The sequence below is a fragment of the Bacillus sp. 22475 genome (assembly GCF_052044835.1).
GTDB lineage: Bacteria > Bacillota > Bacilli > Bacillales > Bacillaceae_G > Bacillus_A > Bacillus_A cereus.
Genome location: NZ_JBQENW010000002.1, coordinates 309895 through 366716, shown reverse-complemented (window position 1 = coordinate 366716; position 56822 = coordinate 309895). Strand labels below are relative to the sequence as shown.

Sequence of the window (56822 nt, the reverse complement as noted above, 5' to 3'; positions counted from 1 at the left end):
TAAAGAGGGCAATGAAATATCGCTTATTGATATATTAAAATCAGAGTCTGAAGATGTAATTGATATGATTCAGCTTAGTATGGAGTTAGAAAAAATTAAAGAGTATATCGATATTTTAGACGAAAGAGAAAAAGAAGTGATTGTGAAACGTTTTGGACTTGGGCTAGATAAGGAGAAAACACAGCGGGAAATCGCTAAAGCGCTTGGCATTTCTAGAAGTTACGTATCACGGATCGAAAAGCGTGCTTTAATGAAAATGTTCCACGAGTTTGTAAGGGCAGAGAAAGAGAAAAAAGCGAAAGAGTAAAGTGTATTAGAAGCAGCCATATTTTAAAATGGGCTGCTTTTCTTATTGTAAATAAGAAAAGAAAACGCGTTATGCTAAGAAGAAATACATGTTCACTGTTGAAAATGACGGATTCTATCTGTAATATTAGAAGGTGCTAAATAATTTAAGAATAATACCATACTTAGTTTTCTGTATGTATAATAAGGCTGCTTTATATGATATGTGGGAATAAGAACCAATTTTACGTATGATATAGAAAGAAAATAAGGGAAAACTAAAGTTATAGACTGATTAGGGGGTTTCGCAATTTGCGACGTACATTATATCGACTTATGATAGAACTTACAAATGGTCGCTTTACTTCTTATATATTACGTAAATTTGCACAATCTCGTTTGAGCTCTATCATTATTCCATCGTATGCGAAAGTTTTTCAAATTAATCAAGATGAGATGGAAAAGGGTTTGAAGGAATATAGAACATTGCATGAATTATTTACGCGTAAGCTAAAAGAAGGAAAGCGTAGTATTGATACAGATGCATCGAGTATCGTTAGTCCTGTTGATGGTGTTTTTGCAGATCATGGTCCTATTGAGGATACAAAAACATTTGATATTAAAGGAAAGCGCTATTCAATTGTGGATATGCTAGGTAATGAAGAACGTGCAACGCGATATGCAGGCGGTACATATATGGTAATTTATTTGAGTCCAAGTCACTATCATCGCATTCATAGTCCGCTTTCTGGTTCTGTGACTGAAAGATTTGTACTCGGTAGAAAATCGTATCCGGTAAATGCAGCTGGTATGGAATACGGGAAAGAACCGCTGTCAAAAAATTATCGTTCTGTTACAGAAGTAAGCAGTGATGGCGAACATATGGCTCTTGTAAAAGTAGGGGCCATGTTTGTTAATAGTATTGAGCTTTTGCATGAGAGAGACACTGTTCAAAAAGGTGAAGAAATGGCATACTTTACATTTGGTTCAACAGTTGTGTTATTGTTTGAAAAAGATATGATAGAAGTAGTGCAGGAATTAAAGAGTGGACAAGAGCTTCGTCTTGGTGAAAAAATAGCTACTCGATTAGCTCATAAATAAAGAAAAGCTTTTATAACCGTAAGTAAGAGTTATGGGCAAAGATACTTAATGATGAAATCCCCTAGATGGGAGTACTTGTTTATTCGAGAGCCATCGTAGGATGGCTCTTTTTACAGGGCATTCAATAATGTATCCTGTAACTGTTTGATTGGTACGGGCTGATTAAACTTTCACTTTATATGTAATCAAGAAGATTTGACAAGCTTGTCCTCTAATGAGCGTCTAATGATTTCTTGTTTTATAAGTAAAATGAAGTCGGGATTTAATTTTAGTTCTTTTGCTTTATAATAAGACTCAGTGAGTAACTCAGTGGATAACTGTTCCATATGTTTTGTTTTCAAGGTGAGTCACCTCCTAATAATATAAGGATTGATTCGTTGATGCATTTAATGTACCAAAAAAGTATGACAGTCACAAACGAGTGGTTATCCACATACCTAGGTGGATAAAGTGTGTATAGTTTGTTAGTAAATTCCAAATTAACTGAAAGATTAATGTGGAAAATGTGTACAATTTTATCCACAGGTTATATATCGAAAAATGTTGTCGAAAAATTTTATGAAAAATCCTCAAAGAGGTGAAAGAAATTGAAGCTATTTTTACCAAATGAATACGTGAAAAATGTATATCATGTTCAACCAGAAGATTTAAAAAAACGTGGGATTAAAGGTGTTATTACTGATTTAGATAACACTTTAATTGAATGGGATCGTCCAAATGCAACCCCGCAACTTGAAGAATGGTTCTTAAAAATGAAAGAGCAAGGCATCCAAGTAACGGTTGTTTCAAATAATAATGAGCAACGTGTAAAAGATTTTGCTGACCCATTAGGTATTCCATTTATTCATAGTGCACGTAAACCATTTGTTCGAGCGTTTAAGCGTGCGATACAAGAGATGCATCTGCAGGCAGAGGAAGTTGTAGTAATTGGAGATCAGTTACTGACTGATGTGCTTGGTGGAAACCGAGTAGGGCTTCATACAATTTTAGTTGTACCGGTAGCACAAACGGACGGATTAGTGACGCGCTTTAATCGAAAAATTGAACGAAGAATCATGAAAAATATGAAGAAAAAAGGTTTAATTAACTGGGAGGAATAAAGTTTGACTGAAACAATTAAATGTATTGGTTGCGGTGTAGAAATTCAAACAGAAAATAAAAACGAAGTGGGGTATGCTCCTACCTCATCTTTAGAGAAAGAACAAGTCATTTGTCAACGTTGTTTTCGCTTGAAGCATTACAATGAAATTCAAGATGTATCGTTAACAGATGATGACTTCCTACGCATTTTAAATGGAATTGGAAAATCAGATGCATTAGTAGTCAAAATTGTAGATATTTTTGATTTTAATGGTAGCTGGTTACCTGGCTTACATCGTTTCGTAGGAAATAATAAAGTATTACTTGTTGGAAATAAAGCTGATTTAATTCCAAAGTCAGTAAAACATGATAAAGTAAAGCATTGGATGCGCTATAGTGCAAAGCAGCTAGGATTAAAACCAGAAGATGTCTTTTTAATTAGTGCAGCGAAGGGACAAGGAATTGCTGAACTAGCAGATGCTATTGAGTATTATCGCGGCGGCAAAGATGTTTATGTTGTTGGATGTACGAATGTAGGGAAATCGACATTTATTAATCGTATGATTAAAGAATTTAGTGATGAGACTGAAAATGTAATTACAACATCTCATTTCCCAGGAACAACACTGGATTTAATTGATATTCCATTAGACGAAGAATCTTCTTTATATGATACGCCAGGTATTATTAACCACCACCAAATGGCTCATTATGTTGGGAAGCAAAGCTTAAAGCTTATTACACCAACAAAAGAAATTAAGCCGATGGTATTCCAATTAAATGAAGAACAAACGTTATTCTTTAGTGGATTGGCACGTTTTGATTATGTAAGTGGTGGTCGTCGTGCGTTTACTTGTCACTTCTCGAATCGTTTAACAATCCATCGTACAAAGCTTGAGAAAGCAGATGAATTATATAAAAATCATGCTGGAGATTTACTAAGCCCGCCAACACCAGAAGAATTAGCAAATATGCCTGAGTTAGTGAAATACGAATTTAATATTCGTGAACCAAAGACGGATGTTGTATTCTCTGGATTAGGATGGGTTACTGTGAACGAACCAGGCGCAAAAATTGTTGCACACGTACCAAAAGGAGTAAGTGTTTCACTACGTAAATCTTTAATTTAATATGGAGAGGGATTTATGAAACAATTATATGGTGTAATCGGAAATCCAATTGAACATTCATTATCACCCGTTATGCATAACGATGCATTTGAACACTTGAATATGGATGCCCATTATCATGCATTCCTTGTTGAAGAGGAAGCGCTAGGGGAAGCAGTAAGAGGTTTAAAAGCATTAGGTATTTCAGGATTTAATGTAACAACTCCGCACAAGGTTGCTATCATGGAGTATTTGGATGAGATTGATCCATTGGCAAGGAAAATCGGTGCAGTAAATACAGTGGTTCATAAGAATGGAAGGTTAATTGGCTACAACACAGATGGAATTGGTTTTGTTCGAGCGTTGCAGTCAATTAGTAATGAACCACTTCAAGGGAAACGTATTTTGTTACTTGGTGCAGGTGGTGCTAGCCGAGCTATTTATTTTTCTCTTGCTGATGTAGGTGTAAAAGAGATTGATGTAGCCAATCGTACAGTAGATAAGGCGAAAGAACTTATTGCTGCACGTACGGCCGATGTTAATTCGGTTGCTTTGTCGTTAGAAAAAGCGACAGAAGAACAAGGAAATTATGATATTATCATTCAGACGACAACGATAGGTATGCATCCACACGTCGAACATACGCCATTACAAATGTGTTCGTTAAAAAAAGGAACTATTGTATCAGATATAATTTATAATCCATTTGAAACGAAAATTTTATGTGAGGCAAAAGAGCAAGGTGCAATCATTCAAAATGGTATTGATATGTTTGTTTATCAAGGAGCACTTGCATTTGAAATGTGGACAGGACGTGTACCAAATATTGATCGAATGAAACAATTAGTTATAGAAAAGCTTGGAGGCTAACATATATGTTAACAGGAAAACAAAAAAGATTTTTACGTGCACAAGCACATCATTTAACACCAATTTTTCAAGTAGGAAAAGGCGGAGTAAATGAAAATATGGTAAAACAAATTGGAGAAGCGTTAGAAGTTCGTGAACTATTTAAAGTGAGCGTATTACAAAACTGTGAATTTGATCGCCGTGAGGTTGCGGAAGAACTTGCAAAAGGTGCACGTGCTGAAATCGTTCAAGTAATTGGAAGCACAATCGTTTTATACAAAGAATCAAGAGAAAATAAACAAATTAAGCTTCCTCGATAAAAAGATTAGCATGCGCTATTTTTTATCGCTGATGCGTAATGATGTAGAGAGCGAAACCAATTGAACTTTTATTAATAGCAACTCTCTTCGTTCCTAACCAAGGAGAGTTGCTGTATGTAAAAGGAAGGGGCGTTTCTTTTGAGGAAAATTGGCATCATTGGCGGTACATTTGATCCGCCTCACTATGGACATTTGCTAATTGCAAATGAAGTATATCACGCTTTGGAATTGGAAGAAGTATGGTTCTTGCCAAACCAGATTCCGCCACATAAACAAGGACGTAATATTACAAGTATAGAAAGTCGTTTACATATGTTAGAGCTTGCGACTGAGGCAGAAGAACACTTTTCTATTTGTTTAGAAGAGCTAAGCAGGAAGGGCCCATCTTATACGTATGACACTATGTTACAATTGACGAAGAAGTATCCGGATGTGCAGTTTCACTTTATTATCGGTGGGGATATGGTTGAGTATTTACCGAAGTGGTATAACATTGAAGCTTTACTTAATCTTGTAACATTTGTTGGAGTTGCAAGACCTGGGTATACATTGCATACACCATATAAGATTACTACAGTGGAAATTCCGGAATTTGCAGTTTCTTCATCCTTATTACGTGAGAGATATAAGGAGAAGAAAACGTGTAAATATTTACTTCCTGAAAAAGTACAGGTATATATCGAGAGGAATGGGTTGTATGAATCGTGAGAATGCACTTCATATTGTCAAACAACAAATGCATGAAAAACGTTATATACACACAATTGGTGTAATGGAGACAGCGATTGAGCTTGCTAAGTTATACGGTGTGGACGAGAAAAAAGCAGAGATGGCAGCTATATTCCATGATTATGCGAAATGTAGAGCAATTTCAGAGATGGAAGAGATTATTAAACGTGAAGATTTGCCGAAAGATTTACTTTGCTATAATAAAGAGTTGTGGCATGCGCCTGTTGGGGCATACTTAGTAGAAAAAGAGGTAGGCATTACGGATTCTGAAATATTGCAAGCTATTACATATCATACAAGTGGTCATGAGAACATGACGATGTTAGATAAAGTGATTTATGTAGCTGATTACATTGAGCCAGGGCGAAAGTTTCCGGGTGTGGAAGAGGCTCGTAAACTCGCATATACGGATATAAATCAAGCTTTATTATTTGCGTTAAAGAGAACAATTCAATTTTTAATGGAAAAAAATCAGACGATTTATCCATTAACATTCCAAACATACAATGCAGTTATCAAGGAGGAAATGAGTAAATGAACGATAAAGATTTATTAGTGTTAGCGGCAAAAGCAGCTGATGATAAAAGAGCAGAAGATATGGTTGTCCTAAATATGCAAGGTATTTCACCAATTGCAGATTATTTCATTATTTGTCACGGTAATTCAGATAAACAAGTGCAAGCAATTGCACGTGAAATTAAATCAAAAGCACATGAGTTCCAAATCGACGTACAACGTATGGAAGGTTTTGACGAAGCACGTTGGGTATTAGTTGATCTTGGAGATGTAGTTGCCCATGTATTCCATAAAGATGAGCGTAATCACTATAATTTAGAGCGTCTATGGGGCGATGTGCCACGTGAAGATATAACAGAAGAGCTAGGCCAATGAAATACGAACAATTTGCATTGTTGTACGACGAACTGATGAATGATGTCCCTTATGATAAATGGGTAGAATTCACAGAGGAAAGCCTGCAGCAGGCAGATATGAAAGAGGCAAAAATTCTTGATGTAGCATGCGGTACGGGTAATGTAACCCTTCCGCTTGTGCAAAAGGGTTACGATTTAATAGGTGTCGATCTTTCAGAAGAAATGTTAACAGTCGCTCAGCAAAAACTAGGAGGAGAGGGATACTTTATTCCTTTTTACCAACAAGACATGCGAGAGCTTGATGTTCCAGGTGAGTTTGACTGTGTCACTATCTTTTGTGATTCATTAAATTATGTATTGCAAGAAGATGGAGTACAAGAAACATTTAGAAGAGTGTTTCACCATTTGCGTCAAGATGGTTTGTTTTTATTTGATGTACATTCTTTATATAAAATACATCATGTATTTCAAAATGAAACGTATACAGTGAATGGAGAAGAAATATCTCTTATTTGGAATTGCTTCCCTGGTGAAGAAGCAAATAGTGTAGAGCATGATTTAACATTCTTTGTTCAAGATCCGGAAGAAGATGTGTACCATCGGTTTGACGAATGTCACGTGCAACGTGCATATCAAGTGGAAGAGTTAACGAAATGGCTTGGAGAAGCAGGTTTTACAGTTCTTCGTGTAACAGGTGATTTTGAGCGACTTGAAGTTACAGAACAAACAGAGCGTATTTTCTTCATGGCGAAGAAAAACGGATAAAACAAAAGCAACCGAGAAGGTTGCTTTTGTTTTATAAAGAAGATGTATTTTTAGTTCTAGCATAATCTGAAGATCGTATGCGTAAAGTATGGGAATAGTAGTTGAAGTGAAAATGTATTGTAAAAAAGTAAGTATTTATAAAAAGGATTTGGAATGAAAATGACGTATTTATTATGTGTGTTTATTGAATTGCTGATCAACGCATTCTAAATCTTCATCAAATTTTTCATGTGTTCGCTCGATTAACTTATGGAACATATCTCCAACGTGTTCTTCTAAAACCCGAATGCCTTCCCCGGTAACGCCGCCTTTCACGCAAACCTTTTCTTGTAAGGTAGGTAATGTGAAGATTTCTTTTTCAAGTAATTTCCCCATTCCCACGACCATTTCACTTACTAAAGTAGTAGCCTCTTCGTGTGTAATATTTGTTTTATCTACAGCAGCGTTAATGAAGCATTGTAGTAAATAACTAAAGAAAGCAGGACCGCAACTTGCTATATCAGAAGAAACACGTGTTATATCTTCTTCTATTACAAGAGGTGTAGAAATATTTTTGAATAGACGAAGTAGTTTTTGTTGCCATTCTTCAGAGCAATTATCTCCAAATGTAAATAGTGAGGCGCCAGAGAGGGCGCGATTTGTGATACTTGGAATGATACGTGCGACGTGGCACGGTACGAGAGTCTCTAATTGTGATGGAGATATTGGACTTGTAATAGAAACTAAGCACGTTTCATCAGAAAAATGTTCAGCGTATTTTTTTAGGATAGGGTATATATCTATCGGCTTAACGCAAATAAAAATAAGTTGTGATTGTTCGATTACTTCCGGGATTGTTTTTGCTATATGAACAGAAGGGTATTTTTCTTTTATATGATATGCTTTGGCAGGCGTCCGATTAATGATTGTAAGGCACGAAGGTTTGACAGCACGGGTTTCTAAAAATGCATCGATTAGTATATTCCCCATGTTTCCTGTCCCTATAATTCCTATGTTCAAAGTTTCATCCCTCCTTCGTAACAGCTTTCTCCTAAACAATATGAATGATGTTATAAATTTATGATTAGAGGTGTAAAATGATGTGGGATTTTCCGAAAAAGTGGTTAGGTTTAGTAGCTATTATTGGAACTTTACTTTTTCTTGTTTTTTGGAAAACGAATCAGAGTGTAGAACGAACGCCTATTACAATGAATGTGCAAGAGAAGGAGATAGAAAAAAAGGGTAAACCGAAAATATCGGATACAAAGGAACAGAAAAGAACAATTATAATTGATGTGAAAGGAGCGGTTAATAAAGAAGGGGTATATGAAATGAAGGAAGGAGATCGCGTAAAGGATGCGGTTCAAAAGGCTGGTGGTTTTTTATCAGAAGTAGATATGAAAAAAGTGAATTTAGCACAAATTGTACAAGATCAAATGCTTCTTTATATACCGAGTAAAAATGAGTCAGAACAAGGGATGTTTACTTCTTCTAAGGAAGATGGCAAGATTCGAATAAATACAGCAGCGAAAGAGCAATTGGAAAAAATTACAGGGATTGGCTCTCGAAAGGCAGAAAGTATTTTGAAATATCGAGAAGAGCATGGTCCGTTTCAGAAAATAGAAGATTTATTAGAGATTGATGGGATTGGTGCGAAGTCTCTTGAAAAGATAAAAGATCAAATTATTATTCCGTAAAAGATTGACGAAGTTTTTCTTCTTTCGCTACACTACAAGTAGACAAAAAAGTAGGTGAAAAATATGGAACGAATTTCATGGGATCAATATTTTATGACGCAAAGCCATCTACTATCGTTACGTAGTACATGTACAAGGCTTGCGGTAGGAGCGACAATCGTTCGCGATAAACGAATTATTGCTGGTGGATATAATGGTTCGATTAAAGGTGGCGTACATTGTATAGATGATGGTTGTTACGTAATCGATAACCATTGTGTTCGGACAATTCATGCCGAAATGAATGCTTTATTACAATGTGCCAAGTTTGGTGCGAAAACAGAGGAAGCAGAAATTTACGTTACGCATTTCCCTTGTTTACAATGTTGTAAGGCAATTATTCAAAGTGGTATTACAGCGGTTTATTATGCGCAGGATTATAAAAATCATCCATACGCCATAGAGTTATTTGAACAAGCGAATGTAACAGTGAAGCACGTTCCGCTAGAATATGATATCGCTGCATTAGAGGAGCAAAAACGTTATACGGAGTTAAAAGAATTATTTGCGTCTTTAGAAAAAGATAATTTATCAATGGAAGAATTACAGCATGTATTCACGAAAGCAAAAATGATGCTATAAGGAGTGAGTATAAGTTGCAGGAACAATGGGGGTATGTTGCAATCTCGTTTATAATAGGGATTGCAATTGCCTTTTCCTCGTCACTTTTATTGATAGTTTTTTGCCTCTTTTTAAATGTTTTCTTCCGTTTATATCGAACTTCGCGTAAAACCTTCTTTTTTTGCATTGTAGCGTGCTTTAGTGGCGCTATATACACTTCCTATGTTCAAGGGTGGAATAAGTCTCTAGGAGAGTCCTATGGAGTTACAAGAGGGGTTATACAAAATACACCGCTTGTTAATGGAGATCGCCTATCTTTTCAGTTTGAAGATCACAATAAAAATATAGTGCAGTTAAGTTATAGAATAAAATCAGCCTTGGAAAAGGAAAAAATGCAACAATTATACGCAGGGATATCATGTGTATTCGAGGGTGAGAGGAAAGAACCGCAAACAGCTCGGAATTTTCATGGTTTTAATTACCGTGATTATTTATACAAGCAACATATTCATTTCACATTTGAGGCTACATATATTTCTGAATGCTATAAAACATCACTGTCGCTCATGCAACGGATTCTCCTTTTGAGGCAACAAGTAATCTCGAAAGTTACAGAGATGTTTCCAGAGCAATCAGGTGCTTTTATGAATGCGTTACTATTTGGTGATAGACAACAAATGACGTTTGAAGTGGAAGAGCAATATCAACAGTTTGGTCTTGTACATTTGTTAGCAATTTCAGGTTCGCACATTGTATTGTTAATGGTGATAGTATATTTTATTTTGCTAAGAAGTGGTGCGACGAGGGAGGTAGCAACAATTTGCCTTATCATTTGTATTCCTTTGTATATGGTTTTAGCAGGGGCGTCACCCTCTGTTATAAGGGCTTCTATAACAGGAGTTTTGACGTTGATTGCTTTTATGTGCTCGATTCGTTTATCTAGTTTAGATGCTTTAAGTGTAACAGCTATATGTATGCTTATATATGACCCTTATCTTGTTTTTAATATTGGATTTCAGTTTTCTTTTGTAGGTAGCTTCGCTTTACTTTTGTCTGCTCCGTTATTGTTAGTGAGTAGCAACGGAGTAATCCGAAATTCTATTTATATTTCTATCATTTCACAGCTCGTTAGTACTCCGATTTTGTTATATCACTTTGGTTATTTTTCTCCATATAGCATTTTCCTCAATCTTTTATACGTTCCGTTTTTATCTATCATTGTATTACCATGTAGCATTATTATTTTACTGTGTATGCCAATTGTCCCGTTTCTCGCAAAAGGATTTGCGGATGTGTTATCAATAGGCTTGAGTATGTCTAATGTTTTTCTAAGTTATTGTGAAAGTTTACCATTTAACCAGCTTATTTTCGGGAAAACGTCCTTCAATCTTGTAGCTGTATATTGCGCGAGTATTGTCAGTATATTGATGGTTTGGGAAAGGAGAGCGCCGAAAAAAATGGTTTGTATAGTTGTGAGTATATTTCTTTTTATTAGCACGTGTCATTATGTATATCCATATTTTAGAGGAAGTGGAAGTGTAACATTTATTGATGTTGGACAAGGTGATGCAATATTAATTCGCCTTCCGTATGATAAAGGGGTTTATCTTATTGATACAGGTGGAACGCTTCGTGTCAATAAGGAAGAGTGGCAACGAAAAAAGCATGAATTTTCTGTTGGAAATGATGTTTTAATACCCTATTTACAAAAAGAAGGTATTAAAACAATTGATAAATTAATCGTAACGCATGGAGATGCAGATCATATAGGTGCTGCGCAAGAATTATTATCATATATACCTGTAAAAGAAGTTGTATTTGGCCGGAAGGGAAAAGATGCAGTATTAGAAAAAGTAGTAAAGAAACAGGCATTAGAAAAGGAAATGAAAATAACTGAAGTGGGGGAAGGGGAAAGTTGGAGTGTAAATGAAGCTGAATTTTTCGTTTTAGCTCCAAAAGGAAAAGAAAAAAGTGAAAATAATGCTTCAATTGTAATATGGGCAAAATTTGGAGGATTGACGTGGCTATTTACAGGCGATTTAGAAGAAGAAGGAGAGCAGTTTTTAGTATCTGCGTATCCAGATTTGCGAGTAGATGTTTTAAAAGTTGCTCATCATGGAAGTAACACGTCATCTATAGAGTCTTTTTTGAACGTTATACAGCCCCGTGTAGCGATTATATCTGTTGGTAAGCAGAATAGATATGGACACCCGCATAAAGAAGTGATAGAGCGTTTGGAGAAGATGGGAAGTGCGATATGGCGGACGGACAAGCAAGGTGCTATTTCCTATGTTTTTAAAGGGGAAAATGGAACCTTTCAAAGTAAAATCACATACGATAAGACATATAATAGGTGAAAAAGAGAAGACTGCCATGAAGTGGCAGCCTTTAAGAACCGATAAATTTAATAACAGTTGCAATGATGAAAAGTGTTGCGAAAAAACCAAATGAGACGATAAATCCTACCCCTGAATCAATAGCGTCATTGCGTTTACTTTGAACGTTTTGTTCAAAATCATTCATTTAGAATCCCTCCCCAACATTCCACTTTAGTATAAAATATTGTCAGAAAAAAATCTACAATTTCCATATGAAGAGAAAATGAGCTTTTTTGCTACTTTTAGATCATGAAGTAACGTGAGTTTTTTGTTTCCAAGCATGTTAACAGTTGGCACTTATACTCGAATTTTTATTGTGAATAATAAAGGGAAGGTGATTACCGCACACCAATAAGAAACCCGGGGCTTATTGCGTGGCGTTTAATATAAATAAAGGGACGGGTTATAAAGCCTGTTCCTTTGTACTTGTAAAACAAAAGCTAGGGCATTAGTATAAATATATATTGCCAAGTTAGGGAGTAGGAAAAAGTATGAGTGATATACATAAAAAAATTAAAAAGAAACAGTTTGCTTCGTTATATTTACTATATGGAACGGAAGCTTTTTTTATAAATGAAACGATAAAGCTTATTACGACAGAAGCACTTGAAGAAGAAGATCGAGAGTTTAATGTTGTGACATACGATTTGGAAGAAGCATATTTAGAAGATGTGGTTGAGGATGCGCGTACGCTTCCTTTCTTTGGAGAACGGAAAGTACTGTTAATAAAATCACCGCTATTTCTGACTTCGCAAAAAGAAAAGTTAGAGCAAAATATAAAAATTTTAGAAGAATACATTGGTGAACCTTCTCCATTTTCTATTCTTGTTTTTGTTGCGCCTTACGAAAAACTTGATGAGCGAAAAAAAATTACAAAACTATTAAAGAAAACAGCAGATGTAGTAGAAGCGAATGCGATGCAAGTGCAGGATGTTCAGAAGTGGATTATTGCTCGGGCAGATGAAGTGCATGTGCACATTGATAACGCGGCTGTTAGTTTGTTGCTAGAGCTTGTGGGAAGTAATGTAACGATGTTGGCGAAGGAAATGGACAAGTTAACGTTATACGTTGGTATGGGCGGAGAGATTACGACGAAACTTGTTGCAGAGCTTGTGCCAAAATCAGTTGAGCAAAATGTATTTGCTTTGACAGAAAAAGTGGTGAAAAAAGATATTGCAGGTGCAATGCAAATTTTGGATGGATTATTTACGCAGCAGGAAGAACCGATTAAATTGCTTGCGTTATTAGTGAGTCAATTCCGTTTGTTGTATCAAGTGAAAGAGTTACAGCAACGTGGTTATGGGCAAAATCAAATTGCATCTCATATTGGTGTACATCCGTATCGTGTAAAATTGGCGATGAATCAAACGAAATTTTTCTCTTTTGAAGAATTAAAAAAAGTGATTATAGAATTAGCGGAAGCTGATTATAGTATGAAGACGGGAAAGATGGATAAGAAACTTGTGCTCGAGTTTTTCTTAATGCGATTAAATCATATGTGATGACACAAAAAAAGTTCATGTACCTAGTGCATGAACTTTTTTTGTATATAAAAAAACGATCCAAATGGATCGTTTTTTAAACGCCTTACGCGTTTACTTGTTTCGCTAAGCGAGATTTTTGACGAGATGCAGCGTTTTGGTGGATAAGACCTTTACGAGCTGCTTTGTCAAGTTTTTTAGAAGCAGTTTTGAAAGCTTCTTTAGCATTTTCAAGATCGTTATTAGTAACTAAAGCTTCTACAGTTTTAACAGCAGAACGCATGTCAGACTTGATAGAAGCGTTATGTGCACGACGCTCTTCGCTAAGTTTAGCGCGTTTGATAGCAGATTTGATGTTTGCCATACTTTTCACCTCCCTGGTGCAATCGAATGACTCGATTCTTACATAGAACAAGTGATATTCTATCAAACGGTGAAGAGAATTGCAATAGTATATCCATGAAATTTCACGTAAAGGAAAGAATGACCTTATATAACTTTGGGAAATCTAACGATATTTACTATGAATTACGGAGGAGATACGATGAAAGAACCATTGGATTTAAGTAAATATAGCGTTAGAACTGACCTTGCTGTAGAAGCTCATCAAATGTTGCAAGAAAGCCAAGAAGAACAAAAAGGGATACAGGGGGTAATTGTAAAAGAGAGGGAAGAAGAAGGTACTATAATTACAAAAGTAACAATTGATGAAGCTGCCTCTGAAGCGATGGGTAAAAAACCTGGAAATTATTTAACGCTTGAAGTACAAGGTATACGTCAGCAAGATACAGAACTTCAACAAAAAGTGGAGCGTATTTTTGCAAAAGAATTTTCTTATTTCTTAGAAGAGGTTGGTGTTACCAAAGAAGCGAGCTGTTTAATTGTAGGCCTTGGGAATTGGAATGTAACACCGGATGCTCTTGGGCCAATAGTTGTAGAAAATGTATTAGTAACGAGACATTTGTTTCAATTGCAGCCTGAAAGTGTAGAAGAAGGATTCAGGCCTGTTAGTGCAATTCGGCCGGGGGTAATGGGGATTACAGGCATCGAAACGAGCGATGTTATTTATGGGATTATTGAGAAGACAAATCCAGACTTTGTAATTGCGATTGACGCATTAGCTGCCCGTTCTATTGAACGAGTAAATAGCACGATACAAATTTCTGATACTGGAATCCATCCTGGATCAGGGGTTGGGAATAAACGTAAGGAACTAAGTAAAGAGACATTAGGTATCCCTGTTATCGCAATTGGTGTTCCGACTGTGGTCGATGCCGTTTCGATTACAAGTGATACGATTGATTTTATTTTGAAACATTTTGGTCGAGAGATGAAAGAAGGAAACAAACCTTCAAGATCTTTGTTACCAGCGGGATTTTCATTTGGAGAAAAGAAAAAATTAACAGAAGAAGATATGCCAGATGAAAAGAGCCGAAATATGTTTTTAGGTACTGTTGGTACGTTAGAAGAAGAAGAAAAAAGAAGGTTGATTTATGAAGTGCTATCGCCTCTTGGTCATAATTTAATGGTGACCCCAAAAGAAGTAGATACTTTTATTGAGGATATGGCGAATGTAATAGCGAGTGGTTTAAATGCAGCGCTGCATCATCAAATTGATCAAGATAATACGGGAGCGTATACACATTGAGGGAGAAAGATGATAATAGTTTGAGTCGTTTTGCGCTTTTGTGTATATGTAGTGTAGCTTTATGTTTACTTATGATGATAGCAGGAGTGTCACTTGCTAATCATGGTTTGAAAAGTATGAAAGGTTATCGACAATTGTCGTATGAACAAATAGCTCATATGACAGGGACAGAGAGTACAGGTGTTGAATCGGAAATTTTGGGTAGTTCGTTTTCAGCTTCAGAAAAACAACAACAATTAGAACGTTTAAGAAGTTTTAATGTTGTAGAAGGAATTGGGATGGCGGTAGCAAGTGTAGCTTATGAAATGACGAAGTTCGGAACGGATATAGTTGTTGGGAAAATAAAGGGGATTTTTAGCTAAGAGTAGCATGGGAGATGGTTGTTTTACTGATTTGTAAGACAACCGTTTTAAAATTTGAAAAGGGTTTGTCTCTTATGGTTTATTCGCATAAGATATAGATAGAATGATTTGTATCGTAAGCAGCACGAGTTTTCATTGAATCTTTGTTGCTCTATTGATATAATCAGTGCTAGTGTATATTGGCGAGACTATTAGGAGTTGAGAACATAGATGAACAAAGAAGAAAGAGCAAAAAGACAGTCCAAAATTCGTAATTTCTCTATTATTGCTCATATTGACCACGGAAAATCAACGTTAGCAGACCGTATTTTAGAGAAAACAAATGCGTTAACACAACGCGAAATGAAAGCTCAGTTGCTTGACTCTATGGATTTAGAGCGTGAGCGTGGTATTACAATCAAATTAAACGCAGTACAATTAAACTATAAAGCAAAAGATGGTGAAGAGTATATTCTTCATTTAATTGATACACCAGGACACGTCGACTTTACGTACGAAGTATCTCGTAGTTTAGCGGCTTGTGAAGGCGCGATTCTTGTAGTAGATGCAGCGCAAGGTATTGAAGCTCAAACGTTAGCGAACGTATACTTAGCGCTCGATAACAACTTAGAAATTTTACCAGTTATCAATAAAATCGACTTACCAAGTGCGGATCCAGAACGTGTACGTCAAGAGGTAGAAGATGTAATTGGTTTAGATGCATCAGAAGCGGTACTTGCTTCTGCGAAAGCTGGAATTGGTATTGAAGAAATTTTAGAACAAATTGTTGAAAAAGTACCAGCTCCGGCAGGTGATTCAGAAGAGCCGTTACAATGTATGATTTTCGACTCTTTATATGATCCGTACCGTGGTGTAATTGCTTATATCCGTGTTGTAAATGGAACGGTAAAAGTTGGCGATAAAGTACGTATGATGGCAACGGGTAAAGAATTTGAAGTAACAGAAGTAGGTGTATTTACACCGAAAACTACGCAACGTGACGAGTTAACAGTAGGTGATGTAGGTTTCTTAGCAGCATCTATTAAAAACGTAGGTGATACACGTGTTGGTGATACGATTACACATGCGAAACGTCCAGCTGCAGAGGCGTTACCAGGTTACCGTAAATTAAACCCGATGGTATTCTGTGGGCTGTATCCAATTGATTCTGCTCGTTATAACGATTTACGTGATGCGTTAGAAAAATTAGAGTTAAACGATTCTGCTCTTGAGTTTGAACCAGAAACATCTCAAGCGTTAGGATTTGGTTTCCGTTGTGGATTCTTAGGACTTCTTCACATGGAAATCATTCAAGAACGTATTGAACGTGAATTTAAGATTGACTTAATTACAACAGCGCCAAGCGTTATTTATAAAGTTTATTTAACAAACGGTGAAGATGTTATTGTTGATAATCCATCTAATATGCCAGATCCACAGTCTATCGATCGTGTAGAAGAGCCGTTTGTGAAGGCTTCAATTATGGTTCCGAATGACTATGTTGGAGCTGTAATGGAAATTTGCCAAGGTAAACGTGGAACGTTTATTGATATGCAATATTTAGATGAAACGCGTGTTACATTAACATATGAAATCCCGTTATCAGAAATCGTATATGACTTCTTCGATCAATTGAAATCAAATACGAAAGGGTATGCATCATTTGACTACGAGTTAATTGGTTATAAACCATCTAAACTTGTGAAAATGGATATTCTTTTAAATAATGAACAAGTGGATGCTTTATCATTTATCGTACACCGTGATTCAGCGTATGACCGTGGTAAAGTAATTGTAGAGAAATTAAAAGAATTAATTCCGAGACAACAGTTCGAAGTACCAATTCAGGCGACTATCGGAAATAAAGTTGTAGCACGTTCTACAATTAAGGCGATGCGTAAAAACGTACTTGCAAAATGTTACGGCGGTGACATTTCTCGTAAGCGTAAACTTCTTGATAAGCAAAAAGAAGGTAAAAAACGTATGAAGTCTGTTGGTTCTGTAGAAGTGCCACAAGAGGCATTCATGGCTGTACTGAAAATGGATGACAACTAATATTTGAAATAAAAAAGAAGTCGTTTGTGCGGCTTCTTTTTTCTGTATAATTACTTTTTAGACATCTGAGCAGCTCTCATTTACAATAATGAGAGAGCTTTTTAGTTCATATAGAGTTAGGAGATTGTTAATGTCCGAAAATATTCGAAAAGATATTCAAGATAAAATACAAAATGGCAATTTTAATTGTGAAAAGGAATTGACGCTTTCTATTATTAGTGGAAAGTGGAAAGTTGTGATACTGTGGCATCTTGGTGTGGAAGGGCCTCATCGTTTTAGTGAATTACAACGGTTATTCCCAAGCATTTCTCATAAAGTTTTGTCGAACCAATTAAAAGAGTTAATGGAAGATGGGATTGTTGATCGAACAGTATATCCCGAAATTCCTCCTCGTGTTGAGTATTATATGACGGAACTAGGCATGTCACTTTTACCGATCGTTGAAATGATGTATGATTGGGGAAAAATGCGAATGGAACAAATTCGTAATACGTTAGAGAAGTAGAGAATCCTCCGGAGTGCGGAGGTTTTCTTTTTAGAAAGGTAGGAGTTATATTTGGTACAAGCTGCATATATTCATATTCCGTTTTGTCAGCACATTTGTCACTATTGTGATTTTAATAAAGTGTTTATTGAACGCCAACCGGTTGATCAATATTTAGATTATTTAGAGAAGGAAATAATAAATACGGTTCAAAAAGTTCCGTTTGATAGTATGAAAACGATTTTTGTGGGCGGTGGAACTCCGACAGCGTTAAATATGGAACAGACAAAAAAATTACTCGAGATTATTAATCGTCATTTGCGTCCGTTTGCTCCGAATTGTGAATTGACATTTGAAGCGAATCCAGGAGATCTACCGAAAGAGAAGTTGAATGTACTATTAGAAGGTGGAGTGAATCGAATTAGTTTTGGTGTGCAAACGTTCCGTGATGAACTGCTTGAGAAAATCGGGCGCAAGCATACGAGGGAAGATGCATTCCTAGCGATTCGAGAAGCTCAGGAAGTAGGTTTTAAAAATATTAATGTAGATATTATTTATGCTTTGCCAGGACAAACGATAGAAGATGTGAAGGAAACATTAGACATTGCTTTTACGCTTGGTGTACAACATTTCTCGGCATATTCATTAATTGTGGAACCTAAAACAGTGTTTTATAACTTAATGAATAAAGGGAAATTGCGTCTTCCGGGTGAAGACCATGAAGCTAAAATGTATGAAATGGTAATGGATGAAATGGAGAAACACGGTTATAACCAGTATGAAATTAGTAATTTCTCAAAAGGTGACAATAAAAGTAGACATAATCTCACATACTGGAATAATGAAGAGTATTATGGCTTTGGAGCTGGAGCTCATAGTTATGTGAATGGGGAACGTATTCAAAATGTAGGTCCGCTGAAGCGATATTTTAATAAAATTGATGAAACAGGATTTCCGTATTTAGATGTTCATAAGGTGACGGAGAAAGAAAGAATGGAAGAAGAACTGTTCTTAGGACTTCGAAAAACAAAAGGTGTTTCTAAAACGGCATTCCGCAATAAATTTAATGTGGAGATGGATCAAGTTTTCGCGAAGCAGTTACAAAGCAATCAAGAACAAGGATTACTTGAAGAGGAAAATGGACATGTGCGTTTAACGCGAAAAGGAAAATTATTAGGGAATGAAGTATTCCAATCATTTTTGATTGACTAATTAAATGTTCCATAGGCGTGAAAAAGTTTCATTATTTCGTGACGTTTCCGTTGACAATTGAATGTCAATTTTGGTAAGTTATTAATAGATTTAGCACTCAAAGACAAAGAGTGCTAACAGAGGTGATGATGAGATGCTTACGGAACGTCAGCTCTTAATTTTACAAACAATTATTGATGACTTTATTGGATCAGCGCAGCCTGTTGGGTCTAGAACGTTGGCTAAAAAAGATGAAATTACATTTAGTTCAGCTACTATTCGAAATGAAATGGCGGACTTAGAAGAATTAGGTTTTATTGAAAAAACGCACAGTTCTTCTGGACGTGTTCCTTCTGAGAAAGGTTACCGATTTTATGTAGACCATCTTTTAGCGCCGCAAAACTTACCGAACGCTGAAATTGTACAAATTAAAGATTTATTTGCTGAAAGAATTTTTGAAGCGGAAAAAATTGCACAGCAATCTGCTCAAATTTTATCAGAACTTACGAATTATACGGCCATTGTTCTTGGACCGAAGTTAAGTACAAATAAACTTAAAAATGTACAAATTGTGCCGCTTGATCGTCAAACTGCAGTCGCTATTATTGTAACTGATACAGGGCATGTACAAAGTAAAACGATTACCGTTCCGGAATCTGTTGATTTATCAGATTTAGAAAAAATGGTTAATGTTTTAAATGAAAAGCTATCTGGCGTACCGATGGAAGAACTTCATAATAAAATCTTTAAGGAAATTGTTACAGTTTTACGTGGGTATGTTCATAATTACGATAGTGCAATAAAAATGTTAGATGGTACATTTCAAGTTCCGTTATCGGAAAAGATATACTTTGGAGGAAAAGCAAATATGCTTTCGCAGCCAGAGTTCCATGACATTCAAAAGGTTAGATCTTTGCTTACCATGATTGATAATGAAGCCGAATTTTATGACATTTTGCGTCATAAACAAGTCGGGATTCAAGTGAAAATTGGTAGGGAAAACACTTCGACGGCTATGGAGGATTGCAGTTTAATTTCTGCAACATATTCGATCGGCGAAGAGCAACTTGGAACAATTGCTATTTTAGGTCCTACGAGAATGCAATATTCTCGTGTAATTAGTTTGTTACAGTTATTTACGAGACAATTTACTGATGGACTTAAAAAGTAAATGAGAGTAATACATTCGCTCAAGTGATGAAATTTTCATTGCTGTGTGTAATATATAATGCTTAGGTAATCATGCTATGCATGATACCTAATACTTTTTAAGGAGGTGAATATTGTGGAAGAGCGTAACGAACAAGTGGTAGAAGAAGTAAAAGAAGCGCAAGTTGAAGAAGCTGTCACGCCAGAAAACAGTGAAGAAACTGTAGAAGAAAAAAGTGAGGCTGCTCTTTTACAAGAAAAAGTAGATGAGTTACAAGCGAAACTAACGGAAACGGAAGGTCGCACATTACGTCTACAAGCTGATTTTGAAAATTATAAGCGCCGTGTCCAAATGGATAAACAGGCTGCTGAAAAATATAGAGCACAAAGTCTAGTTTCAGACATCTTGCCAGCTCTTGATAATTTTGAAAGAGCAATGCAAGTGGAAGCGACTGATGAGCAAACGAAATCCTTGTTACAAGGTATGGAAATGGTGCATCGTCAATTGTTAGAAGCGCTGACTAAAGAAGGTGTGGAAGTGATTGAAGCTGTTGGTAAACAGTTTGATCCTAATGAACACCAAGCTATTATGCAAGTGGAAGATAGTGAATTTGAATCAAACGCGGTTGTGGAAGAATTCCAAAAAGGTTATAAATTAAAAGACCGTGTGATTCGCCCATCAATGGTAAAAGTAAATCAATAATTTACATAAAACTAGGAGGATTCGCCATGAGTAAAATTATCGGTATTGACTTAGGTACAACAAACTCTTGTGTAGCTGTTATGGAAGGTGGAGAACCAAAGGTTATCCCAAATCCAGAAGGAAATCGTACAACACCTTCTGTTGTAGCTTTCAAAAATGAAGAACGTCAAGTTGGGGAAGTTGCAAAGCGTCAAGCAATTACAAACCCAAATACAATCATGTCTGTTAAACGTCATATGGGTACAGACTACAAAGTAGAAGTTGAAGGTAAAGATTATACACCTCAAGAAATTTCTGCAATCATTTTACAAAACTTAAAAGCTTCTGCTGAAGCATACTTAGGTGAAACAGTAACGAAAGCTGTTATTACAGTACCTGCATACTTCAACGATGCAGAGCGTCAAGCAACGAAAGATGCTGGTCGTATCGCTGGTTTAGAAGTTGAGCGTATCATTAACGAGCCAACAGCAGCAGCACTTGCTTACGGTTTAGAAAAACAAGACGAAGAACAAAAAATCTTAGTATATGACTTAGGTGGCGGTACGTTTGACGTATCTATCCTTGAGTTAGCAGACGGCACATTCGAAGTTATTTCAACTGCTGGTGACAACCGTCTTGGTGGCGATGACTTTGACCAAGTTATCATCGATCACTTAGTAGCTGAGTTCAAAAAAGAAAATAACATTGATTTAAGCCAAGATAAAATGGCGCTTCAACGCTTGAAAGATGCAGCTGAAAAAGCGAAAAAAGATCTTTCTGGTGTAACACAAACTCAAATTTCATTACCATTCATTAGTGCTGGAGCTGCTGGTCCATTACACTTAGAATTAACGTTAACAAGAGCGAAATTCGAAGAGCTTTCAGCAGGTCTTGTTGAAAGAACATTAGAGCCAACTCGTCGTGCATTAAAAGACGCTGGTTTTGCTCCAAGCGAATTAGATAAAGTTATTCTTGTTGGTGGATCTACTCGTATCCCAGCTGTACAAGAAGCTATTAAACGTGAAACTGGTAAAGAGCCATATAAAGGTGTAAACCCTGATGAAGTTGTAGCATTAGGTGCTGCAGTTCAAGGTGGCGTACTTACTGGTGATGTAGAAGGCGTTCTATTATTAGACGTAACTCCACTTTCTTTAGGTATTGAAACTATGGGTGGCGTGTTCACGAAATTAATCGAGCGTAACACTACAATTCCAACAAGTAAGTCACAAGTATTCTCGACAGCTGCTGATAATCAACCAGCAGTAGACATTCACGTATTACAAGGTGAGCGTCCAATGTCAGCTGACAACAAAACGTTAGGTCGTTTCCAATTAACTGACCTTCCACCAGCACCACGTGGTATTCCACAAATCGAAGTAACATTCGATATTGATGCGAACGGTATCGTTAACGTACGTGCGAAAGACTTAGGAACAAGCAAAGAGCAAGCTATTACAATCCAATCTTCTTCAGGTCTTTCTGATGAAGAAGTAGAACGTATGGTACAAGAAGCGGAAGCAAATGCTGACGCTGACCAAAAACGTAAGGAAGAAGTTGAACTTCGTAACGAAGCTGACCAACTTGTATTCCAAACAGACAAAGTTGTAAAAGATTTAGAAGGTAAAGTAGATGCAGCTGAAGTTGCAAAAGCAACAGAAGCGAAAGAAGCATTACAAGCTGCAATTGAGAAAAACGAGCTTGAAGAAATTCGTGCGAAAAAAGATGCTTTACAAGAAATCGTACAACAATTAACTGTTAAATTATACGAGCAAGCTCAAGCAGCTGCTGGTCAAGCAGAAGGTGCGCAAGGTGCACAAGACGCTGGCACGAAGAAAGACAATGTAGTTGACGCTGAGTTTGAAGAAGTAAAAGAAGACAAGTAATTCAACTGTAAACATAATAAGTAAGATGACAAAAAGTCAAAGTCAAGCGTGCCTTGACTTTGGCTTTTTTCACGAATGAGAAGCGATGTGTGAGGATCTTAAGTTTTTCGCTTTGCATACTGTAAGTGAGGAAACTTTGTTGCAAAGCACTTTCTTTCGGTGTTAAAATTACGTTTATGTGAAAGATTCGGGGGTTGTAAATTTATGAGTAAACGAGACTATTATGAGGTCCTTGGACTTAGCAAGGGCGCTTCAACAGATGAAATAAAAAAAGCGTATCGTCGTTTGGCTAAAAAATACCATCCAGACGTAAGCAAAGAAGAAAATGCAATTGAAAAGTTTAAAGAAGTACAAGAAGCATACGAAGTGTTAAGTGATGATCAAAAGCGTGCGCAGTACGATCAATTTGGTCATGCTGGTGCAAATCAAGGATTCGGTGGATTTGGCGGCGGAGGAGACTTCGGCGGTGGCTTCGGTTTTGAAGATATATTTAGTTCTTTCTTTGGCGGTGGCGGCGGCAGACGTCGTGATCCAAATGCTCCGCGCCAAGGTGCTGACTTACAATATCAAGTCACTTTAGATTTTGAAGAAGCTATTTTTGGTAAGGAATTAAATGTGGAAATTCCAGTAGAAGATCCATGTGATACTTGTAAAGGTAGTGGAGCAAAACCAGGAACTTCAAAAGAAACATGTAAACATTGTTCAGGCTCTGGTCAAGTGAGTGTAGAACAAAACACACCGTTTGGTCGTATCGTAAACCGTCAAGCTTGTGGTCATTGTTCAGGAACTGGACAAATTATTAAAGAAAAATGTACGACATGTCACGGTTCAGGTAAAGTTCGTAAGCGTAAAAAAATCAATGTTAAAATTCCAGCGGGTATCGATAATGGTCAACAAATTCGTGTGTCTGGAAAAGGTGAAGCCGGCGTAAATGGCGGACCAGCAGGAGACTTATATGTTGTCGTTCATGTAAGAAATCATGAATTCTTCGAGCGTGAAGGAGATCACATTATTTGCGAAATGCCATTAACATTTGCGCAAATGGCGCTTGGTGATGAAGTGGAAGTTCCTACTGTTCATGGTAAAGTGAAGCTGAAAATTCCAGCAGGAACACAAACTGGAACAGAATTCCGCTTAAAAGGAAAAGGTGCTCCGAATGTACGTGGATACGGCCAAGGAGATCAATATGTAGTCGTTCGTGTTGTTGTACCGACGAAATTGACTTCACAGCAAAAAGATTTATTACGTGAATTTGCAGGACAAGAAGAGCAGGATGATAGTTTATTCGGAAAGCTTAAACGTGCTTTCAAAGGGGAATAATGGAAATAAAAAATGGAGTTGGTAAATTGTGAAATGGTCAGAAATTAGTATTCATACAACAGAAGAAGCAGTAGAAGCTGTCTCTCATATTTTACATGAAGCTGGTGCTAGCGGAGTTGCGATTGAGGATCCAGCGGAGTTAACGAAAGAGCGCGAGCAACAATATGGTGAAATTTATGCATTGAATCCAGATGAATATCCGGCGGAAGGTGTATTAATAAAAGCATATTTCCCGCAAACGGATTCTTTACATGAAACGATTGCAGGTGTAAAATCATCTATTGATGTGCTTCCATCTTACGACATTGAAATTGGTACTGGAAATATTACCGTTAACGAAGTCAATGAAGAAGATTGGGCTACTGCTTGGAAAAAATATTACCATCCAGTACAAATTTCTGATACATTCACAATCGTACCGACGTGGGAAGAATATACACCATCTTCTCCTGATGAAAAAATCATTGAATTAGACCCAGGTATGGCGTTTGGTACAGGAACTCATCCAACAACAACGATGTGTATTCGTGCTTTAGAAAAAACAGTACAGCCAGGTGACGCTATCATTGATGTAGGAACAGGCTCTGGTGTGCTTAGTATTGCAGCGGCAAAATTAGGTGCGTCTTCTGTTCAAGCATATGATTTAGATCCGGTTGCAGTTGAAAGTGCAGAAATGAATGTGCGTTTAAATAAAACAGATGATATCGTGTCTGTTGGGCAAAATAGTCTTTTAGAAGGTATTGAAGGTCCTGTTGATTTAATCGTAGCTAACTTATTAGCAGAAATTATTCTTTTATTCCCTGAAGATGCAGCGAGAGTTGTGAAGTCAGGTGGATTATTTATTACATCGGGCATTATTGCTGCGAAGGAAAAAGTAATTTCTGAGGCGTTAGAACAAGCTGGATTTACAATTGAAGAAGTGTTACGAATGGAAGATTGGGTAGCAATTATTGCACGAAATGCGTAATATAGATTTTAGTCTATAATGAAAAGGGGAGTCTCTCACTATAAGGTGAGGGACTTGCCGTTTGTTATATGAAAAATGATAATGTTTCGTTCTTTTCGTAAGTGTTGACTTACGAAAGGAACGAAACTCTACTAAGGTGATTATATGCAACGTTATTTTGTAGAAGAGAAATATGTAAGTGAAGCAAAAATTCGCATTGTAGGTGATGATGTACATCACATTGCGAGAGTAATGCGTATGACAGCTGGCGATCAAATTTATTGCTGTGTAAACGGAAAAACAGCAGTATGTTCAATTGATGAAATTACCAGTGAATTTATTAATACGGCTATTGTAGAATGGGTAGAGGCGTCAAGTGAACTTCCTGTTTTCGTGACGATTGCAAGTGGACTGCCAAAAGGAGACAAGCTAGAGTTGATTTTTCAAAAAGGAACTGAGCTTGGGGCAGCTGCATTCTTACCATTTCAAGCATCTCGCTCTATCGTAAAATGGGATGCGAAAAAAGCTGATAAAAAAGTTGAGCGTTTAAGAAAAATTGTGAAAGAAGCTGCGGAACAATCACATAGAAGTGAAATTCCGGAAGTACATGCTCCGGCATCATTTAAGCAACTGCTTTCAATGAGTGGTGAGTATGATGTTTGTCTTGTTGCTTACGAAGAGGAAGCGAAACAAGGCGAGAAATCTAATTTTGCGAAAGCTTTAACGACAATGAAACCAGGTCAAAAGCTATTGATTGTATTTGGCCCAGAAGGCGGTTTAGCTGAGGAAGAGATTACAGCGCTTCGTGAACATAAATTTGTACCATGTAGTTTAGGACCAAGAATTTTAAGAACAGAAACGGCGCCGTTATACGCGTTAAGTGCTGCTTCGTATCATTTTGAATTGATGGGGTGATGATCAATGTCAACTGTTGCGTTCCATACGTTAGGTTGTAAAGTAAACCACTATGAAACAGAAGCCATTTGGCAATTGTTTAAACAAGGTGGTTATGAAAGAACAGAATATGAAAAGAAAGCTGATGTATATGTTATTAACACATGTACAGTAACGAATACTGGGGACAAAAAAAGCCGTCAAGTAATCAGACGTGCTGTGCGTCAAAATCCAGATGCAGTTATTTGCGTAACGGGATGTTATGCACAAACATCTCCAGCTGAAATTATGGCGATTCCAGGTGTAGATATTGTAGTTGGTACACAGGATCGTGAAAAGATGTTAGGTTACATCGAAGAATTCCGTAAAGAGCGTCAACCAATTAATGCTGTCCGCAATATTATGAAAACACGTGTGTACGAAGAACTTGATGTACCTTATTTCACGGATCGTACACGTGCGTCTTTAAAAATACAAGAGGGTTGCAATAACTTCTGTACATTCTGTATCATTCCTTGGGCGCGTGGTTTAATGCGTTCTCGTGATGGAAAAGAGGTTATTAAACAAGCACAACAATTAGTGGATGCAGGCTATAAAGAAATCGTATTAACGGGTATTCATACAGGTGGATACGGCGAAGATATAAAAGATTATAACTTAGCTGGATTACTTCGTGATATGGAAGCGGAAGTAGGCGGATTAAAACGTCTTCGTATTTCTTCTATTGAAGCGAGTCAAATTTCAGATGAAGTAATTGAAGTGTTAGATAAATCTGAAGTAGTTGTACGTCACTTGCATATTCCGTTGCAATCTGGTTCTAATACTGTATTAAAACGTATGCGTCGTAAATATACGATGGAATTCTTCCAAGAGCGTTTAGATCGTTTGAAAGAAGCGTTACCAGGCCTTGCGATTACATCTGACGTAATCGTTGGTTTCCCAGGTGAAACAGAAGAAGAATTCATGGAAACATACAATTTCATTAAAGAGAACCGCTTCTCTGAGTTACACGTGTTCCCTTATTCAAAACGTACAGGAACACCTGCAGCACGCATGGAAGATCAAGTTCCTGAAGATGTGAAGAACGATCGTGTTCATCGTTTAATTGAGCTATCTAATCAATTAGCGAAAGAATATGCATCAGTGTTTGAAGGTGAAGTGCTTGAAATCATTCCAGAAGAGCAATTTAAAGACGGCGACCGTGAAGGGTTATATGTAGGGTATACAGATAACTACTTGAAAATTGTATTTGAAGGATCAGAAGAATTAATTGGTAAGCTAGTGAAAGTGAAAATTACGAAAGCTGGCTATCCATATAACGAAGCGCAATTTGTTCGTGTTCTTGAAGATGATGTGAAAAAAGAATCAGCAAGCGCATAAAAAAGAGCGTGCAACCGGAAATGGTTTGCATGCTTTCTTTATTTGAAGCGGTTAAGTACTAGAAGGTGGGGAGGCGTTTCGTGCATCCCTGTATGAAAAAAGTTGAAATGATAAAAATATAGTTGTCTTCATGAAAGAAGGATACTAGATATTTGTATAACTTTTGAAAAGGAAATGCTTCTATTCTTCTTTTATTCTGCCAAATAGTTGACCTGAAGTGATAAAATGTATTATAATCGTAAAAGACATGCTGAAGAAGTGTTTCTTTTTGCATGCTGAAGTTAGTATGTAAGTGTGATGTTTCGGAGGGAGGGAAAGAGAATGTCAAAAACAGTCGTTCGTAAAAACGAGTCTTTGGAGGATGCACTTCGCCGTTTTAAAAGATCGGTTTCTAAAACTGGTACACTTGCTGAAGCAAGAAAGCGCGAGTTTTATGAAAAACCAAGTGTAAAACGTAAGAAGAAATCTGAAGCGGCAAGAAAGCGTAAATTCTAAGAGAGGGTGTAAGTTATGAGTCTTCTCGGTCGTTTAAACGATGATATGAAACAAGCGATGAAGAATAAACAAAAAGAAAAATTAACCGTTATTCGTATGGTTAAGGCTGCTTTACAAAATGAAGGTATTAAACTGCAACATACTCTTACTGAAGAAGAGGAAGTAACAGTTTTAGCTCGTGAAGTAAAACAGTATAAGGACTCCCTCCTTGAATTTAAAAAAGCTGGTCGTGAAGACCTTGTTAATAAACTGCAAAGTGAAATTCAGATTTTAAGCGCATATTTGCCAGAGCAATTAACTGAAGAAGAACTAGTTGATGTAATCAAGCAAGTTATTTCTGAAGTTGGTGCGACTTCTAAAGCAGATATGGGTAAGGTGATGACTGCTGTTATGCCGAAAGTAAAAGGTAAAACAGACGGATCACTTGTGAATAAGCTGGTTATCCAGCTATTAGCATAAAAAAACGTCTCATTTCGTATGAGACGTTTTTTTATTGTTCTTATTAAGAAGAAACGCTATATTGCTTAAAAAGCGTTTCTGTAAGTGATAGAAACCCCTCTGGTATGTAAAAAAGATAACGGCCTTAGTTATGATTAATCCCACCATAAAAAAAGCTTTTTCGTTTTCTTAATTTCTTCGACTAACTCCTCAATGCTTTCTGTTCCTTGTTCCACTATATCTGGACAAAATTCATACATTTCTTGCGCGAAAGATTGCATTTCTTCGTCTGTAGGTAACGCGCTAAAAATGGCATCAACCCAGTCATGATCTGCACCGATTATGATAAAAGGATAGCGATCATTCCATTTTCTTAGTTTAAAAATAACATCTATATTGCTAACTTCGTAATTAACGCCATTTGTTTGTTGGATTGTAAGGATATCAAATTGGTCATTTCCTTGTGTAATTGCAATTCTACACTCACTCTTACTTCCTTGACTAAAACTTCTTTCGCAAATAAAAGCTAAGTATCCAAGTTTCTGAACCTCAGATTGAAGTTTTATAACTTGCTGTTCAGCAGAATCCTCAAAGGTAACGAAAGAGACTCCGGCTATTTTAGATTTTGAATCAGTTGCATAAAAGGGCTGGATGCTGCTGTTAGTAACTTGTTTTATAACATTCAAAATTTCTTGACTAAATCCAATTTCCTTTCGTATTTCCTCGCTTATTAATTCATTTTTTTGAAATTCATATAACAACCACCTATAAAATATTCTTACTTACACCGCAAAATTCAGAGTGGAGCAATTTCCTTTTTCGGATTTTATCTCATTTGTCTAATGAATGACAACTACTTATTCTATGGTCAGTATGTCACGTCCAGAACGAATTGTAACAGGTTTTTTCAAGTTTCCAACTTCTTGCTAGGCTCAATTTCTTAATTTAACTTGTACTGATATCCCCTGAGGGCGCATATTCTTGTATTAATACTTCTATTATTATGGGTAACATTCTCTGATCCATCATTGTCCTGATAAATATGATTTCATATAGCGACTGTTTTAATTAACATGAGATGAACTCTTACAGAATATAGTTATGTTAGTGAAGTCGTTATAACACGATAGGCACTTGTGAAGAAATACATATATATGGGATGAGGAGGGGGTCTTTCGAGATGAAGAAATTAGAACAAATGAAAAATTGGTTAACAAAACAAGTAGACCTACCAGTGGATGTATTAATGGATCTGCCTCGGATTACTCTTGTTGGGCAAATACATATTTATATAGAAAATCATCGGGGGCTATTAGTGTTTTCAGATAAAGAAGTGCGATTGCTTTTAAAACATGGTCAATTACTAATTAAAGGACAATCCTTTGTTATTAAAACGATTCTTCCAGAAGAGCTTTTGCTCGAAGGGATAATTGAGCAAGTAACATTTTTAGAAAATGAAAAAAAAGGTGATTGAAGTGAAACTTCCATTTGTGAAGTTTTTCTTCTTTATCCTGTAAAAGTTTCGTTGATAGAGACCGATTACAGTTTTAATTTGTTTCATTTTAGTACGAGCTATTTTAATGCTTCAAATAAAAAGTAGTATATCTACTTTTAGAAAGGCAGTGAAGGTGGTAAATGAAAAATAAATGGTTTATAAAGTGGCTTGGATATGTAAAAGTGCGGATTGAAGGTAGAGGAGCGGAACGGTTTGTTAATGAATGTGTACGGAGGAATTTGTTAGTTTGGGATGTTAAGAAAATAGCTGATGAAACGTTAGTTTTTTGTATGTTGTTACGCGATGTGAAAAAAATAAAACCAATTTATAGAAAAAATGAATGTAAATTATATTTTATTGGACGTTATGGTTTTCCTTTTTGGAATAAGCGTTTAATTAAAAATAGTGGATTTTTAATTGGGTTTTTAATTTTCTTTTTTGGCGTGATTGCAATGTCAAATATGGTTTGGAAAATTGAAATTACAGGAGCAAAACCCGAAACAGAATATATATTGATGAAAGAATTGGATAAAATGGGTATTAAAAAAGGGAAACTACAATTTCAAATGCCGAATGTAGAAGATGTACAACGCCATTTGACAGATAATATTAATGCCATTACTTGGGCGGGACTAGAAGTAAGAGGAACGACGTATCATTTTAAAATTGTTGAAAAAAACGAACCAAAAAAAGAAAAGGAACAAAGGCCGCAAAATTTAGTAGCAAAAAAAGAAGCGATTATTACAAAAACGTTTGTAGAAGTTGGAAAACCAGTTGTACTGAAGAATGATCATGTAGAAAAAGGGCAGATTCTCGTATCGGGAATATATGGTAATGAGGAAAGTCCAACGATTGTTTCAGCGAAAGGTATTGTGTATGGCGAAACGTGGTATACATCTAAGGTAGATGTTCCGCTAAAGACGCAATTCCAAGTGTATACTGGTAATGTATACAATGAACATTTTCTTAAATTCGGGGATACGAAAATAAAAATATGGGGATTTCAGCATGATAAGTATAAACGCTCTCGTACTGAAAGTGTAAAGCATGATGTGAAATTATTTGGTTTTACACTGCCGATTGCATATGAAAAAGATGTTGTGAGAGAAGAGGAAGAAGCGAATCGAGAATATACAGAAAAGCAAGCGCTGAAAGTAGCGAAGGAGATGGCCGAAAAAGAACTAAAGAAAAAATTGGATGAACATGCTATGATTGTAAGTGATAAGATTTTGAGTAAAGAGGTTGAGGCGGATCAACTAAAAGTCACATTGCATTATACTGTGGTTGAAAATATTGCAGAGCCACAACCAATATCCGAATCCGATATTCAAGGAGACTGAGTAATGGCAGAACAATTAGTAGAAATGAACCAACAATTGGAAAATACTAACGAAGCAATCGCTCTTTTTGGAGTCAATGATGCACATTTAAAAGTAATTGAACGAGAACTGAATGTATCGATCGTAACTAGAGGAGAAACTGTTCATGTATCTGGAGCAGTTGAAACGGTGACACTCGTAGAAAAAATCTTACAGCAATTACTTGTTGTAATTCGTAAAAGTATATCAATTTCAGAGAGAGATGTTGCGTATGCAATTCAGCTCGCGCAACAAGGGAAAATTGCTCAATTTGAAGAGTTATATGAAGAAGAAATTTTCAAGACTGCAAAAGGTAAATCCATTCGTGTAAAAACAATGGGGCAAAGAAGATATATTCATGCGATGAAGAAGAATGATATTGTCTTTGGGATAGGGCCTGCAGGAACTGGAAAAACATACTTAGCTGTAGTAATGGCTGTGAGAGCTTTAAAACAAGGATATGTAAAGAAAATTATTTTAACAAGACCTGCTGTAGAAGCTGGAGAAAATTTAGGTTTTTTACCAGGGGATTTGAAAGAGAAGGTAGATCCATACTTACGTCCATTATATGATGCCTTACATGATATTCTTGGACAAGAATATACGCAGCGTATGATGGAGCGAGGAGTAATTGAAATAGCTCCGCTTGCTTATATGAGGGGGCGTACGCTTGATGATTCATTTGTTATTTTAGATGAGGCTCAAAATACAACGGGTGCTCAAATAAAAATGTTTTTAACAAGATTAGGTTTTAGCTCTAAAATGGTTATTACAGGGGACCCTTCACAAGTAGACTTGCCAAAAGGGGTAAAATCAGGGCTATCTATAGCTGCTAATATTTTATCTGGTGTATCAGGTCTGTCATTTATTACATTAGAACAAACGGACGTTGTGAGACATCCATTGGTGCAACGTATTATTGAGGCATATGATAAAATGGAATGATCCTATTTGTCAGGATCATTTCTTTTTGTATGATAAGGTTGGCGAATGTCATATTTTTTACTATCATGAAAGATAAGGAAAATAAACTATAGGTACTGGTGTGTAAAATGTTGCCTCAAAGTATCGTTGGGTAGAAGAAATGAAAGCTATAAATAGTTTCACTTTATTTCTGGAGAGGAGAAGGTATTGAAATCATGTCAAGATCTCAAGAAATTTCTAAGTGGTTTCGTAATTTACAACATTCGAAAAAACTAAGTTGGATTTCTTACGTTGTGTTAGGAGCAGTGCTGTTTTTTGCGCTTATGAATAATGTAAAACCAGAACAATTAGATGTTAATATGTATTCTATTGCGAAAAAGACAATCCATTCTCCTATAAAAATTGAAGATAAAGTTACAACGGATAAAAAGAAAAAAGAAGCCGCTACAAAAGTTGAAGATCAATATACATATAAAAGTGAGTATAAACAAAACAAAGTTGATATTGTGAATGACGTCTTTGCTAAAGTGGATGAAGTGGTGCAAGAGATTAAAGCTGTTGGACCGGATGATCAAAAAAAGATGACTGATGCTGAGAAAGTGGATAAGTTAAAAAAGAAACTACCCGCTGACTTAACGAAAGAATTATCTGATTCAAACTTACTAAATTTGATTAATGCAGATTCGAGCCAATTAGTATTAGCGAAAGATGCTGCGGTAACAGCGATTAATAGTATCATGACTGAGCATATTAAAATGGACGAATTGAAAGATGCGAAAGAACGATATGTAAGTGAGATGAATAGTGTTAATGTTGATAATGGTTTAAAAGAGTCAATTAAGGCGCTAGGAAGATATGCAATTTCAGCGAACTATTTTTATGACCCGATCTTAACGAAAGAGAAGAGAAAAGCAGAGGAAGATTTAGTTCCACCTGTTTATATTCTTCAAGGACAAGTTCTTGTTAGAGAAGGTGAAACGATTTCAAGTGATGTGTATAATCAGTTGAAATTAGTTGGTTTGTTAGAAAAAGGGAACGGCTTTCAACCTTATGTTGGATTAGCGGTACTCATTGGTGTATTACTATACTTTATGCATAAACAATTTGAATTATTTTTAAAGAGAAAAAGAGAAGATAGACCGTATGTTTTAGCGTATATTACAATTTTGTCTATCACAATCGTCTTAATGAAAATCATTAGTTTGTTTCAAAAACTTGAATACGCAGGGATTGCATATGTTGTCCCAGTTGCGATGGGAACAATACTTGTAAAACTAATGATTGGTGATCGATTTGTCTTTTTAACGAGTATGATTTTTTCTGTATGCGGAAGTATTATGTTTAATGAAGGAGTAACGAGTACATTAAATTATAGTGTAGGGATTTACGTATTGTTAAGTTCATTATCGGTTAGTATTTTCTTGCGAGAAAAAAATCGTCGTACAATGATTTTACAAGCTGGTATACTCGTTTCTGTATTAAATGTAGTCGTATTAGCGGCGCTCTTATTATTACGTAATGGGAATTTTTCGCCTCTTGAAATTGGTACGCAATTATTAATGGCTTCACTTTCAGGGATTATATCATCCGTTTTGGCTATGGGGATTTTACCATATTTAGAAAGTGGACTTGGAATCGTATCAAGTATGAAGCTTATGGAACTATCAAGTCCAAATCATCCGCTTTTACGCAGAATTTTGTTAGAAGCGCCAGGGACATATCATCATAGTGTAATGGTAGCGAATCTTTCTGAGGCTGCTTGTGAAGCAGTTGGGGCAAATGGTGTATTAGCGCGTGTAGGGGCATATTATCATGATGTAGGAAAAACAGTACAACCGCAATTCTTTATTGAAAACCAAATGGGAATTGAAAACCCGCATGATAAATTAGATCCTGTAACGAGTAAAGATATTATAATTGCTCACGTAACGGATGGAGTAAGAATGCTCGAAGAATATCATATTCCACAAGAAATTATTGATATTGCTGGGCAACATCACGGTACAACGTTACTGAAATATTTTTATTATAAAGCTATTAAAGAAGATAAAGAAAAATATACAGAAGAGATGTTCCGTTATCCAGGTTCAAAAGCAACTTCGAAAGAATCGGCAATTGTTGGTATTGCTGATAGTGTAGAAGCTGCGGTACGTTCTATGAATCACCCAACGCCAGAACAAATTAATAACTTGGTGCAAAGTATTATTAAAGATCGACTGCAAGACGGTCAATTTAGTGAATGTGATTTGACGTTTAAGGAACTACAAATCGTTGGAAAAACGTTGTGTGAAACGTTAAATGGTATTTTCCATTCGCGTATTACATATCCGGAACCTCCGGAAGAAAAGGAGAAAGAATGAGTTTGTTAATTGATTTTATTGATGAAACAGAAGAAGTAAAAGAAGAGTATATGAGTTTAATTCGTGAAGTGTTAGAAAAAGCAGCTCAAATGGAAAATATCGAGGATGGTGCGGAGGTATCGGTGACATTTGTAGATAATGAGCGCATTAGAGAAATTAATCGTGATTACCGAGATAAAGATCAACCTACAGATGTAATATCCTTTGCCATGGAAGAGATGGGAGAAGGAGAAATGGAGATTGTTGGTGCAGAGATGCCGCGCATGTTAGGGGATCTTATTATCTCTATTCCAAGGGCGAAAGAGCAAGCTGAAGAGTACGGACATTCTTTCGATCGTGAACTTGGATTTTTGGCGTTACATGGCTTTTTACATTTACTTGGTTATGATCACATGACAGAAGAAGATGAAAAAGAAATGTTCGGAAGACAAAAAGAAATTTTAGAAGCTTTTGGATTAGGACGATGAAAAAAGGAAAACTTATAGATAGTTTTGGATATGCTATAGCTGGTATATTCTTTTGTTTTCGTCATGAACGAAATATGAAAATCCATTATTTAGCCGCAGTCATTGTTATATGCTGCGGCTTTTATTTCCATATTACGAAAATAGAGTGGATGATATTACTTATTGTAATAGGGAGTGTAATGAGTTTAGAGATGGTAAATACGGCTGTGGAAAAAACGGTAGATTTAGCGACTGCCGATATTCATCCGTTTGCAAAAATTGCAAAGGATGTTGCGGCAGGAGCGGTTTTATTGTTTGCAATTATAGCTGTTATAATTGGTGCTATTATCTTTTTACCGTATATGGTATAGTTGCATTCCGAAGCTTTTATTAAGCTTTGGAAGTGCTGTAAGGGCCTTTAATGAGAGAGTGTATCTCTTCATAGCTGTGAACAGGAAGGATGCGGGAATATGAATAGTAAACAATTAATTCTAGAAGCAATCGAAGCGCGTAAACAAGCGTACGTACCATATTCTAAATTTCAAGTAGGTGCAGCATTATTAACGCGCGGTGGAAAAGTATATCGTGGATGTAATGTTGAGAATGCATCATATGGCTTATGTAATTGTGCTGAAAGAACAGCTTTATTTAAGGCGGTTTCTGAAGGAGATAAAGAATTTGTAGCCATTGCGGTTGTAGCAGATACAAAGCGCCCAGTACCTCCTTGTGGAGCATGTCGACAAGTTATGGTAGAATTATGTAAACAGGATACGAAAGTATACTTATCAAACTTACATGGTGACGTTCAAGAGACGACAGTCGGAGAATTGTTACCAGGAGCATTTTTAGCGGAGGATTTACATGAATAGAAAAGGTTATAAATCAGGTTTTGTCTCTATTATTGGCAGACCGAATGTTGGAAAATCTACATTTTTAAACCGTATTATCGGCCAGAAAATTGCTATTATGAGTGATAAGCCACAAACGACTCGTAATAAAATTCAAGGTGTATATACAGAAAATGATGCACAAGTTATTTTCATTGATACACCAGGAATACATAAACCTAAACATAAATTAGGCGACTTCATGGTAAAGATGGCGCAAACGACATTAAAAGAAGTTGATATTGTTCTGTTTATGGTTAATGCAGTTGAAGGATTTGGTCGTGGTGAGGAATTCATCATTGAGAAATTAAAAGAAACGAAACAACCAGTATTTTTAGTCATTAATAAAATTGACCAACTTCATCCAGAGCAATTACTAGAGTTAATTGATCAATATCGTAAACTACATGAGTTTGCAGAGATTGTACCAATTTCTGCGTTAGACGGTAATAATGTGGACGCTTTAATTGGAACAATTAAAAAGTATTTACCAGAAGGACCACAATACTATCCAGAGAATCAAGTAACGGATCATCCGGAGAGATTTATTATTGCAGAGCTTATTCGTGAGAAAGTACTACATTTAACACGTGAAGAAGTGCCGCATTCTGTGGCTGTTGTTATCGATGCGATTCAAAAGCGTGAGGGCGGGGCAGTTTATATAAATGCAACGATTGTTGTTGAACGTGCATCACAAAAAGGAATCATCATCGGAAAACAAGGAAAAATGTTAAAAGAAGTTGGTAAGCGAGCTCGTTTTGATATTGAAGCGCTACTTGGTTCTAAAGTATTTTTAGAAGTATGGGTAAAAGTGCAAAAAGATTGGCGTAATAAAATGTCTCAGCTTCGTGACCTAGGTTTCCGCGAGGATGAGTACTAAAATAGAGTAAAGTTGTAATCAGTGGATGGTTGGTTCATCCACTGATTATTGGTTTTTATGAACTTTGATAAATTAGGAAAAATTTTTCTCACATGAAAATGGACAAAATGGGTCAATTTAATAACAACAAAGGAAATTGGTTTATAGGCTACGCTTATTGAGAAAGGTGGATTCTTATGCTAGATTTTACCTGGAAGTTTTTCTCCAAAACAGGAAGCATTGAAACGTACTTGCTTTTGAAAGAAATGGAAAAAGACGTAAACGATGAGATGGATCAACATGAAGAGGAGCTAGCGCATCTAGACTCTCCAATTTCTTGACCCGTTTTGTTCAAACCTTGGATGGTGACGAACATGTTTCAAAAAGTTGAGGGCATCGTTATCCGTACGACAGATTACGGAGAAACGAACAAGATTGTTACAATATTCTCAAGAGAACTTGGTAAGGTAAGTGCAATGGCAAGAGGGGCAAAAAAACCGAAAAGCCGATTAGCATCTGTGTCGCAATTAATGACACATGGCCATTTTCTTATTCAAATGGGATCTGGGCTTGGAACATTGCAACAAGGCGAGATTATTTCAACTATGAAAGAAATTCGCGAGGATATATTTTTAACTGCTTATGCATCATTTATTGTTGAGTTAACTGATAAAGCAACAGAAGATAAAAAACATAATCCGTATTTATTTGAAATGTTATATCAAACGTTGCATTATATGTGTGAGGGTGTTGATCCAGAAGTATTATCATTAATTTATCAAACGAAAATGCTTCCGGTATTAGGGATGCGCCCGTACTTTGATACATGTGCGATTTGTCATCAAGAAACAGACTTTGTCGCCTTCTCCGTAAGGGAAGGCGGTTTTCTGTGCTCACGTCATGCAGAGCAAGACCCATATCGTATACCGGTAGGAGAAGCTGTTCATAAATTATTACGTCTTTTCTTCCATTTCGATTTACATAGGCTCGGAAATGTATCGGTAAAGGATAGCACAAAAAAACAAATGCGTTTAGTATTGAATACATATTATGATGAATATTGCGGAATTTATTTGAAATCAAGACGTTTTTTAGAACAACTTGATAAGTTTCAAATATAATTTTGGGCCGTATACGGTCCTTTTTACATACTTTCTTTTTCGAATAGCATATTTAGTATATAATATTTAAGAGATAGTATAACTTTTTTCGTTGTGCATTAAAGGTGGTGATTATCATAGAGCTGAATAAACGGCAAGAACATATCATTCAGATTGTAAAAGATCACGGTCCTATTACAGGGGAATCAATTGCAGCGCAATTGGGTCTAACACGTGCGACGCTAAGACCAGACTTAGCAATTTTAACGATGGCTGGTTATTTAGAAGCACGTCCACGCGTAGGTTATTTTTATACGGGTAAAACTGGGGGGCAGCTATTATCTGAAGCTGTTAAGAAAATTAAAGTACAAGATTATCAATCTAGACCGGTTGTAATTGATAAAAATGTTTCCGTATACGATGCAATTTGTACGATGTTTTTAGAGGACGTTGGTACATTGTTCGTTGTAGATCAGATGACTCTATTAGTTGGTGTTGTGTCTCGTAAAGATTTATTAAGAGCGAGCTTAGGAAAGCAGGATTTAACCTCTCTTCCGGTTAATATTATCATGACAAGGATGCCAAACATTGCGATGTGTCGTAGAGAGGATTCTTTATATGATATTGCGATGGAATTAATAGAAAGACAGATTGATGCAATGCCAGTTGTAAAAGATACGAAACAAGGTTTAGAAGTGATTGGGCGAATTACAAAAACAAATATTACACGTGCGTTTGTAAATTTAGTAAATAACGAATAAGTGTAATTTGTTTAAAGTGAGGTAATGTAATGGATAATAAAATCGTATATGTCGTATCTGACTCTGTAGGGGAAACGGCTGATTTGGTTGTTCGAGCAGCAATGGGGCAATTCCCGTTTGCTCCTGATATTAGACGTGTACCGTATGTAGAAGATACAGGGACATTAAAAGAAGTGATTTCGATTGCTAAGAGTAATCAAGCACTTATATGTTTTACGTTAGTTAAGCCTGATATGCGCCAGTATTTAGTAACAGAGGCTGCAAAAGAAGGGGTAGAGGCATACGATATTATCGGCCCTCTTATTGATCAAATTGAAGAAATTACGGGGCAAGTGCCGAGATATGAGCCAGGTGTTGTCCGTAGGTTAGATGAAGAATACTTTAAAAAGATTGAAGCGATTGAGTTTGCTGTGAAGTATGATGACGGCAGAGATGCACGAGGTATTTTAAAAGCAGATATCGTGTTGATTGGTGTTTCGCGTACATCAAAAACACCACTTTCCCAATATTTAGCTCATAACAAACGCTTGAAAGTTGCGAATGTACCACTCGTGCCAGAAGTTGACCCACCTGAAGAACTATATCAAGTGGCAAAAGAAAAATGTTTCGGTTTGAAAATTACGCCAGATAAGTTAAATCATATTCGAAAAGAACGATTAAAATCACTTGGATTAAGTGATGGAGCAACATATGCAAATATTAATCGTATTCAAGAAGAAATTGATCACTTTGAGGAAGTAATTAGTAAAATAAATTGCCAAGTAATCGATGTATCGAATAAAGCGATTGAAGAAACAGCAAATATTATTGTGAATGCAGTGCAAAACCAAAAAATGTTTTAGCACATTTACCAAAGGTGAATGTGCTTTTTTCGCTCGTGTGAAATATGATACCTATGGATTTTGTAATAGATTGTAGTGTAATGGTTATACTTATACTCCTTTGTCTTTTAGTATATTCAAGGTGTGAGTTTGTCATTCTGAAATGTAAGATGAAAAAATAAAGGGATATGTAGCGTAGTTGAAGAAAATATATTATAATAAAAAATTGTGATAAAAACCTATATTTTACGTTTAGACTTTAATTTTTCAGAATAAACTAGGGATAGGATTTACGAAAAAGACATGTAATTACGTTAAATCGACAAAATCTATACAAGAAAACGCACATTATGGAAGGATTCACAGAAGGGATGTAGAATACAGAAATATGCAAAACATCAACAACATATTAGTTGGTGTAGATGTATATCCCGTGAAGGCTGAAATTGTGCAAGTTGGAGCGGAATTTCATGTCGGAATTTTGTTTGTCGCATCATATGCTCATCCTTTAAGGAAATAGCAAGGCAATTGGATCTTTGTAGATACTGAACAAAATGGAGTTGATTGTTATATGGATCAACATGAAAATGTTACAGATCTCAAGATCAAACAGTATATGTGGCTTGCTACTCTTCTTGTAAAAAGGTGTATATGTATTGTTTCTAAGAGATACATTTGTAACAGATGAGCAAATGTATACAATTTTATATAGCAAGTATGTATATGCGATTTATGCAGATAAAGGACCTATAGGAAAGGTTCAAAATCGTTTATACAATGTAATCGGCAACACTTTCTAACAAGTTTAGAAAAATATTGTCGAATTATAAAGGAATTTTTTAATTTATATCGAATACAAAATACGACACGGAGATGGAGTTATGGGGAACAGAATTCCCGAAGAAGTTGTTGAACAGATTCGGACATCATCCGATATTGTAGAAGTGATTGGTGAATACGTTCAACTTAGAAAACAGGGGCGTAACTATTTCGGCCTTTGTCCATTTCATGGTGAGAATTCTCCTTCATTCTCTGTTTCATCTGATAAGCAAATTTTTCATTGCTTCGGATGTGGAGAAGGTGGAAATGTATTTTCCTTTCTAATGAAAATGGAAGGACTGGCTTTTACCGAGGCTGTTCAAAAGCTAGGCGAAAGAAATGGAATTGCGGTTGCAGAGTATACATCAGGGCAAGGACAACAAGAAGACATATCTGATGACACTGTCATCATGCAACAAGCTCATGAATTATTGAAAAAGTATTATCATCATTTATTAGTAAATACGGAAGAGGGAAATGAAGCACTTTCATATTTATTAAACCGTGGTATTACGAAAGAGATGATTGAGAAGTTTGAAATTGGTTATGCATCACCTGCTTGGGATGCAGCGGCGAAAATTTTACAAAAAAGAGGTTTATCGCTGTCTAGTATGGAACAAGCTGGCCTTTTAATAAGAAGTGAGAAGGATGGTAGTCATTACGATCGCTTCCGTGGAAGAGTTATGTTCCCGATCTATACGTTACAAGGTAAGGTGATAGCGTTTAGTGGAAGGGCGTTAGGAGATGACACTCCGAAATATTTAAATAGCCCTGAAACGCCGATTTTTCACAAAAGTAAATTGTTGTATAACTTCCACCAAGCAAGACCGTTTATTAGAAAGCGTGGGCAAGTGGTCCTTTTTGAAGGATATGCCGATGTACTAGCTGCGGTAAAAAGTGGTGTGGAAGAAGCTGTTGCGACAATGGGAACAGCTTTAACTGAAGAACAAGCAAAACTTCTGCGACGTAACGTTGAAACTGTTGTTCTTTGCTATGATGGTGATAAAGCAGGGCGAGAAGCGACGATGAAAGCAGGGCAATTATTGTTAAAAGTTGGTTGCCAAGTGAAAGTCACACCCTTGCCAGATAAGCTTGATCCTGATGAATATGTGCAACAATATGGGACTACTGCTTTTGAAAATCTTGTGAAATCAAGTGTGAGTTTTGTTGGTTTTAAAATAAATTATTTGCGTTTAGGGAAAAATTTGCAAGATGAGTCTGGCAAAGAAGAATATGTGAAAAGTGTTTTAAAAGAGTTATCGTTGTTACAAGATGCGATGCAGGCAGAGTCATATTTGAAGTCATTATCGCAAGAATTTTCGTATTCAATGGAAACACTTTTGAATCAATTGCACCAATATCGCAAAGAACAAAAGGTACAGCAAAAACAAATAAAGCAGGTTGCTAAACCGTCTCAAGTCGTTCAAACAAAACCGAAGTTAACAGGTTTTGAAAGAGCGGAAAGAGAAATTATTTACCATATGTTGCAAAGTGCAGAAGTAGCTGTTCGTATGGAATCCCATATAGAAGATTTTCATACAGAAGAACATAAAGGGATTTTATATGAACTATACGCATATTATGAAAAGGGAAATGAACCTTCAGTCGGAACATTTTTAAGTTGGCTCTCTGATGAAAAGTTGAAAAATATTATCACTGATATTTCGACGGATGAATTTATTAATCCAGAATACACAGAAGAAGTGTTGCAAGGCCATTTGGAGACGCTTAGGCGGCATCAGGAAAAACTTGAAAAGATGGAGATCATCTTTAAAGTGAAACAAATGGAAAAAACAGATCCTGTAGAGGCTGCTAAATATTATGTAGCATATTTACAAAATCAAAAAGCGAGAAAATAGCTTTTTTGATAAAGTTTTAGTATAATGAATGTTTGTATCTCGCGTAAGGAGGGGAACAGATGGCTGACAAACCAGCTCGTTCTAAACAAATTGAAACTGAAATGACCCTTGAGCAAGTGAAAGAACAACTCACTGAGCTCGGAAAAAAACGTGGCGTTCTTACATATGAAGAGATTGCAGAACGCATGAATGGATTTGAAATTGAATCTGATCAAATGGATGAATACTATGAATATTTAGGTGAACAAGGCATTGACTTAGTTGGTGATAATGACAACGAAGAAGGCCCTAATAATCGCCAAATTACAAAAACAGAAGAAGAGTTTGACCTCAATGATTTAAGTGTACCACCTGGGGTTAAAATCAACGATCCTGTTCGTATGTATTTAAAAGAAATTGGTCGTGTAGACTTACTATCTGCAGAAGAAGAAATTCGACTTGCAACGCGTATTGAAGAAGGCGATGAAGAAGCGAAACGTCGTCTTGCAGAAGCAAACTTACGTCTTGTAGTAAGTATTGCAAAGCGCTACGTAGGCCGTGGTATGCTTTTCTTAGACTTAATTCAAGAAGGTAATATGGGTCTAATTAAAGCTGTTGAAAAGTTCGATTATCGTAAAGGTTTCAAATTTAGTACGTATGCAACTTGGTGGATTCGCCAAGCTATTACACGTGCGATTGCGGACCAAGCGCGAACAATTCGTATTCCAGTTCATATGGTTGAAACGATTAATAAGTTAATTCGTGTACAACGTCAATTATTACAAGATTTAGGTCGCGAACCGTCTCCTGAAGAGATTGGTGAAGAAATGGATCTTGCTCCAGAAAAAGTACGTGAAATCTTAAAAATTGCACAGGAGCCAGTTTCTCTTGAAACACCAATTGGTGAAGAAGATGACTCCCATTTAGGTGACTTTATTGAAGACCAAGAAGCAACATCGCCTGCGGACCATGCAGCCTATGAATTGCTAAAAGAACAATTAGAAGATGTGTTAGATACACTAACAGATCGTGAAGAAAATGTTCTGCGTCTTCGTTTCGGTTTAGATGATGGACGAACTCGTACGCTTGAAGAAGTTGGGAAAGTATTCGGCGTAACGAGAGAGCGTATCCGTCAAATTGAAGCAAAAGCACTTCGCAAATTAAGACATCCAAGTCGTAGTAAGCGTCTTAAGGATTTCTTAGAATAGGTTATTTTTTAAGTTTACTTCACCTTTGTGAAGTAAACTTTTTTATTTTGTTAATTTTTGTTAAAATTTAGCTATCGGCAACGATTACAATTTCTTGTAATTTATTTTACAGAATTGTCTTTTGATTTGCAAATGCTCATTTTTCGATTTTTCGATTAATTTTGTTTATTCTATACAAAAATATATGTAGAAAAGCGAAAAATATGATGAGAAACGTTAATAATTATCGAAATAATAAGCTATATGACAATAAAAAACAATAAACTGAATTTATGGAATATTTTTAACAAGTAGTAGTTTTCTCTTTTCTGATAGAGCGTTTTCAAGTACAATGGAAATGACTGAATCATCTAACTATTTAGGGGTATAGAGGGGGGAGAAGAGATATGAAACGTAATCCGCTGATTCCGTTCGCTCTTATTGCAGCATTGGGTATTATCGTTATGTTTGTATTTTCATTTCAGGGGCTAAATAAATCTAAAGAGTTAGCTGATGCAAAAAATGGCGGGAAGCCAGCACAAACAGCATCAAAACCAGAGGATATTGTGAAGCAAAGCTGTACGAGCTGCCACGGTGATCAGTTACAAGGGGCAGTAGGACCTAACTTACAAAAAATTGGTGGGAAACTTTCAAAGGATGAAATTAAAGAAATTCTTTCGAAAGGAAAGGGCAATATGCCTGCTAATATAGTTCCAGCTGATCAAGCCACTAAAGTAGCTGATTGGTTATCGAAGAAAAAATAAAGTTCCGTATGACAAGTCTTTTGCTTATGCAAAGGGCTTGTTTTTCTATATTTTCTAAAATACGATGAATGATAGAGAAGTGAATTGTTGTTATAGGCTTGCAACAACTACTATAAATTCATTATCATGGAGACAGACTGACAAGAGAAGGAGTAATGGAAATACATGAATGAAGTAAAGCTTTCAAAACGATTAGAAGAAGTTGTGCGTGAAATACCGGTAGGATCTACAGTTGCTGATATTGGATCGGATCATGCGTATTTACCGTGTTATACAATTATAAATAATATTGCTACAAAAGCAGTTGCTGGAGAGGTTGTAGATGGACCGTTTCGCTCTGCACAAGCAACTGTAGCTGAAAGTGGCTTGCAAGATAAAGTAGATGTGCGTAAAGGGAATGGATTAGCTGTTATAGCGCCAGGAGAAGTAGATGTAATTACGGTTGCTGGAATGGGCGGAGCGTTAATTCGTGACATTTTAGAAAGTGGTAAAGAAAAATTAGAAGGTGTAACACGTTTAATTTTACAGCCGAATATTGCAGCACATCATATTCGTGAATGGTTTGTTGAAAATGGTTGGGAGCTTATCCATGAAAAAATCGTAAAAGAAGATGGGAAAATTTACGAGATTTTAGTAGGAGAGCGAGGAAATGTCGAAGCACCTTACTCGGAAAATAAACAAGCGGGATTGTTTATGGGGCCATTTTTAATAAAAGAAAAAAGTGAAGCTTTCGTTGAAAAATGGGAAGGGGAATTGAAAAACTTCCAAAATATTTTAAAACAGTTAGAACGTGCGGCTAATTCTGAAGAAACAAAAGCGAAACGTGCAGAAGTAGAAGCGAAAATGAAAATGATAGGGGAGATTTTATCATGAGTAAAATTCCAAACGGCCATGAAATTATTTCTTTATTTGAAAGTATGTATCCGAAGCATCTGGCGATGGAAGGAGATAAAATTGGTCTGCAGATTGGAGCGCTTAATAAATCTGTACAACACGTATTAATTGCATTAGATATAACGGAGGAAGTTGTGGAGGAAGCGATTCAATTAGGAGCGAATGTCATTATCGCGCATCATCCTTTAATTTTTAATCCGTTAAAAGCGATTCATACAGATAAAGCGTACGGAAGAATTATTGAAACGTGTATTAAAAATGATATTGCCATTTATGCAGCGCATACAAATGTGGATGTTGCCAAGGGCGGGGTAAATGATTTACTTGCTGAGGCGTTAGGGTTGCAAAATACAGAAGTTTTGGCACCGACATATGCAGAAGAAATGAAAAAAGTTGTTGTGTTTGTGCCAGTAACTCATGCAGAGGAAGTACGAAAAGCATTAGGAGACGCAGGTGCTGGTCATATCGGCAATTATAGCCACTGTACGTTTAGTAGCGAGGGTACAGGTACGTTTGTACCTCAAGAGGGGACAAATCCTTATGTAGGGGAAACTGGACAGTTAGAGCGCGTAGAAGAAGTGCGGATCGAAACGATTATTCCAGTTTCACTACAACGAAAAGTGATTAAAACAATGGTAACGGCACATCCATATGAAGAAGTAGCGTATGATGTGTATCCACTTGATAACAAAGGCGAAACATTAGGGCTTGGGAAAATAGGATACTTAAAAGAAGAAATGACACTTGGACAGTTTGCAGAACATGTAAAGCAATCATTAGATGTAAAGGGTGCACGAGTTGTTGGGAAATTAGATGATAAAGTGCGCAAAGTAGCTGTACTTGGTGGTGATGGTAACAAATACATCAATCAAGCTAAATTTAAAGGAGCAGATGTATATGTAACAGGTGACATGTATTATCATGTTGCTCATGATGCGATGATGCTCGGTTTAAATATAGTTGACCCAGGACATAACGTTGAAAAAGTAATGAAGCAAGGTGTACAAAAGCAATTACAAGAAAAAGTGGATGCAAAGAAACTCAATGTACACATTCATGCTTCGCAATTACATACAGATCCATTTACATTTGTATAAGAATAATAAAAACCGTTGCTCATATAGGCAACGGTTTTTATTATTGTTCTTTTTTCACTTTTACACGAGGTAATATTTTTTGTAACGGTACTTTTCGAACTCTCTCCCATGTAGCGGGATTCATTGGGTCATATTGATCTAAGAAAGCGATAACTTCTTTTGTAATTGGAGTTGGAGTAGAAGCACCTGCTGTAACAGCTACGTTTTCTACACCTTGTAGCCACTCTAATTTAATCTCACTTACGTCTGCAACGCGGTATGCTTTCGTACCAGCAATTTCTTGTGACACTTGTGCTAAACGGTTTGAGTTGTTACTTTTCGGATCACCAACAACAATTGTTAAGTCTGCAACATCAGCTTGTTTAGCGACAGCTTCTTGGCGAACTTGAGTTGCTAAACAAATTTCTTTATGGAATTCTGCTGTTGGGAATTTTTTTTGAATGTCCTCCATTAAATGTTGAACATCCCATTGACTCATCGTTGTTTGATTCGTTACTAAAATTTTATCTGTTGGGATTTCTAATGTTTTTAAATCATCGGCTTTTTCGATAAGGTGAACGATGTCAGGTGCAATACCAACTGCGCCTTCTGGCTCTGGATGATTTTTTTTACCGATATAAATGACATGATACCCTTCCGCTTTCTTAGCTTCTATAAGGTCATGCGTCTTGGTAACATCTGGACAAGTAGCATCGATTGTTGTTAAACCTTTTTCTTTTGCGCGTTGTTTAACTTCTGGAGAAACACCGTGTGCAGTGAAAATAACAGTACCAGAATCAATTTTATCTAAAATTTCTAAGCGACTTGGACCGTCTAATGTGATGATTCCATCTTCTTCAAAAGCGTCTGTAACATGTTTATTGTGAACAATCATACCTAAAATATAAATGGGTCTCGGCAATGATTTATCTAATGCGGCGTTACGTGCAATTACCATTGCATCGACAACACCGTAGCAATAACCACGAGGGGAAATTTTAACAATTTTCATATGAGTAATCCTCTCCTTCTAAACAAGGGATACTTTTGTGCATAGTCTTTTACATTATAAAGGAGGAGTGGATAGAAAACAAAGGATTGTTACACATATAGTTTTGGTTTTGTTGCTGTTTTTTGAACAGGCTCCTCTCGTAATTCTTTTTCTATGACTGGCTCAATCACTATTTTTTTTCTTTTTCTTTTTTTTTGTGGAGGAGGCGGAGTTGCTACCTCAACCTTTTCTGTTATGTCTTCAGCCTGATTTTTAGTTGAATCTTCTTCCGTACTTTTTCCAGAGGTGAGGATTTTAACAATGCTTGGTAGGTTACGCATAATAGGGCCGTACTGTTCGACGACAGGGCTTACAGATTGAACGACTTGGGATACTTTTTCTATATTGTTTATCATATTAGTTGGATTCGAAATTAAATTCGCAAAAAAACTGCCGATGCCGCTACTGGATGCTGCTGTAGTTGCTGCACCGCCGCGCGTTTCGTTTGATTCGTACATTTGAGGGGGAATCATTTGCTCTGGATGCTGCTGCATGTATGGTTGATATTGCTGTGAGTACTGCTGTGGGTATTGCTGTTGATATTGGGGTTGATATTGTTGCCGATATTGAGGTGGCGGTTGCTGGTGCTGGTGCTGGTGCATCATTGGTGGCGGTCCTTCCATTTGTCGATAAGGCGGAACCATTTGCATGTAAGGTTCGGTTGGATCGTGTTTTTTAAAGAGTTTAGCAAGGAACCCTTTCTTTTTTTGTGCCATCGGTGGTAGTTGTGGAATTGGATATGGTGTATAAGGTTGCTGCCCTTGATTTGGAAACATTTGTCTTGTGGGGGGTTTTGGAAACATGTGAGAAATCCTCCTTTCTTCAGTTAGGTATATACACATACAATATGCAATAAGGGGGAAGAAGGTTAGTTTTTGAAGGGAAAACCTAAACTAAAGATGGATTTTACTTGTAGATTTCGATATAATGTAGACTTGACTGATTTGTGCGCGCAGTAGAAATTTAGAAAGAAGGTGTAACTTATGACACAACAAACTTTTACACAGTATGATTTTAAACCATTTTTAATAGATGCAGTTCGTGAACTACGCTTTACAGAGCCGACAGGAATTCAGCAGAAAATTTTCCCGGTCGTGAAAAAAGGTGTAAGTGTAATTGGACAATCCCAAACAGGTTCTGGGAAAACACATGCATACTTACTTCCTACATTGAACAGAATTAATGCAAGCCGTGAAGAAGTACAACTTGTTATTACAGCACCTACTCGTGAATTAGCACAACAAATTTACGAAGAGATTGTGAAATTAACAAAATTCTGTGCGGAAGATCAAATGATTACAGCGCGTTGTTTAATTGGTGGAACTGATAAACAACGTTCAATTGAAAAGTTGAAAAAACAACCTCATATCGTAGTCGGGACACCAGGACGTATTAAAGACTTAGTAGAAGAACAAGCATTATTTGTTCATAAAGCAAATACGATTATTGTCGATGAAGCTGACTTAATGCTTGATATGGGATTCATTCACGATGTAGATAAAATTGCAGCACGCATGCCTAAAAACTTGCAAATGCTAGTTTTCTCTGCAACAATTCCTCAAAAACTAAAACCGTTTCTGAAGAAATATATGGAGAATCCAGAGCATATTCATATCAATCCAAAACAAGTTGCAGCTGGAAACATTGAACACTATTTAGTGCCTTCTAAACATCGTAATAAAATTGATTTAGTGAATAAAATGCTACTTCAATTTAAACCGTATTTAGCAGTTGTTTTCACGAATACGAAAAAAATGGCAGATCAAGTTGCTGATGGATTAATGGAACGCGGCTTAAAAGTTGGACGAATTCACGGGGATTTATCACCACGTGATCGTAAAAAAATGATGAAACAAATTCGTGACCTTGAATTCCAATATATTGTTGCGACTGATTTAGCAGCACGTGGTATTGATATTGAAGGAATTAGCCATGTTATTAACTATGAGCTACCATCAGATTTAGATTTCTTCGTTCACCGCGTTGGAAGAACAGCACGTGCGGGGCATTCTGGTATTGCAGTGACGATTTATGATCCAGCAAACGAAGAAGCATTAGATAGCTTAGAAAAACAACGTCATATCGAGTTTAAACATGTAGATTTACGCGGAGATGAGTGGGCGGATTTAGGTGAGCGTCGTCGTCGTAAGAGCCGTAAAAAACCAAATGACGAACTTGATGTTATGGCAACGAAAGTTATTAAAAAACCGAAAAAAGTAAAACCAAACTATAAACGTAAACTTGCAACAGAACGTGACAAAGTGAAGAGAAAATATAGCAATAAAAAAAGATAAGGGGTTTCCCTTATCTTTTTTTAATCCCGCTAATTTAAATGAAGAGTATAGTCTGTTTAAATACTCATATAAATTTGTGTAGTGCGTCTTTTGTGAACAAACAATTCACTACATATTTCTACAAATTATGCTATCATTATATCTATTGTATATTGAAGAGGTGATTGTATGTTAAAGATTGGATCTCATGTTTCCATGAGTGGTAAGAACATGTTATTAGCAGCAAGTGAAGAGGCTGTTTCATACGGTGCAACAACGTTTATGATTTATACAGGTGCACCGCAAAATACACGAAGAAAACCAATTGAAGAATTGAACATAGAAGCAGGAAGAAAACATATGGAGCTGAATGGTATTGAGGAAATTATCGTCCATGCGCCGTATATTATTAATGTTGGGAATACGACGAATCCAGAAACATTCCAATTAGGTGTAGACTTCCTTCGTATGGAAATTGAAAGAACATCGGCATTAGGTGTAGCGAAACAAATTGTTCTTCACCCAGGAGCGCACGTTGGGGCTGGAGCAGATGCTGGTATTCAACAAATTATTAAAGGGCTTAATGAAGTACTAACGCCAGAACAGACGGTTAACATTGCGTTAGAGACGATGGCAGGAAAAGGAACAGAATGTGGTCGTAGCTTTGAAGAAATTGCAAAAATCATTGATGGCGTAAAATATAATGAAAAGCTATCTGTATGCTTTGATACGTGTCATACGCACGATGCAGGATATGATATTGTAAATGACTTTGACGGTGTATTAAACGAATTTGATAAGATCGTTGGTATAGATCGTTTACAAGTACTTCATATTAATGATAGTAAAAATGTACGCGGAGCAGGAAAAGACCGTCATGAAAACATCGGATTTGGTCACATTGGGTATAAAGCGTTGCATCACATTGTACATCATCCACAGTTAATGCATGTACCAAAAATTCTTGAAACACCGTATGTAGGGGAAGATAAAAAAGATAAGAAGCCACCATACAAATTGGAAATCGAAATGCTGAAAAACGGTACTTTTGATGAAGGGCTTCTTGAAAAAATTAAAGCGCAATAAGGAGGGGATTTCCCCTCCTTATTTTAGTAATTGCTGAAATAATGTATTTACTTGTTGGGCAGTGGCAGGGGAAGTTACTTTTGCGATCTGTTTTAAGAGCTCTAGTCGCTCGTTGTTATCGTAAATATTAATGTTTTTACCTTTCATAAGTAAAACGATTTGGTCAGCTTGTGCAGTCGTAATAGAAACTTCATATTCTTTGCTATATTTTAATAACTCTTTTGTAGAAATATGATTTAATTTTTTATTAACAATTTGTTTAATGAGGTTCATCTTGTTATCCTCCTTCACGCGTTCTTCTATCGAAATATATGAGCATATAGCTTGTACATATTCGTATAGAGTTTCTTTTTTCATGAGGAAAAGAAGCGTATGTTATAATATAAGGACAAAACTACAGAAAAAGAGTAAAGGGAGGACCTATGGAGCAAAAGCAACATCGAAAAGAAAGTGTTATTCATCTCATTTATCGTTTAGTTATGATTATTTTTGGGGCAGCATGCGCGGCGGTAGCGATTGAACTATTTTTAATGCCAAATAAAATTATTGATGGTGGAATTATTGGTATTTCTCTTATATTAGATTATCTTACTCCTAATATTTGGTGGTTAAGTTTTTCTACTTTAGTCGTTGTTCTCAATATCCCATTTATGTATTCGGGTTATAAGCAAATTGGAAAAACATTTATGTTATCTTCGGCATTTGGTATTGTAGCGTTAGCATTCATTGAGTCAACGTTACATGCGGTGCCACCGTTTACAACAGAGCCTATTTTAGCGACTGTGTTTGGTGGTCTTATTTTAGGTCTTGGTGTAGGACTTGTAATTCGTCATGGTGGATCGTTAGATGGAACTGAAATTATGGGGATTTTATTAACGAAGAAATTACCGTTCTCTGTTGGTGAATTCGTAATGTTTGTGAACTTATTTATTTTTGCATGGGCAGCATTTGTGTTTGGTGTGGAACAAGCGATGTATTCTGTTATGACGTACTATATTGCATTTAAAACGATCGATACAGTAATTCAAGGGCTAGATGAAACGAAAGCAGTTTTAATTGTATCTGATCAATATGAGGAAGTATCAAATGCGATTTTACATCGACTCGGCCGTGGAACTACAAAGCTTGTAGCAAAAGGTGGTTACACAGATAAAGAAAAAGAAGTTATTTATGCAGTTGTAACGCGTCTAGAAGTGACGAAGTTAAAGTCAATTGTGCATGAAATTGATGAAAATGCGTTTGTTACGATTATGAGCACGCAAGAGACAAATGGTGGTAAGTTTAAATCGGCTATTCACTAAACATATATAGGAATATTTTTCGAAAGCAGAGAATTTTTCTCTGCTTTTTGTTATAATAGTAAGGTTTCTTGAAAAAATAGATATATTTTAGGCAGATTGGTTTACAACTATAATAAGCTGTACTATAATTCAAATAGATATAAATCGGAATCATTCTGAATTAAAATAGGTGAGATGCTATGAATAATATATTAGAGATTGAAGGTTTAACATTCCGGTATGAAGATCGGAATGTGTTAGAAAATATTAATTTGCAAGTTCCGAAGGGAGCTTTTTTAGGTTTAGTGGGACCGAATGGTTCAGGTAAATCAACTTTACTTAAGTGTTTATTAGGCGTTTTAAAGCCAAAAGAAGGAAGCATTCGTGTGTTTGGCGTTGATAGTAAGAAGTTTAAGGAATGGAATAAAGTTGGTTATGTATCCCAAAAAGCAAATAGTTTCAATTCTGGTTTTCCAGCAACTGTTTCTGAAGTTGTGTCAATGGGACTTGTTTCGAAAAAAGGGCTTTTTCGCTTTTTCACAAAAGAGGATAAGAAAAAGGTAGAAAAAGCAATTGCTGATGTAGGGATGAGTGAGTTTCAAGGTTGTAATATTGGAGAGCTTTCTGGTGGACAGCAACAGCGTGTATTTATTGCTCGTGCGCTCGTTAGTGATCCTGAATTGCTTATTTTAGACGAGCCTACTGTTGGAATCGATGTAAAAAATGTGGAAAGTTTTTACGAAATATTAGAGGATTTAAACAAAAGGCTCGGGATCACATTAATTCTTGTTACTCATGATATGGGAGCTGTTACCGAAAAAGTAACACATGTTGCATGCCTAAACCAACATCTACATTTCCATGGAAATGTAGAGAAGTTCCGAGAGTTAGAAGATGCAGAAATGTCCGTCTTATATGGGCATCATGTTCATCGTTTAGAACACGAACATGAGCATCACGGGAGGATATAATGATACAAGATTTTTTACAATATGAATTTTTACGTAATTCTTTATACGCAGGTATTTTAATTGGACTTGTTGCACCGCTAATAGGTGTGTTTGTTGTTATTCGTCGTTTATCTCTTATTGCGGATGCATTAAGTCACGTGACGTTATCAGGTATTGCAGCAAGTTTATTACTTGAAAAAACCATTTTTACAGGTGGATTTTTAAACCCCTTATATATGGGGATGGTTTTTTCGATTGGTGGAGCGCTATTAATCGAAAAGTTAAGAACTGTATATAAGCACTATCAAGAATTAGCAATTCCGATTATCCTTTCGGCAGGGATGGGAGTTGGAGTTATTTTCATTTCACTTGCAAATGGATTTAACACAGACTTATTTAGTTATTTATTTGGTAGTGTCAGTGCTGTAACAAGTACGGATTTAATTATTATTGGGATTGTAGCAATTGTTGTTGTTGCGACAATTATTTTATTATATAAAGAGCTGTTTCTACTATCATTTGATGAGGAATACGCAGTATCAACTGGTTTAAGAGCGAAATGGATTCACTTTATTTTCATTATATTAGTTGCTCTTGTCATTGCAGTATCAATGCGTGTAGTAGGGGTTCTTCTCGTATCATCATTAATGACGTTACCAGTTGCAGCAAGTATTCGTATTGCTAAAGGATTTAAACAAACAATTTTCTTTTCCATTTTATTTGGTGAAATTGCAGTAATTGGTGGAATGTTTGCTTCGTATCAACTTGATCTAGCACCAGGTGGTACAATTGTTATGATAGCAGTTCTTATTTTAATCGGTGCGATTTTATGGAAGAAGAAAAAAACTGCATAAAGTAGGGATAGGTATGAATCTAACAGAAGCTTTACGCCTAATGAAGGAAAAAGGATACAAACATACTGGAAAAAGAGAAGAGATGCTCAGATTATTTGCAGCACATAATCGTTATTTAACTGCGAAAGACGTTTTAGAGCATATGAAAGACGATTATCCAGGGCTTAGTTTTGATACGATTTATCGTAACTTAACAGTTTTTGCTGAGATTGGTGTTTTAGAACAAACGGAATTAAATGGTGAAAAACATTTTCGTTTCACTTGTTCTATTATGGAACATCATCATCATTTTATTTGTTTGGATTGTGGGGGGACGAAAGAGATTACTTCCTGCCCAATGGATTTTATGAATAAAGATTTTAGCGGTTATGAAGTAACAGGTCATAAGTTTGAAATATATGGTCGTTGTCCAAAATGTGCAAAGTAAAAGCTCGTCGGTTACATAACTGACGAGCTTTTTTACGTAGAAAAGAAGGTTGCTCACAAATATTGTGGCAACCTTCTTTTTATTGTTCTTGTGTCTCTTTTTCTTTTTCACGTTCAGCAGCCATTTCAGCAGCGATTACGTCGATTTCTTTTTTCAGTTCTTCTACCATTGTTTCTTCTGGTACTTTACGAACGACTTGCCCTTTACGGAATAATAATCCCTCTCCACGTGCACCGGCAATACCGATATCAGCTTCACGGGCTTCACCAGGACCATTTACGGCGCAACCAAGTACTGCAACTTTAATTGGTACTTGAAGTGTAGAGATGTATTCTTCCACTTCGTTAGCGATGCTAATTAAATCAATTTCAATACGACCGCAAGTTGGACAAGAGATAAGTGTTGCTGCGTTAGACGCAAGACCGAATGATTTTAATAGTTCACGAGCAACTTTTACTTCTTCAACTGGATCAGCACTTAATGAAATACGTAGTGTATTTCCGATGCCTTTATTTAAGATTGCTCCAAGACCAGCGGCACTTTTTACAGTTCCGGCAAACAATGTTCCAGATTCTGTAATACCTAAATGTAATGGATAATCAAAAGCACGAGCAGCTTTCTCATATGCTTCGATTGCTAAGTTAACATCTGAGGCTTTCATCGATACGATAATATCGTGGAAATCTAAGTCCTCTAAAATTTTAATATGATGTAGCGCGCTCTCAACCATACCATCTGCAGTTGGGTACCCGTATTTTTCTAAAATGTGACGCTCTAATGAACCAGCGTTTACACCAATACGGATTGGAATACCGCGCTCTTTTGCTGCATTTACAACAGCTTCTACTTTATGGCGACGACCAATATTACCTGGATTGATACGTACTTTATCGATGCCACCTTCAATTGCTTTTAAAGCAAGGCGATAATCAAAATGAATATCAGCAACAAGTGGAATGTTGATTTGTTTTTTTATATCAGCAATAGCATCTGCTGCGCGTTCATCTGGAACGGCAACACGGACGACTTGACAGCCAGCTTCTTCTAAACGCTTGATTTCAGCAACTGTTGCTTCAACATCATGTGTTTTTGTTGTTGTCATACTTTGTATAATTAATTCATTATTACCGCCAATTGTTAAATTACCGACTTTAACTGGACGTGTTTTTGTACGATGAGTCATTTCATTCACGAATAGATCGCTCTCCTTATAAAAGAAGTTTCTTATTTAGTCCCTCATATCAATGATAGTATACGTGATATAGGGCTATAGAAACCGAAGTGCTCGGTTTCACTTTTACTATTGTATCAGCGCCTTTATGTAATTGACAAGGATTAAGTGATGGCTTATTGATATAACGGGAATTTATAAGACTTTCCAATTTGTATTTTTGTAGCAGAGGTACTTTTGTTTAATTGTTTAAAGTCGTCAATGACTTTTTCTATGGAAGGAATTTTTTTCTTGTTAATTTGTTCTGTAATAGAAAGAACTGTCTCGCCAGTTTTTACTTCAATTGTTTTATAAGATGTATCCGTTTCTTTTTCTGTTTTCTTCTCTTTATTTTGTTGGCTGTCTGTGTTTTCTTTTTTAATCGTTTGGGCAGCAGTTGTTTTTTTATATGAACTTAACATCGGTAAAGTACCGATTTTTATATCGTAATAAAATATATAACCGAGAACAAGCACGAATAGGAATATACCTAACCTCTTCATATTCTTCACTCCTTTGCTAGGAATATATGCTTGTCCAAAAAAAAAATGCCTATTTAGGCATTTTTTTATTTTTCTTTCGGTTGGGGTACCTCTTTAATCGTTAAGTATAGAACGATTAAAACAACAGCGATATAAATGAATGTTGCCCCAGGTACGACGATTTTGAATAAATCCATAATCATGAAGAAAATGGTTGGGATTGTGTAGCTGTATGCAGTTAGTGTCCAAACTTGTTTATAGGATAGTTTACGTTGACCGCTCATAGCAGAACCGATGAACGCAAGTAAAGTCACGCCTACAAAAGTGATGAATAATTGGAATAGGTACACTAAGAATCCAATAACAAATAATAAAATTGGATAAATATTATCGAATAAAGAAATAAATTCTTGTAGATCTTTTTTCTCAAGAGATGCACCTAACAAATCGTTATAAGAATACGTTTGTGTTTGACCATTTCCCATAGAGACTACTTTATCTTTTAAAACAAATAAACCTGTTTTATTTTGATATTTTTCTAGGTCTGTTGAATTTGGATCAAATACGAAAAGTGCATTTCCTTCTTCTTTTTCAATAGGCTGATCAATATCGGCTTTTAGTTCGCCATTTTCAATTTTAAAATCAGGTAAATCTTTATCGATGACTTGATTTACCATGCCTACACCATCTTGGATAAAACTACCGTACAAAAAAGTTCTTGGAATAGTAGTAATTAAGCAAAGTAGCATAATATACAAAATGGTTTTACCGATTTTTTGAAAACGGAATAGCGCCATATCTTTAGGCGAGTATATGCTTTTTACGAATTGGGTAAATATGGACATAGATTCACTTCCTTTATGTATGTATAAAATCATTGTAACGTAGGAATCTAGAGAATCTCAAGATATATTATATTTACATATAGTGGAGATAACTAAATTTCTTTTTATTAACTTTCTTCTTTTAAATAAGAAAAATACAATTGACACTTTTCTTTTCTATATGGTAAATTTATCTTACATTTCTTAAAGGGCATATCCGATAGGAATTCCTTTATTTGATATGTTGTTACATACATAATTGTGGACCCTTAGCTCAGCTGGTTAGAGCAGACGGCTCATAACCGTCCGGTCGTAGGTTCGAGTCCTACAGGGTCCATATCCATTTCGCATGTTTATTATGTTAGCAGGAAGCTTCCTTGTAGAAGGAAGCTTTTTTTACGGAATATATGAGCATTTTAATTGAAAAGAAGTGGGAATTTTGCTACTTTAATGATAGCAAGACAATGTGATTTATTTGTTTGCACCCTATGGCAATTAGGGTAGAATGAAGTTGTATGTCACTTAAGTGGCAATACATAAACTGGGAGGAATATAACAATGGCAAAACACGAATTACCAAATTTACCTTATGCGTATGATGCTTTAGAGCCTCACTTTGACAAAGAAACTATGAACATCCATCAT

General features: G+C 36.2%; 65 protein-coding genes and 1 tRNA gene (2 of these 66 only partly in view). 55 read left to right on the top strand and 11 right to left on the bottom strand.

Annotated elements, in window-relative coordinates:
• Both sigK and ACTJJY_RS05305 read left to right on the top strand, forming a co-directional pair.
• Positions 1–307: the final stretch of an RNA polymerase sporulation sigma factor SigK gene (gene sigK, locus ACTJJY_RS05310; RefSeq protein WP_000051382.1), read on the top strand. 407 nt of this gene lie to the left of the window's left edge; only the last 307 of its 714 coding nucleotides appear in the window; its start codon lies beyond the left edge, outside the window; the stop codon is at positions 305–307.
• A 290-nt stretch (positions 308–597) separates the two neighbouring features.
• Positions 598–1386, top strand: a complete 789-nt coding sequence (locus ACTJJY_RS05305) for a phosphatidylserine decarboxylase (protein ID WP_001255000.1) — start codon at positions 598–600, stop codon at positions 1384–1386.
• 185 nt (positions 1387–1571) lie between these two features.
• Here ACTJJY_RS05305 and ACTJJY_RS05300 read toward each other — a convergent pair whose 3' ends face one another.
• Positions 1572–1727: a sporulation histidine kinase inhibitor Sda gene (locus tag ACTJJY_RS05300; protein WP_000850094.1), complete on the bottom strand. Its 156-nt coding sequence runs from the start codon at positions 1725–1727 to the stop codon at positions 1572–1574.
• Positions 1728–1973: 246 nt separating this feature from the next.
• Between ACTJJY_RS05300 and ACTJJY_RS05295 the strand changes: the two genes are divergently transcribed.
• The 8 genes from ACTJJY_RS05295 to ACTJJY_RS05260 all read left to right on the top strand — a co-directional run bounded on the left by ACTJJY_RS05295 (position 1974) and on the right by ACTJJY_RS05260 (position 7110).
• Positions 1974–2486 (top strand): YqeG family HAD IIIA-type phosphatase, encoded by a 513-nt coding sequence (locus ACTJJY_RS05295; RefSeq protein WP_000765307.1) that lies wholly within the window; start codon positions 1974–1976, stop codon positions 2484–2486.
• 3 nt (positions 2487–2489) lie between these two features.
• The gene (gene yqeH, locus ACTJJY_RS05290) at positions 2490–3596 is read left to right on the top strand and encodes a ribosome biogenesis GTPase YqeH (RefSeq protein WP_000140807.1); all 1107 of its coding nucleotides are present in this window, start codon (positions 2490–2492) and stop codon (positions 3594–3596) included.
• A gap of 15 nt (positions 3597–3611) precedes the next feature.
• Positions 3612–4445, top strand: a complete 834-nt coding sequence (aroE, locus tag ACTJJY_RS05285) for a shikimate dehydrogenase (RefSeq protein ID WP_440605131.1) — start codon at positions 3612–3614, stop codon at positions 4443–4445.
• 5 nt (positions 4446–4450) lie between these two features.
• A complete protein-coding gene (gene yhbY, locus ACTJJY_RS05280) occupies positions 4451–4744 on the top strand; it encodes a ribosome assembly RNA-binding protein YhbY (RefSeq protein ID WP_000955227.1) in 294 nt (97 codons plus the stop codon).
• A 138-nt stretch (positions 4745–4882) separates the two neighbouring features.
• On the top strand, positions 4883–5452 hold the full coding sequence (gene nadD, locus ACTJJY_RS05275; RefSeq protein ID WP_001226037.1) for a nicotinate-nucleotide adenylyltransferase: 570 nt from the start codon (positions 4883–4885) through the stop codon (positions 5450–5452).
• Positions 5442–6011: a bis(5'-nucleosyl)-tetraphosphatase (symmetrical) YqeK gene (gene yqeK / locus ACTJJY_RS05270; RefSeq protein ID WP_001078478.1), complete on the top strand. Its 570-nt coding sequence runs from the start codon at positions 5442–5444 to the stop codon at positions 6009–6011. Before nadD ends, yqeK begins: the two co-directional genes overlap by 11 nt.
• Positions 6008–6364 (top strand): ribosome silencing factor, encoded by a 357-nt coding sequence (gene rsfS / locus ACTJJY_RS05265; protein ID WP_000998173.1) that lies wholly within the window; start codon positions 6008–6010, stop codon positions 6362–6364. The genes yqeK and rsfS overlap by 4 nt, the downstream gene beginning before the upstream one ends.
• Complete coding sequence (locus ACTJJY_RS05260) at positions 6361–7110, top strand: class I SAM-dependent DNA methyltransferase (protein WP_440605130.1); 750 nt, start codon at positions 6361–6363, stop codon at positions 7108–7110. Before rsfS ends, ACTJJY_RS05260 begins: the two co-directional genes overlap by 4 nt.
• A 171-nt stretch (positions 7111–7281) precedes the next feature.
• Here the strand turns inward: ACTJJY_RS05260 and comER are convergent, their stop codons facing one another.
• Positions 7282–8109: a late competence protein ComER gene (comER, locus tag ACTJJY_RS05255; RefSeq protein WP_001020554.1), complete on the bottom strand. Its 828-nt coding sequence runs from the start codon at positions 8107–8109 to the stop codon at positions 7282–7284.
• Positions 8110–8186: 77 nt separating this feature from the next.
• Here comER and ACTJJY_RS05250 point away from each other — a divergent pair, with 77 nt between their 5' ends.
• The 3 genes from ACTJJY_RS05250 to ACTJJY_RS05240 all read left to right on the top strand — a co-directional run bounded on the left by ACTJJY_RS05250 (position 8187) and on the right by ACTJJY_RS05240 (position 11743).
• Positions 8187–8786, top strand: coding sequence for a helix-hairpin-helix domain-containing protein (locus tag ACTJJY_RS05250; RefSeq protein WP_000989936.1), 600 nt, complete (start codon positions 8187–8189; stop codon positions 8784–8786).
• A 63-nt stretch (positions 8787–8849) separates the two neighbouring features.
• A complete protein-coding gene (locus ACTJJY_RS05245; protein ID WP_000439773.1) occupies positions 8850–9407 on the top strand; it encodes a ComE operon protein 2 in 558 nt (185 codons plus the stop codon).
• Positions 9408–9421: 14 nt separating this feature from the next.
• Positions 9422–11743 carry a DNA internalization-related competence protein ComEC/Rec2 gene (locus ACTJJY_RS05240; RefSeq protein WP_440605129.1) on the top strand — a complete coding sequence of 774 codons (2322 nt, stop codon included), beginning with the start codon at positions 9422–9424 and terminating at the stop codon, positions 11741–11743.
• 31 nt (positions 11744–11774) lie between these two features.
• Here ACTJJY_RS05240 and ACTJJY_RS05235 read toward each other — a convergent pair whose 3' ends face one another.
• Complete coding sequence (locus ACTJJY_RS05235; RefSeq protein WP_000997609.1) at positions 11775–11909, bottom strand: YqzM family protein; 135 nt, start codon at positions 11907–11909, stop codon at positions 11775–11777.
• 346 nt (positions 11910–12255) lie between these two features.
• Here ACTJJY_RS05235 and holA point away from each other — a divergent pair, with 346 nt between their 5' ends.
• Positions 12256–13266, top strand: a complete 1011-nt coding sequence (gene holA, locus ACTJJY_RS05230) for a DNA polymerase III subunit delta (RefSeq protein ID WP_001279933.1) — start codon at positions 12256–12258, stop codon at positions 13264–13266.
• An 85-nt stretch (positions 13267–13351) separates the two neighbouring features.
• Here holA and rpsT read toward each other — a convergent pair whose 3' ends face one another.
• Complete coding sequence (rpsT, locus tag ACTJJY_RS05225) at positions 13352–13609, bottom strand: 30S ribosomal protein S20 (RefSeq protein WP_001274012.1); 258 nt, start codon at positions 13607–13609, stop codon at positions 13352–13354.
• A 180-nt stretch (positions 13610–13789) separates the two neighbouring features.
• Between rpsT and gpr the strand changes: the two genes are divergently transcribed.
• The 14 genes from gpr (at position 13790) to ACTJJY_RS05155 (ending at position 28172) form a co-directional block, all read left to right on the top strand.
• Positions 13790–14893 (top strand): GPR endopeptidase, encoded by a 1104-nt coding sequence (gene gpr / locus ACTJJY_RS05220; protein ID WP_440605128.1) that lies wholly within the window; start codon positions 13790–13792, stop codon positions 14891–14893.
• On the top strand, positions 14890–15255 hold the full coding sequence (locus ACTJJY_RS05215; protein ID WP_001207095.1) for a YqxA family protein: 366 nt from the start codon (positions 14890–14892) through the stop codon (positions 15253–15255). The genes gpr and ACTJJY_RS05215 overlap by 4 nt, the downstream gene beginning before the upstream one ends.
• Positions 15256–15465: 210 nt before the next feature.
• Positions 15466–17289 carry an elongation factor 4 gene (lepA, locus tag ACTJJY_RS05210; RefSeq protein WP_001030948.1) on the top strand — a complete coding sequence of 608 codons (1824 nt, stop codon included), beginning with the start codon at positions 15466–15468 and terminating at the stop codon, positions 17287–17289.
• 130 nt (positions 17290–17419) lie between these two features.
• Complete coding sequence (locus ACTJJY_RS05205) at positions 17420–17794, top strand: winged helix-turn-helix transcriptional regulator (RefSeq protein WP_001293539.1); 375 nt, start codon at positions 17420–17422, stop codon at positions 17792–17794.
• A gap of 51 nt (positions 17795–17845) precedes the next feature.
• The gene (gene hemW / locus ACTJJY_RS05200; RefSeq protein ID WP_440605127.1) at positions 17846–18985 is read left to right on the top strand and encodes a radical SAM family heme chaperone HemW; all 1140 of its coding nucleotides are present in this window, start codon (positions 17846–17848) and stop codon (positions 18983–18985) included.
• 133 nt (positions 18986–19118) lie between these two features.
• Entirely contained in the window at positions 19119–20135 is a 1017-nt protein-coding gene (hrcA, locus tag ACTJJY_RS05195) for a heat-inducible transcriptional repressor HrcA (RefSeq protein ID WP_000954942.1), read from the top strand.
• A gap of 114 nt (positions 20136–20249) precedes the next feature.
• The gene (gene grpE, locus ACTJJY_RS05190; protein ID WP_000392711.1) at positions 20250–20816 is read left to right on the top strand and encodes a nucleotide exchange factor GrpE; all 567 of its coding nucleotides are present in this window, start codon (positions 20250–20252) and stop codon (positions 20814–20816) included.
• A 26-nt stretch (positions 20817–20842) separates the two neighbouring features.
• Entirely contained in the window at positions 20843–22678 is a 1836-nt protein-coding gene (gene dnaK / locus ACTJJY_RS05185) for a chaperone protein DnaK (protein WP_000034701.1), read from the top strand.
• Positions 22679–22882: 204 nt separating this feature from the next.
• Complete coding sequence (gene dnaJ, locus ACTJJY_RS05180) at positions 22883–23998, top strand: chaperone protein DnaJ (protein ID WP_000043947.1); 1116 nt, start codon at positions 22883–22885, stop codon at positions 23996–23998.
• Between the two features lie 28 nt (positions 23999–24026).
• Positions 24027–24965 carry a 50S ribosomal protein L11 methyltransferase gene (gene prmA / locus ACTJJY_RS05175; protein WP_000872098.1) on the top strand — a complete coding sequence of 313 codons (939 nt, stop codon included), beginning with the start codon at positions 24027–24029 and terminating at the stop codon, positions 24963–24965.
• Positions 24966–25109: 144 nt separating this feature from the next.
• Positions 25110–25859: a 16S rRNA (uracil(1498)-N(3))-methyltransferase gene (locus ACTJJY_RS05170; protein ID WP_440605126.1), complete on the top strand. Its 750-nt coding sequence runs from the start codon at positions 25110–25112 to the stop codon at positions 25857–25859.
• Between the two features lie 6 nt (positions 25860–25865).
• A complete protein-coding gene (mtaB, locus tag ACTJJY_RS05165) occupies positions 25866–27218 on the top strand; it encodes a tRNA (N(6)-L-threonylcarbamoyladenosine(37)-C(2))-methylthiotransferase MtaB (protein WP_440605125.1) in 1353 nt (450 codons plus the stop codon).
• Positions 27219–27539: 321 nt separating this feature from the next.
• Complete coding sequence (gene rpsU / locus ACTJJY_RS05160; protein ID WP_000048061.1) at positions 27540–27713, top strand: 30S ribosomal protein S21; 174 nt, start codon at positions 27540–27542, stop codon at positions 27711–27713.
• Positions 27714–27728: 15 nt separating this feature from the next.
• Complete coding sequence (locus tag ACTJJY_RS05155; protein ID WP_000054582.1) at positions 27729–28172, top strand: GatB/YqeY domain-containing protein; 444 nt, start codon at positions 27729–27731, stop codon at positions 28170–28172.
• Positions 28173–28306: 134 nt separating this feature from the next.
• Here ACTJJY_RS05155 and ACTJJY_RS05150 read toward each other — a convergent pair whose 3' ends face one another.
• A complete protein-coding gene (locus tag ACTJJY_RS05150; RefSeq protein WP_440605124.1) occupies positions 28307–28912 on the bottom strand; it encodes a DUF4253 domain-containing protein in 606 nt (201 codons plus the stop codon).
• 419 nt (positions 28913–29331) lie between these two features.
• Between ACTJJY_RS05150 and yqfC the strand changes: the two genes are divergently transcribed.
• The 19 genes from yqfC to ACTJJY_RS05055 all read left to right on the top strand — a co-directional run bounded on the left by yqfC (position 29332) and on the right by ACTJJY_RS05055 (position 45761).
• Positions 29332–29625 (top strand): sporulation protein YqfC, encoded by a 294-nt coding sequence (gene yqfC / locus ACTJJY_RS05145; RefSeq protein WP_000732269.1) that lies wholly within the window; start codon positions 29332–29334, stop codon positions 29623–29625.
• Between the two features lie 161 nt (positions 29626–29786).
• Positions 29787–30986, top strand: coding sequence for a sporulation protein YqfD (yqfD, locus tag ACTJJY_RS05140; RefSeq protein WP_000792498.1), 1200 nt, complete (start codon positions 29787–29789; stop codon positions 30984–30986).
• Between the two features lie 3 nt (positions 30987–30989).
• Positions 30990–31949, top strand: a complete 960-nt coding sequence (locus ACTJJY_RS05135) for a PhoH family protein (RefSeq protein WP_000840520.1) — start codon at positions 30990–30992, stop codon at positions 31947–31949.
• A 194-nt stretch (positions 31950–32143) separates the two neighbouring features.
• Positions 32144–34288, top strand: coding sequence for an HD family phosphohydrolase (locus tag ACTJJY_RS05130; RefSeq protein ID WP_000091512.1), 2145 nt, complete (start codon positions 32144–32146; stop codon positions 34286–34288).
• On the top strand, positions 34285–34755 hold the full coding sequence (gene ybeY, locus ACTJJY_RS05125) for an rRNA maturation RNase YbeY (RefSeq protein WP_000054684.1): 471 nt from the start codon (positions 34285–34287) through the stop codon (positions 34753–34755). The genes ACTJJY_RS05130 and ybeY overlap by 4 nt, the downstream gene beginning before the upstream one ends.
• Positions 34752–35105 (top strand): diacylglycerol kinase family protein, encoded by a 354-nt coding sequence (locus ACTJJY_RS05120; RefSeq protein WP_000715464.1) that lies wholly within the window; start codon positions 34752–34754, stop codon positions 35103–35105. Before ybeY ends, ACTJJY_RS05120 begins: the two co-directional genes overlap by 4 nt.
• Before the next feature lie 99 nt (positions 35106–35204).
• The gene (locus ACTJJY_RS05115; protein WP_001086285.1) at positions 35205–35603 is read left to right on the top strand and encodes a cytidine deaminase; all 399 of its coding nucleotides are present in this window, start codon (positions 35205–35207) and stop codon (positions 35601–35603) included.
• A complete protein-coding gene (era, locus tag ACTJJY_RS05110; protein WP_001080230.1) occupies positions 35596–36501 on the top strand; it encodes a GTPase Era in 906 nt (301 codons plus the stop codon). The genes ACTJJY_RS05115 and era overlap by 8 nt, the downstream gene beginning before the upstream one ends.
• A 176-nt stretch (positions 36502–36677) precedes the next feature.
• Positions 36678–36821, top strand: a complete 144-nt coding sequence (locus tag ACTJJY_RS05105; protein ID WP_000883924.1) for a YqzL family protein — start codon at positions 36678–36680, stop codon at positions 36819–36821.
• Between the two features lie 33 nt (positions 36822–36854).
• Positions 36855–37601, top strand: a complete 747-nt coding sequence (gene recO / locus ACTJJY_RS05100) for a DNA repair protein RecO (protein ID WP_000487009.1) — start codon at positions 36855–36857, stop codon at positions 37599–37601.
• 107 nt (positions 37602–37708) lie between these two features.
• Complete coding sequence (locus ACTJJY_RS05095; protein ID WP_000583756.1) at positions 37709–38341, top strand: helix-turn-helix transcriptional regulator; 633 nt, start codon at positions 37709–37711, stop codon at positions 38339–38341.
• 29 nt (positions 38342–38370) lie between these two features.
• Entirely contained in the window at positions 38371–39183 is an 813-nt protein-coding gene (locus tag ACTJJY_RS05090; RefSeq protein ID WP_000368944.1) for a pyruvate, water dikinase regulatory protein, read from the top strand.
• Between the two features lie 367 nt (positions 39184–39550).
• Complete coding sequence (locus ACTJJY_RS05085; RefSeq protein ID WP_002024806.1) at positions 39551–39682, top strand: hypothetical protein; 132 nt, start codon at positions 39551–39553, stop codon at positions 39680–39682.
• A gap of 136 nt (positions 39683–39818) precedes the next feature.
• Positions 39819–39962, top strand: a complete 144-nt coding sequence (locus ACTJJY_RS05080; RefSeq protein WP_000479733.1) for a hypothetical protein — start codon at positions 39819–39821, stop codon at positions 39960–39962.
• A gap of 81 nt (positions 39963–40043) precedes the next feature.
• Positions 40044–41840, top strand: coding sequence for a DNA primase (gene dnaG, locus ACTJJY_RS05075; RefSeq protein WP_440605123.1), 1797 nt, complete (start codon positions 40044–40046; stop codon positions 41838–41840).
• A 59-nt stretch (positions 41841–41899) separates the two neighbouring features.
• Positions 41900–43027, top strand: a complete 1128-nt coding sequence (rpoD, locus tag ACTJJY_RS05070; protein ID WP_000764066.1) for an RNA polymerase sigma factor RpoD — start codon at positions 41900–41902, stop codon at positions 43025–43027.
• A 386-nt stretch (positions 43028–43413) separates the two neighbouring features.
• Complete coding sequence (cccA, locus tag ACTJJY_RS05065; RefSeq protein WP_000828142.1) at positions 43414–43770, top strand: cytochrome c550; 357 nt, start codon at positions 43414–43416, stop codon at positions 43768–43770.
• Between the two features lie 165 nt (positions 43771–43935).
• Positions 43936–44643, top strand: a complete 708-nt coding sequence (locus tag ACTJJY_RS05060; protein ID WP_001006547.1) for a tRNA (adenine(22)-N(1))-methyltransferase — start codon at positions 43936–43938, stop codon at positions 44641–44643.
• On the top strand, positions 44640–45761 hold the full coding sequence (locus tag ACTJJY_RS05055; protein ID WP_440605122.1) for a Nif3-like dinuclear metal center hexameric protein: 1122 nt from the start codon (positions 44640–44642) through the stop codon (positions 45759–45761). Before ACTJJY_RS05060 ends, ACTJJY_RS05055 begins: the two co-directional genes overlap by 4 nt.
• Before the next feature lie 40 nt (positions 45762–45801).
• On the opposite strand, the gene ACTJJY_RS05050 is transcribed toward ACTJJY_RS05055, so the two are convergent.
• Positions 45802–46752, bottom strand: a complete 951-nt coding sequence (locus ACTJJY_RS05050; RefSeq protein ID WP_000706657.1) for a 4-hydroxy-3-methylbut-2-enyl diphosphate reductase — start codon at positions 46750–46752, stop codon at positions 45802–45804.
• Positions 46753–46841: 89 nt separating this feature from the next.
• Complete coding sequence (vrrA, locus tag ACTJJY_RS05045; RefSeq protein WP_440605121.1) at positions 46842–47594, bottom strand: VrrA/YqfQ family protein; 753 nt, start codon at positions 47592–47594, stop codon at positions 46842–46844.
• A 180-nt stretch (positions 47595–47774) separates the two neighbouring features.
• Here vrrA and ACTJJY_RS05040 point away from each other — a divergent pair, with 180 nt between their 5' ends.
• On the top strand, positions 47775–49085 hold the full coding sequence (locus tag ACTJJY_RS05040) for a DEAD/DEAH box helicase (RefSeq protein WP_000194023.1): 1311 nt from the start codon (positions 47775–47777) through the stop codon (positions 49083–49085).
• Positions 49086–49253: 168 nt separating this feature from the next.
• Complete coding sequence (locus tag ACTJJY_RS05035; RefSeq protein WP_440605120.1) at positions 49254–50150, top strand: deoxyribonuclease IV; 897 nt, start codon at positions 49254–49256, stop codon at positions 50148–50150.
• A gap of 18 nt (positions 50151–50168) precedes the next feature.
• On the opposite strand, the gene ACTJJY_RS05030 is transcribed toward ACTJJY_RS05035, so the two are convergent.
• Complete coding sequence (locus ACTJJY_RS05030) at positions 50169–50423, bottom strand: DUF2624 domain-containing protein (protein WP_001048958.1); 255 nt, start codon at positions 50421–50423, stop codon at positions 50169–50171.
• Positions 50424–50572: 149 nt separating this feature from the next.
• Here ACTJJY_RS05030 and ACTJJY_RS05025 point away from each other — a divergent pair, with 149 nt between their 5' ends.
• From ACTJJY_RS05025 to ACTJJY_RS05010, 4 genes are all read left to right on the top strand, one after another.
• Entirely contained in the window at positions 50573–51451 is an 879-nt protein-coding gene (locus tag ACTJJY_RS05025) for a YitT family protein (protein ID WP_000435960.1), read from the top strand.
• Positions 51452–51630: 179 nt separating this feature from the next.
• Positions 51631–52401 carry a metal ABC transporter ATP-binding protein gene (locus ACTJJY_RS05020; protein WP_440605119.1) on the top strand — a complete coding sequence of 257 codons (771 nt, stop codon included), beginning with the start codon at positions 51631–51633 and terminating at the stop codon, positions 52399–52401.
• Complete coding sequence (locus ACTJJY_RS05015) at positions 52401–53234, top strand: metal ABC transporter permease (RefSeq protein ID WP_098404354.1); 834 nt, start codon at positions 52401–52403, stop codon at positions 53232–53234. Before ACTJJY_RS05020 ends, ACTJJY_RS05015 begins: the two co-directional genes overlap by 1 nt.
• A 13-nt stretch (positions 53235–53247) precedes the next feature.
• Positions 53248–53661, top strand: a complete 414-nt coding sequence (locus tag ACTJJY_RS05010; RefSeq protein WP_440605118.1) for a Fur family transcriptional regulator — start codon at positions 53248–53250, stop codon at positions 53659–53661.
• A gap of 79 nt (positions 53662–53740) precedes the next feature.
• On the opposite strand, the gene ispG is transcribed toward ACTJJY_RS05010, so the two are convergent.
• From ispG to yqgB, 3 genes are all read right to left on the bottom strand, one after another.
• Complete coding sequence (ispG, locus tag ACTJJY_RS05005) at positions 53741–54844, bottom strand: flavodoxin-dependent (E)-4-hydroxy-3-methylbut-2-enyl-diphosphate synthase (RefSeq protein ID WP_153577907.1); 1104 nt, start codon at positions 54842–54844, stop codon at positions 53741–53743.
• 164 nt (positions 54845–55008) lie between these two features.
• On the bottom strand, positions 55009–55374 hold the full coding sequence (gene yqfZ / locus ACTJJY_RS05000) for a protein YqfZ (protein WP_440605117.1): 366 nt from the start codon (positions 55372–55374) through the stop codon (positions 55009–55011).
• Between the two features lie 65 nt (positions 55375–55439).
• On the bottom strand, positions 55440–56198 hold the full coding sequence (gene yqgB / locus ACTJJY_RS04995; RefSeq protein WP_000021895.1) for a protein YqgB: 759 nt from the start codon (positions 56196–56198) through the stop codon (positions 55440–55442).
• Between the two features lie 242 nt (positions 56199–56440).
• On the opposite strand from yqgB, the gene ACTJJY_RS04990 reads away from it, so the two are divergent.
• Positions 56441–56514: transfer RNA gene (locus ACTJJY_RS04990), tRNA-Ile, on the top strand.
• Positions 56515–56735: 221 nt separating this feature from the next.
• Positions 56736–56822 carry the 5' end (the start) of a superoxide dismutase [Mn] gene (gene sodA, locus ACTJJY_RS04985; RefSeq protein ID WP_001052031.1) on the top strand. The gene runs 525 nt beyond the window's last position, so only the first 87 of its 612 coding nucleotides appear in the window; it begins with the start codon at positions 56736–56738; the stop codon falls past the right edge of the window.

What these genes read in the sequence shown, in the direction of transcription:
- cccA (WP_000828142.1), top strand. Translation starts at nt 43,414, where the DNA reads ATGAAACGTAATCCGCTGATTCCGTTCGCTCTTATTGCAGCATTGGGT.
- yqfC (WP_000732269.1), top strand. Translation starts at nt 29,332, where the DNA reads ATGAAGAAATTAGAACAAATGAAAAATTGGTTAACAAAACAAGTAGAC.
- ACTJJY_RS05235 (WP_000997609.1), bottom strand. Translation starts at nt 11,909, where the DNA reads ATGAATGATTTTGAACAAAACGTTCAAAGTAAACGCAATGACGCTATT.
- mtaB (WP_440605125.1), top strand. Translation starts at nt 25,866, where the DNA reads ATGTCAACTGTTGCGTTCCATACGTTAGGTTGTAAAGTAAACCACTAT.
- yqgB (WP_000021895.1), bottom strand. Translation starts at nt 56,198, where the DNA reads ATGTCCATATTTACCCAATTCGTAAAAAGCATATACTCGCCTAAAGAT.
- ACTJJY_RS05245 (WP_000439773.1), top strand. Translation starts at nt 8,850, where the DNA reads ATGGAACGAATTTCATGGGATCAATATTTTATGACGCAAAGCCATCTA.
- ybeY (WP_000054684.1), top strand. Translation starts at nt 34,285, where the DNA reads ATGAGTTTGTTAATTGATTTTATTGATGAAACAGAAGAAGTAAAAGAA.
- ACTJJY_RS05010 (WP_440605118.1), top strand. Translation starts at nt 53,248, where the DNA reads ATGAATCTAACAGAAGCTTTACGCCTAATGAAGGAAAAAGGATACAAA.
- ACTJJY_RS05085 (WP_002024806.1), top strand. Translation starts at nt 39,551, where the DNA reads ATGCAAAACATCAACAACATATTAGTTGGTGTAGATGTATATCCCGTG.
- lepA (WP_001030948.1), top strand. Translation starts at nt 15,466, where the DNA reads ATGAACAAAGAAGAAAGAGCAAAAAGACAGTCCAAAATTCGTAATTTC.
- yqfD (WP_000792498.1), top strand. Translation starts at nt 29,787, where the DNA reads ATGAAAAATAAATGGTTTATAAAGTGGCTTGGATATGTAAAAGTGCGG.
- ACTJJY_RS05090 (WP_000368944.1), top strand. Translation starts at nt 38,371, where the DNA reads ATGGATAATAAAATCGTATATGTCGTATCTGACTCTGTAGGGGAAACG.
- ACTJJY_RS05170 (WP_440605126.1), top strand. Translation starts at nt 25,110, where the DNA reads ATGCAACGTTATTTTGTAGAAGAGAAATATGTAAGTGAAGCAAAAATT.
- ispG (WP_153577907.1), bottom strand. Translation starts at nt 54,844, where the DNA reads ATGACTCATCGTACAAAAACACGTCCAGTTAAAGTCGGTAATTTAACA.
- rsfS (WP_000998173.1), top strand. Translation starts at nt 6,008, where the DNA reads ATGAACGATAAAGATTTATTAGTGTTAGCGGCAAAAGCAGCTGATGAT.
- ACTJJY_RS05105 (WP_000883924.1), top strand. Translation starts at nt 36,678, where the DNA reads ATGCTAGATTTTACCTGGAAGTTTTTCTCCAAAACAGGAAGCATTGAA.
- ACTJJY_RS05135 (WP_000840520.1), top strand. Translation starts at nt 30,990, where the DNA reads ATGGCAGAACAATTAGTAGAAATGAACCAACAATTGGAAAATACTAAC.
- ACTJJY_RS05060 (WP_001006547.1), top strand. Translation starts at nt 43,936, where the DNA reads ATGAATGAAGTAAAGCTTTCAAAACGATTAGAAGAAGTTGTGCGTGAA.
- rpsT (WP_001274012.1), bottom strand. Translation starts at nt 13,609, where the DNA reads ATGGCAAACATCAAATCTGCTATCAAACGCGCTAAACTTAGCGAAGAG.
- yhbY (WP_000955227.1), top strand. Translation starts at nt 4,451, where the DNA reads ATGTTAACAGGAAAACAAAAAAGATTTTTACGTGCACAAGCACATCAT.
- ACTJJY_RS05130 (WP_000091512.1), top strand. Translation starts at nt 32,144, where the DNA reads ATGTCAAGATCTCAAGAAATTTCTAAGTGGTTTCGTAATTTACAACAT.
- ACTJJY_RS05025 (WP_000435960.1), top strand. Translation starts at nt 50,573, where the DNA reads ATGGAGCAAAAGCAACATCGAAAAGAAAGTGTTATTCATCTCATTTAT.
- dnaJ (WP_000043947.1), top strand. Translation starts at nt 22,883, where the DNA reads ATGAGTAAACGAGACTATTATGAGGTCCTTGGACTTAGCAAGGGCGCT.
- ACTJJY_RS05250 (WP_000989936.1), top strand. Translation starts at nt 8,187, where the DNA reads ATGATGTGGGATTTTCCGAAAAAGTGGTTAGGTTTAGTAGCTATTATT.
- ACTJJY_RS05030 (WP_001048958.1), bottom strand. Translation starts at nt 50,423, where the DNA reads ATGAACCTCATTAAACAAATTGTTAATAAAAAATTAAATCATATTTCT.
- era (WP_001080230.1), top strand. Translation starts at nt 35,596, where the DNA reads ATGAATAGAAAAGGTTATAAATCAGGTTTTGTCTCTATTATTGGCAGA.
- ACTJJY_RS05120 (WP_000715464.1), top strand. Translation starts at nt 34,752, where the DNA reads ATGAAAAAAGGAAAACTTATAGATAGTTTTGGATATGCTATAGCTGGT.
- ACTJJY_RS05055 (WP_440605122.1), top strand. Translation starts at nt 44,640, where the DNA reads ATGAGTAAAATTCCAAACGGCCATGAAATTATTTCTTTATTTGAAAGT.
- hrcA (WP_000954942.1), top strand. Translation starts at nt 19,119, where the DNA reads ATGCTTACGGAACGTCAGCTCTTAATTTTACAAACAATTATTGATGAC.
- yqeK (WP_001078478.1), top strand. Translation starts at nt 5,442, where the DNA reads ATGAATCGTGAGAATGCACTTCATATTGTCAAACAACAAATGCATGAA.
- ACTJJY_RS05050 (WP_000706657.1), bottom strand. Translation starts at nt 46,752, where the DNA reads ATGAAAATTGTTAAAATTTCCCCTCGTGGTTATTGCTACGGTGTTGTC.
- gpr (WP_440605128.1), top strand. Translation starts at nt 13,790, where the DNA reads ATGAAAGAACCATTGGATTTAAGTAAATATAGCGTTAGAACTGACCTT.
- ACTJJY_RS05260 (WP_440605130.1), top strand. Translation starts at nt 6,361, where the DNA reads ATGAAATACGAACAATTTGCATTGTTGTACGACGAACTGATGAATGAT.
- yqfZ (WP_440605117.1), bottom strand. Translation starts at nt 55,374, where the DNA reads ATGAAGAGGTTAGGTATATTCCTATTCGTGCTTGTTCTCGGTTATATA.
- ACTJJY_RS05035 (WP_440605120.1), top strand. Translation starts at nt 49,254, where the DNA reads ATGTTAAAGATTGGATCTCATGTTTCCATGAGTGGTAAGAACATGTTA.
- rpoD (WP_000764066.1), top strand. Translation starts at nt 41,900, where the DNA reads ATGGCTGACAAACCAGCTCGTTCTAAACAAATTGAAACTGAAATGACC.
- ACTJJY_RS05115 (WP_001086285.1), top strand. Translation starts at nt 35,205, where the DNA reads ATGAATAGTAAACAATTAATTCTAGAAGCAATCGAAGCGCGTAAACAA.
- ACTJJY_RS05015 (WP_098404354.1), top strand. Translation starts at nt 52,401, where the DNA reads ATGATACAAGATTTTTTACAATATGAATTTTTACGTAATTCTTTATAC.
- rpsU (WP_000048061.1), top strand. Translation starts at nt 27,540, where the DNA reads ATGTCAAAAACAGTCGTTCGTAAAAACGAGTCTTTGGAGGATGCACTT.
- aroE (WP_440605131.1), top strand. Translation starts at nt 3,612, where the DNA reads ATGAAACAATTATATGGTGTAATCGGAAATCCAATTGAACATTCATTA.
- holA (WP_001279933.1), top strand. Translation starts at nt 12,256, where the DNA reads ATGAGTGATATACATAAAAAAATTAAAAAGAAACAGTTTGCTTCGTTA.
- ACTJJY_RS05205 (WP_001293539.1), top strand. Translation starts at nt 17,420, where the DNA reads ATGTCCGAAAATATTCGAAAAGATATTCAAGATAAAATACAAAATGGC.
- dnaG (WP_440605123.1), top strand. Translation starts at nt 40,044, where the DNA reads ATGGGGAACAGAATTCCCGAAGAAGTTGTTGAACAGATTCGGACATCA.
- vrrA (WP_440605121.1), bottom strand. Translation starts at nt 47,594, where the DNA reads ATGTTTCCAAAACCCCCCACAAGACAAATGTTTCCAAATCAAGGGCAG.
- dnaK (WP_000034701.1), top strand. Translation starts at nt 20,843, where the DNA reads ATGAGTAAAATTATCGGTATTGACTTAGGTACAACAAACTCTTGTGTA.
- ACTJJY_RS05020 (WP_440605119.1), top strand. Translation starts at nt 51,631, where the DNA reads ATGAATAATATATTAGAGATTGAAGGTTTAACATTCCGGTATGAAGAT.
- ACTJJY_RS05040 (WP_000194023.1), top strand. Translation starts at nt 47,775, where the DNA reads ATGACACAACAAACTTTTACACAGTATGATTTTAAACCATTTTTAATA.
- ACTJJY_RS05155 (WP_000054582.1), top strand. Translation starts at nt 27,729, where the DNA reads ATGAGTCTTCTCGGTCGTTTAAACGATGATATGAAACAAGCGATGAAG.
- recO (WP_000487009.1), top strand. Translation starts at nt 36,855, where the DNA reads ATGTTTCAAAAAGTTGAGGGCATCGTTATCCGTACGACAGATTACGGA.